Below are 57671 nucleotides of genomic sequence, written 5' to 3' on the forward strand. Positions count from 1 at the left end.
GGTTGCCTGGCTTGTGTGAGTGCGGAGGAATGCCAGTGAGAGTGATTAATTGGAAAGCTGTTTCAGGCGCATACGGTTGTAGTTATTGTTGCGCTATCTGTTATAATTTTCAAAGGTATTTTCTGCAAGCAGAACAGGCAATGAGCGCGTATTTCGTAATTGGCCTTTTTGTATAACCGGCTGTTATTTTGTATTTGCTTACTTTTTTCTTTTGTACTTAATATCTACCGGTGCAACGCCGATAGTGAGAATGCCCAGCTTGCGGGCAGCTTTTTTAGAAAGATCTATTATTCTTCCTTCTGCAAACGGACCGCGGTCGTTGATTTTTACTTTCACAGAACGGCCGTTGGCCAGGTTCACTACTTTTACTTTGGTGCCAAAAGGCAGGGTGCGGTGGGCGGCTGTCATGGCAGACTGGTGAAATGTTTCACCGCTGGCAGTGCGGCGGCCTTCAAACTTATCGGCGTAATAAGAAGCTTTCCCGGTTTCGGTGATCTGGCGTGCGCAGGAACACAGGCATAGGAGGCATACAGCCAAAATGGTATAAGAATAAGAATGTATAGCGCGGGATATAAACATGCAAAAGGTTGTTTTACAAATATACTCCTTTTTCTATATGTTTGAACCCCCCGGCTGATTGCTGCACCTATTCAGATGCAGGGCATGGTCTTGTTTCAAAGCAGCTGCACGGTATCAGAACGGGTAGCCAATGGCAATATTCAGGATCAAATTTTCCTTACGCCAGTCAGGATCGCCGAAACGGATATCTTTAATTACCCATCGCTCATTTTCAGGCAGCCAGGGCTTGCGCAAGGGAAAAGCCAGGTCCAGGCGCACCACTACAATAGAGGCATCTACCCGCAGGCCAACACCCGCATCTACTGCTATTTCCTTTAAGAAGTGACTGGTAAATGTTCCGCCGGGGCGGTTAACATTTTTCTTTTGCAGCCAGATATTGCCGGCATCTATAAACACTGCGGCATTTAATACACTTGCCAGGTGCATGCGCAGCTCCGAGTTAAACTCCAGCTTAATATCGCCTGCTTCATTAGCCAGGTAGCGGCTGGTGGTATCGCGGTAGCTGCCAGGGCCCAGGGTACGGGCCCGGAAGCCGCGCAGGCTGCTGCTGCCACCGGTAAAATATTGTTTAACAAAAGGCAGTGTGGCAGAGTTGCCGTAAGGCAGGCCATAACCGGCAAAAAAGCGGTTCACCCATACATTGCCCTTGCTCAGCTGCCAATAGTGGCGCACATCGCCGCCCAGCCTTATATACTGTGCAAAGGGATTACCAAAAATGGTTCTGCCGCTATCGCCTTTAGGTATTATAAGCCCGGCTATGTTACCGGATATATCCACATTGCCGTTCAGGTAAAAGCTGTGTATGCGGTTGGGTTCCTGGTTATTATAGGTAGCACTGTAATTAGCTCCCAGTATAAATTGCTTTTCTATGGACCGCCGCTGTACAGGATCTACCTTCAAAATGCTATCGTATGCCGGGGTGGTATTGGTAGGCAGCACATAGGTAACTGCTACGGGAGCCCAGGTATGCTCCAGGAAACGGGTTTGCTTCCAAAGGTACTGCCACTGGAACGTATAAGCATTAAGGTTATACAGGTTTTGCCGGCTATACAGCTCATAGCTGGCGCTGATGCGGGTACGCGGTACATAAGGCGTTCGTATGTTTAGCAGCCTGCGGAAAGGTAAAATAAAACGCGGTACGGTTAAGGCAACCTCACCTTTCAGGCTATACGAATTGCCGCCTACTATCTGCCCGCCGCCGGTTTGCCACTCCATGCCGCCGGAGGCGGATATTTCCAGCATATTGGCGGCCCGCCGCCAGTTACGGTTACGTTCTGTTATCTTTATTTCAGAACCCACAAAGTTGTTGGATTTGGAGGTACCCCGCAGCTCGGCCTGCAGTGAATATTGCGGGTAAGGCGTAAGGTAAAAACTGGCATCCAGCCGGCCGGTATCTGCCAGCATCCGGTTGGTGCTGCTATCCTTTTCCCGCACTGTGCGGAACTGGCCTTTCACAAATTTAAAAACGCCCAGGCCAATAAGGCGCTGCAGGGTAATATCATGTGAGCTCAGGCGGTACAGGCTATCCGGCCGCAGGAATACGGCGCGCCGGAATATTTTAGGCTTGAACTTACTTTCCGGATCAACAATACGGAAGTTGCGGTACACCATTACCTCTCCCCTGCTGCTACGCGTTAGCGAGTCCTGCTCCAGCGAGTAATTGGGAAACAGGGTTATCCTGCGCATATAGTAAGGCCGTTTAGCCAGGGGCGATACATCTTTTTTTACGGTTACATACATATTCACGGTACCGTTATGCTGCGTACTGTCTACCTCTACCAGCAAATGATCGGCTGTAAAGTAATAATAGCCCTGTTCTTTCAGGCGGTTGTGCAGGCGCTCCCTTTCTGCCTTCACACTATCCAGGCTGTAAGGTTCGCCAACAACCAGGGAGGAATGATCTGTTGAGGCGTCAATGGCTTTTCCCAGTTGCGTACTGTCCGTTTCGTAGGTAACGCTGTTAATAGTGTAGCGCAGGCTAGGAGTGGCCGTGTATACAGCGCTGGATTTTTTCCTGCCTTTGTATTTAATGGCCGATGCTACATCTGCCTGGAAATAGCCATGATCTACCAGGTATTGCTCCAATACATTGGAGGTATAATCGCGCTTTACGGCGCTTAGCAGCACCGGCGGCTCGCCCCACTTTTCCCTTAGCAGGTAATTAAGGCCTTTTCCTTTGGGCTTGTTACCCAGGTTATACAGCCACAGGCGAATGGGCATGCCCAGGAATTTGCGGTTGGGTTTGGGCCGCACGCTGCCTTCCAGCCCACCTTCCAGCGTAGCGTAATCGCGGGGCTTTTTTCCTTCCCATTTAACGGTGGCGCCGGTGTACAGGCGGTCGCCCTCCGGCACCGTACGGGTAGTGCTGCAGGCGCTGATGCAAAGGGCCGCCATTAGCAGGATGATATGTGAATAGTTCGTTCGCAATATGCTATGATTTCTTATTGGCGTTTTTCTTCCGGTCACTGGCTTTTTGCCGGCGCTGCGTTTGTTTTTTCGGTGGCTTCTTGGCCTTGCCCAGTATTTCGCGGAACTGGTCAAAATCCAGCACTATCATAAACGCTGCGCCTGTTTCCACCACCTGGCCTTCCACTACGGTTTCATTGGTGCTGCGCTGGTAAACGCGTACCCGGTAGCGCCCGTCGCGGGTAAGCTTGTAATCAACAGACACATCGCCTACCAGGTTTTGTGTATTGCTGGTGGCGGCATCGCCTTCGAGCAGCACATTAGAACCCACGGACACGGTTAAACGATCATTAAACAGGGCTTTGGACACGCCTACATTCAGCGTGGTATTTTCTTTGGCGCTGCCAGTAGAATAGTCTTCATTCTGCTGCAGGTCAAAATTGATGTCTACCCCTTTAATGAGATTGCCGGCCAGGTTATTCAGCTGCTGCGAAAGTATTTTGCTTACGCTTTTGCGCGCCTCCCGGCCAACATTCACACCCTCACTTTCCGTAGCGCCGGGATCATCGGGGATAAAGGAGTTCAGCACCAGCAGGCCCATTACCTGTTTGTTCAGCTCAGACTCTATCTGGTTTATTTGTTTCAGGCGGTTGTACACGCTGCCGCTAAACGCATTACGCTCTGCCTCCGGCATATCCAGCATAAAGGAGATCTGGGGTTTCAGCAAATCGCCTTTGATATACATATACACTTCAAAAGGCAGGCGCTGGCGGTAGCGGTTCCGGTCTATATCAGACATATTGGAAAGCTGGTCCGATACCAGGTCTGCCGCCGGCGCATTTACCGTGTACTTGGCGGTAATATCCAGCATGGCATCCATGGCATCGCCATTAAAGGTGATGGCGCTGCCTTTTTCAATGGCAAAGGAACGTTTTATTAACTCGTACAGCGACATCTGGTATTTACCTTCCTGTATCTCGTAACGGCCGGTGAGGCTTAGCTTGCTGCTGGCATCCAGCGTGGCATTCAGATTGGTTGTGCCTTTGGCCTCTACATAATCACCGTTCTGCTGGTCAATAATAATCTTGATGGTGGATTCAGGCGTAATTTCGGCATTACCGCTAAAGTTAATACCCGTAAGGCGGGGGTTCTGAAACCGGGTACTGTCCTGCTTTTTAACGAGCACTGAGTCCAGGGGCTGATCCTTATCCACAAACACCATTACGCCTTCGCGGTTGGCCACGCCGGGGTTTTCTTCCGGAATGGTAAAGGTTACGTTGGATTTATCACGCAGCTTAACGTAAGCGTCTACACGCGGAAGGTCCAGGTTACCTCTTACCCTGATGCGGCTGTCGATATAGGCGGGGCCATACACCATCTGATCCGGATCCTGCTGCTTGCCCAGCACCATAAAGTTATCTGCGTTTACATCCAGGTTAAAGCGGTAATTATTGAAGTCAACGGTGTTTACGCGTCCGTCTACCACCAGCTTATTACCCAGGCTGTCTGCTATTACGAATTTGTTAAAGGCAATACCCCTTTCATCCAGCGTAATCTGCTCATTGGGCAGGGTTAAAGGCGCGCCAATGTAGGTAATGGTTCCGCCGGCATCGTTAAAATGCAGGTGGCCAAGCACCCTGGGCTTATCCATAGTGCCTGTTATATTAAACTGGCCGTCGGCGCTGCCGTGCATGCGCACAACGTTGCCAAAGGTAAACGGCTCTATAGCGGCCATGTTCAGTCGGTTAATGTTTATATCGGCATTAATGGCGGTATCATAAGTAGCTTTTACATCCAGGCTGTTATTATTCCCTTCCAGCGCGGCATTTACCGCATAAGCATTGGGGGCGGGTGTTTCAAGGCTGGCTGTTAAGGTGCCCAGGCCGGCGTTCCTGAAGGTAAGACTGTCTATTTTCAGCGTGCCGGCTACCAGCGGCGCCTTATCCAGGTTGCTTACATGGGCCTGCATATTCAGCACGCCATTCGCCAGCATGGTATCGGCAGCCAGCAGGCCGGTAATGGTGGATAGCTGAAAATCTTTAATAGTTGCCTGTAACGCAGGCAGGCTGCTGCTACTGGTATCGGGTACGGTTTGTAATTGAATGCTTTGCTTCCTGGAAGATAATTTAAGATTGGCGCTGTCCGGCATGCCGTTGTGCAGGCGTACCAGGTTACTGTCGGCCACCGTCCATTGCTGTTTATTCAGCAGCAGCGCGGGTTTTAATGAAATAGCCGTTACATTGCCGGGCATAAACTGCACCTGGCCGCCTACCTGGTATTTGGGTTTGCCATCACCGTCATTTGCATTCAGATCCCAATGCAGTTTACCTATGTTGGCATTTGCCAGCAGCTCTGTATGGTTCAGCGGCAATACGGGATGGTGCAGCGCAGCCACCGACAGGGCGGCCTCCATGGCAGTGTCCTGTATATGGGCGGCCAGCTTTAAGCTATCAATATGGAGCGAGTCGTAAGCCAATGCGGGCAGGCTGGCCTGCATTACCAGCAGGCTGCTATCTGAGTTTAGGCGGCCGGTAATATTCAGCGGCTGCATGCGCAAAGTGGGCGCCATGGCCCGCAGCGCGCGGGGCCATATGAGGGAGGCGGTCCACTGCAGCTGCTGGTGCGGCGGCAATGTAATTATACGGGCGCTGTCCAGCGGCTGTAAGGGCTTGCTGATAATATTGCCAAAGGCGGCGCCTACTTTTGTAAAATCAATGTTGCCCATGGCGTTTACGGAACCAAAGGGCCCCTGCAGGCTCAGTAGCTGCTGATCCTGGTAGTCGGCTGCCAGCGCAATCGTGTCTATGGGAAATACCTGGCCATTGGTGGCAATTTGCCAGCCAACCAGGTCGGCGCTGCCTATTACCCGCGTAGGAGTAAGGCTGCTGAAATCGGCCACCAGGTTACCTTTGAGCTGTAATGGCTCTGCATACAAATGGGTTGCATACAAGTCGGCCCTGGACAGCTGCAGGTTGGCCTTCAGGTTTTGCAGCAGGGTGTCCTGTATATGACCTGCCAGGTCGAATATTACGTTCATGGCAGTATCGTTGCTCCGGCCTGCTGCATTAAAGCTGCCGTTCTGTATGCCCGCTTTCATATTCACATCGCGGTACGTATAGCCGTTATAGGTAGCGCTATTCACCACCAGGGCTGCATTGGCCGCCATGGTGTTCAGGTCATACCCGTGGCCCTGGGCCTCCAGCCGTCCGTTGATCCAGCCCAGGGTGGTATCGTACAGCATACGGCCGGGGTTTATATGAAAGTTGGGCACATTTACGGTGTAGCTGCTGCGCAGGCTATCCACGATGTTTACCAGGTGGGCGGTAAGGGTGGCATTGGCCATATCGCTTTTCAGCTGCAGCGCTGTTTGCATATCTGCCATGCCACCTTTGAAGGAGCCGGTAATAAGCATTTGCTCCGGCAGGCGGGGCGTATCGGGCATGGTGCCGGCCGGCAGCCACGCACGCAGCGGCTTGTTACCGCTTTGCAGCAGCAGCTCCGGCAGGTTGGCGCGAATACTGTCTGTATTCTGTGAATAAAATATCTCCCCTTTGGTTTGCACCAGGTTGCCCACATTATCTTTTATATACAGCAGCGGAATTTCCAGGCGCGACATGCTGCCCCTGATCATGGCATGTATCATCAGCTGCTTGTTCCACAGGGGCTGCATGTTCTTATTGGTACGGGCATCCGGCACAAAAGGCAGGAACTCGCCCAGGGTAATGTACGTTGAGTCGAGGTTGGCGCGCAGCTGCAGCTGGTCCAGGTGATCGGCCACTGTTGCCCAGGAAGGCACGGTAACGGCTATTTGCTTACGTAGCACTGAGTGGTTGGTTTCCACCAGCAGATCCTGCAGGGAAAGTATTTTGGGGGTGAACAAAAAGTTCATGTGCGCATGCTTTACAGCGAAGCCGGATTGTTCGCGCATGCTCAGCTGCTGCAGCACCGCGCTTATAGTATCTGCATTGTAGTTAATATCCTTTACATGGGTATTAAAGTCCCGGATGAACAGGTGATTATAATCCGGGTTGTTGCTGCCGGCGCCGCGGGGCGCAGGGCCGGTATTGTTATCGTACTTAACAACCAGCTGTTCTATTAAAGCTTCGCCGGTAGCCATGGTCCAGGTGTTGGGCGCACTGCTGTCCGGCACAGGCGCAGCCGTATCTTTAGGCATGAACATAGCTACCACGCCCTGTGTATGATTGAGGCGAATATTGCCCACCTGTATATGGGTAGAGTCCTGGTCGATATTGGCGTTGGTAACCTGTAGTGCGCCTACCTTCCAGGCGGTAGACATGCCAATATCTTCACTTTCATACCAGAAGGTGCTGTTGCTTAGCTTCAGCTTTTTAAGCAGCAGGTGAAAAGGGGTAGCGGCGGTATCGGCCGGTGGCGGCGGTGGCGCGGCAGCGGCGGTTATTTTGGGGCGGTAAGCCTGGCGGAAAAAGCCCGTAAGCCCATCCAGCGTAATGCCGCGGAAGGCATATACGCCGTCATTCACCAGCAGATCGTCGGGGTCTACCTCCAGGGTTTTCCAGTGCAGCACAGCGTTCATGCCGCCCAGGTCGTCCACATAACGGAGGCGTACCTGGCGCAGGGCAACATCCCTGATGCGGAACTGCATGGTTGTGCCGGTTTCGGAAGAAAGCGTGTCCGGCGTGGTATCGGGACTGATAAACGCATCTACAACAAACTGGTAGTTGAACGTACTGTCGGCACCATGGCGGTATACGTTTACCAGTACGGTGTCCCATTCAAGCTTATTGATATTTAACTCATTGTTAAGCAGGGAAAGGAGGTTGTAATGCACTTTCAGCGACCCGGAAAACAGGAGGGCCTGGTTGGCTGTATCTGCAACAAACACATTGCGCAGCTCCAGGTACTGCCAGCCACGGGCCCGCAGGTAGCCGATCTTTACCCGGGTGTGCAGCTTATTTTGCAGGTATATTTCTCCCTGCCTGCGCAGGTAATCCTGTACGGGGGCAAGCTGAAAAAGCAATACGGCCATTACCGGCAGCAGTAATATGCCAATAATGATCCATAAAAGCCAGCGCCACCAGGGGCGACCATGATGAGGTTTATCTTTGGTACTTTCGGGTGCTGTCACTATGAAATGTTACACGGTAATTTACTGAAAATAAATGCTTTGCCAGCTGTATGGCTGTAAAAAGGAAGAGGTAGCAAAATCTATACCTACCCGGTAAGGTTCAAATGACGGCGTATGAATTATTAATCAAAGCACGGGGGTATTACGTGCGTTAAACCACTGTATATAGTACTCCAGCCGCTCCCGCTTTTTTGCATCGGTATTAAAAGTGTCCAGGAGGGCTTTGTCCTGGGGGAGAATATATTTCCTGAGATTGTAGAGCGTTAGGTCATATACCTGCCCGGTAACAATATTGATAACCTTTTTCTTCTCACTGGGCGGCGGCGTGTTAAACGTTATGGCGCCCGGGTTAGCCACGGGGGTGGCGGCTATGGCGTGTATCTCATACAGGCAGTAGTAGCCTATTTCCTGCAGCCTGTTAAGCCCGTTGTCGCGGATGTACACATCCCTGCCATCTGAGTAGCCCCAGCAATCTTTTACCTTATGTTCCTGCCCGGTGCTGTCTATTATATGCAGCTCATTACGGCTGGCCAGCAGGTATATTTGCGCGGCGGCGCTGCGGTTACGGATCACCACCTGCCCGTTTTGAGAAGGCGCGTTCTGCTGAAACTCTTTAAAAGACCGGTAAATGCCGGGTTTGAGATGGGTGCTGCTGAAAATAAAATCATCGCCGGAGGGAATGGCGGTTGTGTCCTGTGCGTAGCTACAGGAAATACCCAGGAACAAACTGCCTATTAACAATAAAGCCCTGCGACACATACTGCAAAAGTAGAAAGTTGGCAGGCGGTTGCTGCCGTAAATAGCTCAACCGGCTATTTATGCCGCCTAACAATGCGTTTATGCCGTTAAGAGCTCATACTCCGCGGGGGCAAAAAGAAAGGGCCGGGTAAAAACCCAGCCCGGCTGAAGGTTACAACAAAATCTAAACCTGCTTATGAGAAAACTTTACATCAAGTTATCAAATAGCCATTGCCTGTAAGGAATGATCCTTGCTTTCCAGCTGGGAAGTACCCATCAGGAACTCATCTACCTTGCGCGCGCACTCCCGTCCTTCGCTAATAGCCCATACTACCAGTGATTGGCCGCGGCGCATATCGCCGGCAGCAAACACTTTGGGAACGGAAGTTTGGTAGGCTTTTTCAGTAGCCTTTACATTGCCGCGCTCATCTTTTTCCACACCCAGATCATCCAGCATACCGGTATGCTGCGGGTTGGTGAAGCCCATGGCCAGCAGCGCCAGCTCACAGGGTACCTCCCTTTCAGAACCCGGTACTTCTTTAAAGCCACCCGGACGGCCGTCTACTCCCAGCGACCACTGAATATCCACCAGCTTCAGGCCTTTCAGGTTGCCCTGCGCATCGCCCACAAACTCTTTGGTGGCAATGGCCCAGTGGCGGTTAGCGCCTTCCTCATGGGAGGATGATGTTTTCAGTACCATGGGATAGGTGGGCCAGGGCATATACGGTGTACGCTCGCCCGGCGGCTTGGGCAGCAGCTCCAGCTGGGTAATGCTGGCTGCGCCGTGGCGGTTAGAGGTGCCCACACAGTCGGAACCGGTGTCGCCGCCGCCAATTACTATCACGTTTTTACCGGTAGCCCATATATCTTCCCCGTCAACGGGGCGGTTGCTTACTCTTTTATTCTGCTGCTTCAGGAACTCCATGGCAAAGTGCACGCCTTTGAGCTCGCGACCCGGGATGTTGAGGTCGCGGGGAATGGTGGAGCCGCCTGCCAGCACAATCGCATTGTACTCGCGCAGCAGGTCGTTCACGCTTACATTTACGCCTACATTGGCGTTGCAGCGGAACTCTACCCCTTCTTCCTCCATAAGCTTAACCCGGCGCTCTACCACCCATTTTTCCAGCTTGAAATCAGGGATGCCGTAGCGTAATAAACCGCCCGGGGCATCGTCCCTTTCAAACACGGTTACCTGGTGGCCGGCATAGTTCAACTGAGCGGCGGCAGCCAGGCCGGCAGGGCCCGAACCTATTACCGCTACCTTTTTGCCGGTGCGTATGCGCGGTACTTTTGCCTGTACCAGTCCTTTATCAAAAGCAATTTCAATAATGTGCCGCTCTATTTCCTCAATGGCTACCGGCGGCTGGTTAATGCCTAATACGCATGCGCTTTCACAGGGCGCAGGGCATATACGGCCGGTAAATTCCGGGAAATTGTTGGTGCTGGTAAGAATGTCGTATGCTTCTTTCCAGTCTTTATGATACACGGCGTCGTTAAACTCCGGTATTACATTGCCCAGCGGGCAGCCGCTGTGGCAAAAGGGCACGCCGCAGTTCATGCAGCGGGCGGCCTGCTGGTTCAGCTTAGGCTCGCTGTAGCGTTCTACAAACTCGTTATAATGTTGCGTTCTCTGCTTAGGATCTGCTTTTCCCGGCAGCTCGCGTGTAAATTCCAGGAATCCTGTTGGTTTACCCATCTCTCTGATGCTTTAAATGTTAATAACAAGGCGTTTCATTCACCTTCAGGATTTTTTCACCTGCTGGCTTTCTTCCGGTGCTGACTTTGCAGCTTTCAGCACCGCCTTGTATTCTTTCGGGAACACTTTTACAAAGTGGCGTAACTGATTTTCCCAATCCTTTAATATAAACTTAGCCACGGTACTGTTCGTATAGGCGTGGTGTTTGGTAATAAGGTCGTGCAGGCGGGTAATATCGTCCTGGTCCAGCGGATCCAGGTCAATCATATCCTTATTGCACCGGCCTGCAAACGCGCCTTTCACATCATACACATATGCAATACCGCCGCTCATGCCTGCGCCGAAGTTGCGGCCTGTTTCGCCCAGTATTACGGCCTGGCCGCCGGTCATGTATTCACAACCATGGTCGCCGGTACCTTCTACTACCACGGTAGCGCCGGAGTTACGCACGCAAAAGCGTTCGCCTGCTTTACCGCGGATGTACGCTTCACCGGAGGTGGCGCCGTACAGGGCCACGTTACCGGCAATAATATTCTCTTCTGCCTTAAAGCCGGCTTCTGCATGCGGGTAAACAATCAGCTTGGCGCCGGACAGGCCTTTGCCAAAGTAGTCGTTTGCCTCACCTTCCAGCTCCAGCGTTACGCCGCGGGTGTTAAAGGCGCCAAAGCTTTGGCCTGCAGAGCCCTGGAATTTAAAGTGAATGGTATCTTCCGGTAAGCCTTCGCCTTTATAGCGTTTGGAAATTTCGTTACTTAAAATGGTGCCGATGGTACGGTCGGTGTTTTTTACAGGGAACTGCTGAAACACGCGGGTTTTTTTATCCAGCGCAGGCTGTGCAGCTTTCAGCAACTGCCAGTCGAGCACTTCGCTGATACCGTGATCCTGTTCTTCCTGCTTGTACTGGCCTACTTCCGGTGCTGCCGGCTCGCGGTACAGGATGGGCGACAGGTCCAGGGTTTTGTATTTCCAGTGATCCAGCCCTTCGCGTACCTGCAGGCTTTCTACCTGGCCTACCATTTCGTTTATGGTACGGAAGCCCAGGTCGGCCATGATCTCGCGCAGCTCTTCTACCAGGAATTTGAACAGGTTCACCACATGATCTGCATTGCCGGAAAAGCGCTTGCGCAGCTCAGGGTCCTGGGTGGCAACGCCTACCGGGCAGGTGTTCACATGGCACTTACGCATCATGATACAACCTTCTACCACCAGCGCAGCGGTGGCCACGCCCCATTCCTCCGCACCCAACAGGGTAGCAATGGCAATATCGCGGCCGGTTTTCAGCTGGCCATCGGTTTGTACCACTACCCTGCCACGCAGCTTGTTGCGCACCAGCGTTTGGTGAGTTTCCGCCAGGCCCAGCTCCCAGGGCAGGCCGGCGTGTTTGATAGAGCTTATGGGAGAGGCGCCGGTACCGCCATCGTGACCGGAAATGAGCACTACATCGGCATGAGCTTTGGCCACACCGGCTGCAATGGTGCCTACACCGGCTTTAGACACCAGCTTAACGCTGATGCGGGCGGCGCGGTTGGCGTTTTTCAGGTCATAGATCAGCTGTGCCAGGTCCTCAATAGAGTAAATGTCGTGGTGGGGCGGCGGCGAAATAAGGCCTACCCCGGGTGTGGAGTGGCGCACCTTGGCAATCCAGTCATCTACCTTATGGCCGGGCAGCTGACCGCCTTCGCCGGGCTTGGCGCCCTGGGCCATTTTTATCTGCAGCTCATCTGCATTGGTAAGGTAGTAGCTGGTAACCCCAAAGCGGGCGCTGGCCACCTGTTTAATGGCAGAGCGCATGCTGTCGCCATTGGGCAGCAGCTCGTAGCGCAGCTCATCTTCACCACCTTCACCGGTATTGCTTTTAGCGCCAATGCGGTTCATGGCAATGGCCAGTGTGGAGTGCGCCTCATGCGATATGGAGCCAAAGCTCATAGCGCCGGTAGCAAAACGCTTCAGAATGCTTTCTGCCGGCTCAACCTCCTCAAGCGGAACAGCCGGGCGGGTACGTTTAAAGGAGAACAGGCTGCGTAAGGTGCAGGCTTTTTCGCTTTGCTCATTTACGGCCTTGGAATATTTTTTAAACAGGTTATAATCGCCCTGGCGGGTAGCATACTGCAGCAGGTGTATAGTAGTGGGGTTAAAGAGGTGAAACTCCCCTTTACGCTTCCACTGGTAAATACCGCCTACGGTTAAACGCTGCACCGGCGTTTCCTTGCGGCCAAAGCCCATCCAGTGCTTGGCCAGGGTTTCGCGGGCTATTTCATCCAGGCCCATGCCCTGCAGGCGTGATACGGCGCCGGTGAAGTATTTATCAACCACCTGTTGGTTAATACCCAGTATTTCAAATATCTGCGCGCCCTGGTAAGATTGCAGGGTGGAGATACCCATTTTAGAGAACACTTTCAGCAGCCCTTCGCACACAGCCTTGATGTAGTTCTTCTTCAGCTTATCTACATCGTATTCTGTTTCCAGCTTGCCGCTCAGCTTCATATCGCGGATGGTGCTAAGCGCCAGGTAAGGATTGATGGCGGTAGCGCCAAAGCCCAGCAGGGCGGCAAAGTGGTGTACTTCCCAAACATCGCCGGCTTCTACTATCAGCCCTACCTGGCCACGGTACCCTTTGCGGATAAGGTGGTGGTGTACGGCCGATGCGGCCAGCAACGACGGAATGGGCGCATGCTCGGAGTCAATAGAACGGTCGGAGAGGATGATTACTTCAAAACCATCTTCTACCGCATCTACCGCATAGCGGCACAGGCGGGCCAGCCCTTTTTCAAGGGAGCCGGGCTTACCGTCGGCCTTAAAGTAGGTTTGTAAGGTTTTGGCCTGGAAAATACCCGTATCAATACTACGTATCTTTTCCAGCTCATGATTGCTTAATATGGGATGGCGCAGGGCCAGGCCATGGCAGTGCAGGGGATCCTCATCCAGCAGGTTGCCGTTGTTACCTACAAAGGTAGCCAGCGACATTACCAGCCTTTCGCGGATAGGATCAATAGGCGGGTTGGTTACCTGGGCAAACAGCTGCTTGAAGTAGCTGCTCAGGTGCTGGGGCTGATCGCTCAGCACGGCCAGCGGCACATCGGTACCCATGGAGCCAATAGGCTCCTTACCATCCAGCGCCATGGGCGCTATGATCTGGTCCAGGTCTTCTGTGGTATAACCAAAAGCGCGCTGGTATTTAAATATCTGGCCGTGCTCCAGGTGGGTAAAGGCTACGCGGGGCTCCGGCAGCTCTTCGAGGCGGATCTTGTATTTATTCAGCCACTCGGCATAAGGCTGCTGCGTGCAGATAGCCTGCTTCAGCTCCTCATCGCCTATGATGCGGCCCTGGTCCATATCCACAATGAACATTTTGCCGGGCTGCAGGCGGCCTTTTTCCTTAATATTCTTAGGATCAACAGGCAGCACCCCTGCTTCGGAGGCCATAATCACGCGGTCGTCCTTGGTTACTACAAAGCGGCTGGGGCGCAAACCGTTACGGTCCAGCGTGGCGCCAATGATCTTACCATCTGTAAAGGAAATGGAAGCCGGGCCGTCCCAGGGCTCCATTAAAGAGGCGTGGTATTCGTAGAACGCCTTTTTAACAGGGTCCATATCTTCATTGCCGTCCCATGCTTCTGGTATCATCATCATCATTACATGGGGCAGGGAGCGGCCTGTCATGGTAAGCAGCTCTATAACATTATCCAGGCTGGCGGAGTCTGACTGCCCTTCTTCTACGATGGGCAGCAGCATGTCCAGCTCTTCCTTGGAGAAGTATTTGGTTGCAAAATCCCGCTCACCGGCACGCAGCCAGTTAAGGTTGCCCTTAAGGGTATTGATCTCACCATTATGCGCAATATAGCGGTAAGGGTGGGCCAGGCGCCAGCTGGGGAAGGTGTTGGTAGCAAAACGGGAGTGGATGAGGGCAAAGGCCGACACCATTTTCTCGTCGCTCAGGTCGGGGTAGTAATGCCTTACCTGGTAGGTGGTAAGCTGTCCTTTATAAACGATGGTTTTGTAAGACAGGGAGCATATATAAAACAGCGCCTTTTCTTTAGGCAGCGTGTTACGCACGGTTTTGGAAATGTAGTTGCGCAGCACGAACAGCTTACGCTCAAAGGTTTCGGCATCTGCTATATGATAAGGGCAGGCAATAAATACCTGCTCAATTTCCGGTTCAACTGAAAGGGCGCTTTCACCTATACCATCGGGGCGTACCGGCACTTTGCGGTAACCCAGTATGTCAAGTCCCAGCTTTTCTGCGGCGCGCGCAATGATCTCGCGGCACTCTTCGCGCCAGCGGGGCTCTTTGGGGAAAAAGATCTGGCCTACGCCGTACTTGCCAAACTCCGGCAGCGCAATACCAATTTTCAGGCACTCGTCATAGAAAAATTCATGCGGCATCTGGATCAGGATACCGGCCCCGTCGCCGGTGGTGCGCTCACAACCGCAGGCACCGCGGTGCTCCATATTTTCCAGCATGGTCAGGGCGTCCCGCACGATCTGGTGTGACTTACAGCCCTTAATATGGGCCGTAAAACCAGTACCGCAGGCGTCATGTTCAAATTCCGGACGATATAGGCCTTCCTGTTTTCTCACTTCAAGCATTCGTTTAAATTTTTGTATCGGGTACACTCTGCCTCCTAAGCCGTTGCTATCCGAGAGAGGTACTGTAATTGTTTCGGGAACGGTTTAAAGATACTAAAAGAACGCAGTATTTTTTATATAAACATTTGTTTATAACCAAAAATTTAGAAAAAGTTAAAATTAAACTGAAAATTATTGAATTTAATGAAAAATTGAGCAGATGAAGCGCTTACACAAAAGTGCTAGTGGGGTTTTAAAACCGGGTTAAAATTCTATTATGAAAGATAAGTATGATAGTTGGCAGCTATATTATTAAAACTTGTTTTACACTCCGCTACCAGGGGCGCATCCTGGATGTCGAGCGCAAAAACGGAGAGGTAGCAGGTAAGGTACAGGGCGGCAAAAAGGGCCAGGCGCAACAGAGTATCATCAAAACCCGGGTAGGCATCCCGGAAGCGGGGAAAGGCGGCGGGCGGCAAAAAGCTAACGGCAAAGGCCAGGTCTTTGGCGGGGTTGCCCAGGTGCACATCGCTCCAGTCAATAATGCCACACAGCTGCTGCCGGTGCTGCACCAGTATATTGCGGCTATACAGGTCGCCATGCACAATGGTGCGGCGGGCATTTACATCGGCCTGTGAAATAGCGGCAAACAGGGCTTCTGCAATGGCCGGGTCAAAATCAATTCCCAGGCTGCCGGTTACGTACAGGCTTTCCCGTATAATGCGGGTGCGTTTGGCAATATCCATACGGCCTATCTGGTCATTGGGAATAACAGCCTGTATTTCGGGCGTTACCGGAATGGTGTGCAGCCGATGGGCAAACTGCGCCATGGGCTGTGCCAGGGCAGCGCGTTCCGCATCTGTCATATACAGGTTGGCGGCCATTTTGCCGGGCAGCATTTCGTAAGCAAAAAAGGGGAAGTTGTTGCCGAAGGTGCCGTTATACAATATATGCGGCACGGGAACAGGCAGCAGCGGCGCCAGTAACGGTAACGCCCGTATTTCCAGCTGAATGAACGGAACGGCAAAGCTGCGCTTACAGAAACGGAATACCAGGCGTCCGTTTACGAGGAACAGCTCATTATCCCAGCCGCTGCCCAGTGTTTGCACGCTTTGTATGGTTAGCGCGGGAACAGCGGTTTGCAGCAGGCGCCGCACCTTTTGCGGGTTTAATGCAACTTCGCTCTCCCACTGGCGTTTCATGCAGGCATTGTTTTAAGGAAATATAAAAATTGTTTTACCGTTCTGCATCCTGGTGCGCAGGGGATCGCTGGCAAAGCTTTCGTTCTGCAGGCGGTCCAGCGCGGTAACCACATATGTATAGGCATGGCCTTTCTGGTAGGTAATGTCCATAAACTGTGGGTCGGGCATCTGGGGCACCAGGCCCAGTATTTTCGTAGGGTCGTTCAGGTTTATTACATCCTGCCCTTCAAAGCGGTACAGCACATACTGCTGCGTGCGGTGCAGCGTATCATCATCTGACCAGTACAGCTGCAGGCCCGCCGGCCGCTCAAACGCATCTATAAAGTAGGGTGATTTGGGCGCCTGCTGCTGCCCCAGCCAGGGCATTAACGGGCGCAAGGCCGGGTAGCGGTACAGGTGGTTATGCAAAGTGTCTTCTATACCCAGGGGGTTGCCTTCAAACGATTTGTTGCTGTAAAAGATGCTGCCCTGTACGGTGTTAAGGGTACGGGCTTCTTCTATTTGCAGGGGCAGCTCATTGGGATTGCGCCATGCGGCATTGCTGTTAATGCGGTACACGCCGTGGCCAATGTACACATGCCGGCCATAGCCATGCTGCGCCCACCAGTTCAGCAGCACCTCATAAGCTACCAGGCGGTGGCCGTGCTCCCAGTACAGCTGCGGGGCTACATAATCAATCCAGCCGTTGCGCAGCCATTTCAGCACATCGGCATACAGGTCGTCGAAGTCGGTTTGGCCGCCGGAGGTGTAAGAGCCTTCGGGGTCTTTACTATGGTTGCGCCATACGCCAAAGGGGCTTACGCCGAATTTTACCCAGGGCTTGGTTGCTTTAATGGCCAGGCTAACCAGGTGTATAACGGTATCTACATTCTGCCGGCGCCAGTCGTCGCGCATCATATCGTGCCCGTACAGGCGGTAGGAGCTGTTGTCCGGGAACTCTTTACCGGGAATGCGGTAGGGATAAAAATAATCGTCGAAATGTACGGCGTCAATATCATAACGCTTTACCACATCGGCCACCACCCGTGCTACGTACTCCCATACTTCAGGAATACCGGGATCGAAATATTTCCGGTCGCCATAGGTCACAAACCACTGCGGGTGCAGGCGGGTAATGTGGTTGGGCGCCAGGCTGCTGCGCCTTACATTGAACACGGCGCGGTAGGGATTAAACCAGGCATGAAACTCCATGCCGCGCTTATGCGCTTCCGCTACCATAAACTCCAGCGGGTCGTAGTACGGCATGGGGGCCTGCCCCTGGGTGCCGGTAAGGTATTCGGACCAGGGCTCAAAGGCGGAGGCATAGAAGGCATCGGCCGACGGCCGCACCTGCACTACCACGGCGTTCATACCATTCCGCTGCTGCCGGTCCAGTATATCAATAAATTCCTGCTTTTGCTGTTCGGTGCTTAAACCCCTGCGGGAAGGCCAGTCTATATTTTCCACGGTGGCTATCCATACGGCCCTGAGCTCCCGTTTCGGGGGCAGCTGTGCATATACCGAGCTTACCATACAGCACAGTAGCCCGATAGCTGCTGCCAGTTGCTTCACATTCATCTACAATGCGTTACTTTAAAATGCGTAAAGTGCGAAAATAAGTAACTATTTTGTTGGTACAATTTCCACGCTTATGCAGCTCCATAACTTTTTACGCCATGCCTGCAGCTTCAGCCTTTGCTGGTGGCTGCTTACAGGCCCCGCCCACGCACAAACCACCGGAAAAGATATTACGGCTGCGGCGCAGCAGTTTCTGCAAACCCTGAACGACAGCGCCCGGCAGCAGGCTGTTTTTGCCTGGGACAATGAAGAACGCTTTCACTGGAATTTTGTGCCCATGCCCCGCAAGGGCCTGCCAATAAAGGCTATGAACGCGCAGCAGAAAGCCGCCGCCCTGCGCCTGTTGAAAACCAGCACCAGCGCAGAGGGTTACCGCAAAGCCACATCCATTATGGCTATGGAAAATGTGCTGAAGGCGCTGGAAGACCGCGCCCCGGACGATCACTACCGCGATCCCACCAACTATTATTTCTCCATATTCGGCGCGCCCGGCAGCGGGCAGCAATGGGGCTGGCGGCTGGAGGGGCACCATGTATCGCTGAACTTTTCGGCCAACAACAACACCCTGGTGGCAGCCACCCCATCGTTCTTCGGCTCTAACCCGGGCATTGTGCCTTCGGGACCGGAAAAAGGCAGGCAGATATTAAAGCAGGAGGTGGCGCTGGCCTTTACGCTGCTGCACTCCCTTACCAGGGAGCAGCTGCAGCAGGCCATGATACAAACAACCGCGCCCCGGGAAATTATTACCGGCAACAAGCGCAAAGCCATGCTGCTTGACCCGCCGGGGCTTGCTTACAGCCAAATGAACCCTGAACAGCAGCAAATGCTGCAGCAGCTGGTAGCGGTGTATATAGACAATAACACCAAGCTGATGGCCGATATTTTACTGAAAGAAGTAACCACCGCCGGCTGGAACAACATGCACTTTGCCTGGGCAGGCGCTACTGAGTGGGGCGGCGGGCATTATTACCGCATACAAAACCCGGCCATACTGATCGAGTATGATAATACCCAGAACAACGGCAACCACATACATACGGTGCTGCGCGACCTGAAGAATGACTTTGGGGAAGATGTGCTGCGGGAGCATTATGCCGCTGCGCACAGGAGCCATTAGGAAATACAAGTAAGATGGTTGGAGCGGATAGTGGAAGTTTGGTTTGAAGGATGGAGGTTAGATGATGGAATCAGGAGGCATGTGGCAGGCAGTAAAATGGCTGGAGGGCCCGGTAGCGGCCCAGCAGATAGCCTGGCCACCGGACTAATGGAACAGCAACCGTTTGTAAGGGCAGGAAGTGCAGTAGTAAAGCCGGGAAACAGGAAGCAGGATGATCGGGGCAGATGGTGGGTAGGAAAGATGTAGGGGTTTATGCAGGGGGGAGTAGTTGCGCAGCAATGGCGCAGCAATAGCCCCCTAGGGAAAACCCTGTTTTTCCGCAGTTGGGGTGCAATGGCGCAGGGGAAAAAGAGCCGTTATTTAACCACTTTTCTTGACAGGTAGGCGGAATAATCGGGCAGCAGCACATCATAATCCTGGTGCATGAGCGGAGAGGTAAGCAAAAAATCGGCGGTAGTGCGGTTGCAGGCCATGGGAATGTTCCATACCGCGCACAGGCGCAGCAGGGCTTTAATATCCGGGTCATGGGGCAGCGCCTCCATAGGGTCCCAGAAAAATATCACTACATCAATATTACCTTCGGCCACCATGCTGCCAATCTGCTGGTCGCCGCCCAGCGGGCCGCTCAGCATTTTACGCACCGGTACATCCAGCTGTTCTTCCAGCAGCCGGCCGGTGGTGCCGGTGGCATACAGTTCATGGCGGCTTAAAACGGTTTTGTTATATACGGCCCAGTCTATCAGCTCCCCCTTTTTATGATCGTGCGCAATGAGGGCCACACGTTTGCGCGCCATCAGCGTTTTCTTAGATTGCATAGTTGCTTTTTGTTATACAAAAATAGCGGAATTAAAATACCTTGCAATCCTACCGCATCCCATTTTTGCGTTGATTCTGATGTGCGGTTATTCACATCACCCGTTGCCGGTACCTACTGCAATAGCTATTGCGTTGACCGCGCATGTGCGGTTATTCACATCCGGGCCGAAATATCCCAGCCGCTATTGCCTTAACAGGCAGGCGCCGCTGTTTGCATACAACAGCCGGCAGGCTGAGCTTGCCGGCGCACCGGGGCAGCCGGAAGGAATGCCCGTTTTTGTAATACCACGATGGATTTAAGGAACCTGCGCTGACTATTCTATACGAATATAACCTTTTGCCTATAACGCTATTGTAAAAATCAATGAAATATCCGGAGCAGCGCTCCCACTTTCTGCCTGAAAGTTGCTACCTTTGTACTGTTAAATAAGGTTAAAAAATGATAAAAACAGGTAATCCCATCATCAGCATTTATACGGAAATGACGCCCAACCCGGAAACAATGAAGTTTGTGGCCAACAAGCTGCTGTACCCCGGCAAAAGCATTGATTTCCCTGATGAGGCCAGCGCAAAACCCTCTCCCCTGGCTGTGGAACTGTTCAGCTTCCCGTTTATACGCGGGGTATTTATAATGGCCAATTTTATTACCCTTACCAAAACTCCTGAAACCGACTGGATGGATGTAATACCTTCCATTAAGGCGTTCCTGAAGGAATACCTGGAAGATAACCGCCCCATCATTAACGAGGAGGAAATAGCGGTAACCAAAACTTCGGCCAGCAATGAAGTAAGTGCTGATGACAGTGACGTGGTAAAACGTATCAAGGAATTACTGGAGAATTATGTGAAGCCGGCTGTTGAAATGGACGGCGGCGCCATACAGTTCAAGGACTACCACGAAGGCACGGTAAAGCTGATGCTGCAGGGGTCCTGCTCCGGCTGCCCATCTTCCATGATCACCTTAAAGGCAGGTATTGAAGGCATGATGAAACGCATGATACCTGAGGTTAAGGAAGTAGTGGCGGAAGCAGAATAATAAGCCATAGTTGAGAAGAATGATAGTGTTAAAAGGAGCACAGTCTTAGTGACTGTGCTTTTTTATTGCCACAATGTTACTTTTGCACCATGAATTTTCAGGCCATATACCAAAGCCTGCTGGATGGCATTCATGCCATGAGCTGGCTGGAAATTATTGCTGCGCTGTTTGGCGCCATCAGTGTGGTATGCAGTAAACAGAACAGCATTTGGCTATACCCTACCGGGCTGGTAAGCACCGGCATATACGTGTACCTGTTATCCCGTGAACAGTTTCGCCTGTATGCAGAGGCTACGCTGAATGCCTATTACTTTGTGATGAGCGTGTATGGCTGGTACCACTGGGCCCATAAAGACGCGCAGCAGCATACCACCGAAGTGGCCTGGGCTACGCGGCGGGAATGGCTGATAACGGCGCTGATAGCGCTGCTGGGATGGGGCCTGTTTTATGTGCTCCTGAAGAACTTTTCCAATTCGGACGTGCCGCTGATAGATGCTTTTGTATCTGCTACGGCCTGCGCAGGCATGTGGCTGCTGGCCCAGCGGAAAATAGAGAACTGGATTGTACTGAATGTTTCCAACCTGGTGGCGGTGCCGCTGCTGTTTCATAAAAAGCTGTACCCTACTGCCCTGCTCACTATTTTTCTGTTTATAGTGGCGGTAATGGGTTATTTTACCTGGAAGAAAATCTGGGAGGCACAGCAAAAAAATCCCCTGCATGTATAAGATAGTGGTACTGGGGCCGGAGTCAACCGGCAAAAGCACGCTGAGCGAAAAGCTGGCGGCACATTACAACACCGTGTGGGTGCCGGAATATGCACGGGCATATATTGACGGGCTTAACCGCCCCTATGAGCAGGCAGACTTATTGCAGATTGCCCGCGGGCAGCTGCAGCTGGAAGATGAAAAGGCGCAGCAGGCCCGCCGGCTGCTGATTTGTGATACAGACTTGTATGTGATAAAGGTATGGAGCGAGCATAAGTACGGGCAGTGCGATCCGCAGATACTGGCACAGATTGCGGCCCGCCGTTACGACCTGTATTTACTTACCTATATAGATATTCCCTGGGAAAACGACCCGCAGCGGGAATACCCCGACCCGCAGATGCGGGAATATTTTTACCGGATATACCGCGATATTGTTGTGAACAGCGGCGTACCGTGGGCGGATATACGCGGCAGCTACGCCGAGCGGGAAGCGGGCGCCATGGCCGCGGTGAACCGGTTGATGGAATGTAAAATGTAAAATTTTAAATGTAAAATGTAAAAGTAGTAATGCGGTGTGTAATACGTATTACCGGTGTTTAACAGTCTTACTCGTATTTGCTATTAAACACTGCCCCGTACTTTTACATTTTGCATTTAGTGTTTTACATTTTTTTTATCCGTAATCAGCGCCACAACATCCGGATCGGTGGAGAGGTTGCGCATTTGCACCAGTATGCGGCGCTGGCGCCAGCTGGTAATGCGTGCAGGCGGGTTTACCGTGTACTTTACAGGATTGGGCAGGCAGGCGGTTATCATGGCGGCCTGCTCGCGGTTCAGGGAAGCGGCGGAGCGGTGGTAGTAAGCCCGGGCAGCCGCTTCAAAACCAAAAATGCCATCGCCGGTTTGGGCTACGTTCATATACATTTCCAGGATGCGTTTTTTACCCCAGATCTTTTCTATCATAAAAGTAAAATACACTTCCAGGCCCTTGCGCAGCCAGCTGCGGCCCTGCCATAAAAACACGTTCTTGGCTACCTGCTGGCTGATGGTGCTGGCTCCCCGGATTTTTTTGCTTTTCTGGTTATGCTTCATCGCCTTTTCAATGGACTTGAAGTCGAACCCATCATGATCAGGGAACAGCTGGTCTTCGCTGGCAATAACGGCCAGCCGGGCATACTGGGAAATATCTTCCGCATCGGCCCAGGTTTTATGAAAGTGCTTATCGGTACCCCAAAGGCTAACCCAGCTGGAGATCATGGTGAGGGTAATTGGCGGATTGACCCAACGTAACATAACGAGGTAAACGAAATGTGCAATAAACAGGATCAGCAGTATACGTTTCAGTTTTTTCCATGTTCTGGGTACAATACCTTTTAATTCCATCCAGGTGGGTTTAGAGAAAAATCGGGCGGAAAGTTATATAAAATTTAGTTTAGGAAATGGTACTACCTTTGAGGCAGAAGGTCATTCATCATCAAATAACCGGCGCTATGTTACTGCAATTACACCTGGAAAATCCCAATCCGCGTCATGTGAAAACCATTGTGGAATGCCTGCGCGGGGGCGGCATCATTATTTATCCGACTGATACGGTATATGGCATGGGATGCGATATTTCACAGCCCAAAGCTATAGAACGCATTTGCCGTATTAAGGGAATAGATCCTAAAAAGGCGCATTTTTCCTTTATCTGCTATGATCTCAGCCACCTGTCGGATTACGCCAAAAGTGTAGATACGCCGGTGTTCCGCATGTTAAAAAAAGCGCTGCCGGGCCCTTACACCTTTATTTTGCCGGCCAGCAAACAGGTGCCTAAAATGCTGAAAACAAAAAAAGATACCGTAGGCATACGCGTGCCCGATAACAACATTTGCCGTACCATTGTAAAGGAGCTGGGCAACCCGGTAATGAGCACCTCCCTGCCGGTTGAGCACTACGTGGAAGAATATACGGACCCGGAGATCATCCATGAAAAATTCGGTAAAATAGTAGATATTGTAGTGGATGGCGGAATGGGCGGCGTTACCTTCTCTACCGTAATTGATTGTACCGGGCCGGAGCCGGAAGTAATACGCGAAGGCGCCGGCAGCCTGGAGCTGATAGGATAACATTTTACACCAGTGAAGCTGCTGCGTAATACCATATGGATATTGTTGCTGCTGCCGGCTACTGTGGCCGGCGCACAAAGCCTGCAGCTGCCCGCGCAGCGGGCAGATACGGTTAAGCGTATGCCATTACCGGCCTATATGATAACACCCGTTTCCGCAATGGCGCCAGGCACCTATTACCAGCAGCACTTTGGCGTGTTCTGTAAACAGGAGTGGCTGCTGGAAAAGCAAATACATGTGCCGGTAAAGCTGCGCCTGGGTACTTACCAGTACACGCAAAGGCTGGAAGGGAAGCAGTGATGGGAATGTAAAATGTAAAATAATAAATGTAAAATGTAGAATGTAAAAGTTGAGGCGGCGGGTAACTGGAAAAAAGAGGCGACAGGAGAAAGGCTAACAGGAACTGAACGAAAAGTGAAAACAACATATCATGCAAAAGGGGAATGCTGTGATGAACAGCGCTCCCCTTTTGCATTTGGTTAAATGTATAAACGCATTGCCTGCAGGTTTATTTAATGCCCATTTTTTTGGCAATGTCCGCAGGGATGGCCTTTTTATTTACCAGTATGTTGGTGGTTTTGTAGGCAAAGTAAGGCACAGAGGCGTAAAAGTAGCCCTGGTCAAAATTGCCGGTGCCCCAGGAGTTCTTTACACGGAAATATTTATTGCCGTTCTGGTCTTTTACCAGGCCAACCAGGTGCATACCGTGATCGTCCTGGGTTTCGTAGTTATCAAAAGCCTGCTGGCGTACTTCAGGGGTAATGGTTTTTTCCTTGCCCGGTTCTTCAAACAGCTGCTTACGTTCCTCAGGCGTCATATCGCTCCAGTCTTTTTCCGGCACTACGGCCAGGCCGTTGGGGAAGCTGAAATACTTTTCACTTACATCCGCTGCCCAGGCTACGGTATAGCCGGTGGTGATGGCGTTTTCCGCAATGCTGATCATATCTTCCAGGGGTACGTTATACACCTTTTCCCAGTTCCAGTTATCCGGTACTTCCAGCACAAACTGCTGATAGTAAGGGTGGTGGGTAAAGGAAGTTACAATCACATAATCGTCTGCATTCAGGCCAAGCTCTTTGGCAAAGGACTGCGGGGTATAGGTTTTGCCTTTGTATTCAAAGGTTTCCGGCGCATCGCCCATATAGCTGTTGAGCACTCCTTCAAAAGCTTTGTGCCAGCTGGGATTAATGGTGGTTTCTTTATTGGCAATGGTTTTTAGCATGCCTTCCAGCAGGCTTTCCATTTCGGAGTGGTTGTACATTTTAACGCGGTTACCGTCGTACACCGACTGCGGTACCAGGCCATATTTGCGCAGGCACAGCAGGTCGTCGGGGAAGCCGCCGCCTTCGCCAAAGTTGGCTTTACCGTGCATGCGTACATAGTTATCGGCTTTCAGGGGGTACATTTTGCGTACTACATACATCTCGCTCAGGTTAAGGCCTTCACCTTTGCCGTTGCGCAGCAGCTCCGACTCAAAAAAGGAGATGCCGGAAAAAGACCAGCAGGTGCCGGTCATGCCCTGGTTTTGCACATCATAGGCATCCAGGTTTTTGATAGTGGTAAATTGGTAATGGCTGCCTTCTTTGTTTGTATTGGTGTTTTGTGCCAGCACCGTGGTGCTGGAGAATAGTGCAATGCACACAATCCATTTTTTCATACGGTTACAAGTTTGTTTTGTTGTTTGCTCGTTCAATTGTTCAATAATAACGGTGAGGTATAAGTATTCGCCGTAAGCCCCCAATAATGACGGTTGGTTCCATTATAAGCAGGAGCTGTTTATAAGGTGCCAAATATAAGTGAATGAAGGGAATGCGGTATATAAAAGATGGATGAGCGGGAAAAGGGCTCAGGAACGGCTTTCCAGTTCGTTCTTTTCCCAGCGGGCGTTATACTGTTCTCTTGTGATGGCCCATTGCCACAGCTGTTCATTTTCCTTGTCGGACACTTCGCCGGCAAACTGCATCCCGGCTTTCTGAAGGATTTTTACAGAGGCATTGTACTCCTCTTCCGTATGGGCTACCACTTTTTGCACATAGGAGTGGCTAAAGGCAAAGCGGATAAGGGCGGCGGCCATTTCGGTACCATAGCCCTGCTCGCGGTAGCTGGGAATTATTTCATAGCCTATTTCCACCAGGCCGTTTTTATCCGGCCGGTCTTTAAAGCCGCCTGCGCCAATAAGCCGGCGGTCGGCCCGGTGTATTACCAGGTAAAAAAACCAGCCCAGCATAGAGGGGTCGTTACGGAGTTTATCATAGGCTACCAGCACTACTTCGGGGAACTCTGTCCAGTGTTCGGGGATATCAATGCCCAGCAGGTCGGCCAAAACATCATTGCCCTGCAGCAGCGCTTCAAAGTACTGCAGGGAGCAAGGTAATAGCTGTAAACGTGATGTTTGGATCATGTACGAAAGCTAGTAAACGAAATCGGGAAATACAAGGGTAATTACGAATTATTCAATTACGGATTACGGATTGGAATGCAGCGGATGGAATGGGGAGAAAGGGGTCAATTACGAATTGTTTAATTACAAATTATGAATAGGTGCAGCGGGAAGAATTGGTCAATTGTGCTTACCATAGGTAATTACGAAGGAGGTGCAAATAGCCTGGCAGGCAACAGCCGGCGCAAACCGAAATTATAATTTATCAATTGCCATTCCATAAGCGCGGAGCATTGGGTGTTCCGCGCTTATGAAAAATGTCCCGTTTTGCGGGATCGTAATTAAACAATTCGTAATTGACTAATGCGCTTCCAGCCAGTTGTTGCCGGCACCTATTTCCGCTTCAATAGGTACGGCCAGGGGCAGGGCGTTGCGCATGCCCTCCAGTATAAGCGGCTTAATAGTTTCCACCTCATCGCGGTGGGCGTCAAATACCAGCTCATCGTGCACCTGCAGCAGCATTTTTGATTTCAGGTTGTGCTGCTGAAAGGTTTTGTGCACGGTTATCATGGCCAGCTTTATCATATCGGCGGCAGTGCCCTGTATGGGCATGTTAATAGCGTTGCGCTCTGCATAGCCACGCACTACCGCATTGGACGAGTTAATATCCTTTAACCACCGTTTGCGGCCCAGCAGCGTTTGTACGTAACCGTTCTGCTGCGCAAAACGTATCTGCTTATCCATATACTCCTTAATGGCGGGGTATTGCGTAAAGTAGTTATCAATAAGCGTTTTGGCTTCTGAGCGGGGAATGCCCAGGTTTTCTGAAAGGCCAAAGGCGCTAACGCCGTAAATAATGCCAAAGTTCACACTCTTGGCGTTGCGGCGCATCTGGGGCGTTACCGCGTCCATTTCCACGCCATATACCTTGGCGGCGGTAGCAGCGTGAATGTCAAGCCCTTTCTGGAAGGCCTCCATCATCTGCTTATCTTCACTAATGGCGGCAATAATGCGCAGCTCAATCTGCGAGTAGTCGGCAGAAAGCAGCACATATTCCTCATTGCGCGGCACAAAGGCTTTGCGCACCTCACGGCCACGGTCTGTACGAATAGGAATGTTCTGCAGGTTGGGGTTGTTGGAGCTTAAACGCCCGGTTACAGCCACTGCCTGGTTATAAGAGGTGTGTATACGGTTGGTGCGTTTGTTGATCATTAACGGCAATGCATCAACGTAAGTGGATTTAAGCTTGCTCAGCTCCCGGAAAATCAGGATGTCTTCCACTATCTGGTGCTTGTTCGACAGTTTGGCCAGCACATCTTCGCCGGTGGCATACTGGCCGGTGCGGGTTTTTTTAGCTTTGGGGTCGAGCTGCAGCTTTTCAAACAGCACTTCGCCCAGCTGCCGGGGCGATGCCAGGTTAAAGCGTACGCCGGCCTGCTGGTACACGCTTTCCTCTGCCCTTTTTATTTCGCCTTCCAGCTCACGGGAGTAGTCGGCCAGGGCCTGTGTGTCCACCGCAATGCCTTCGTACTCCATATCGGTAAGCACGCGTACCAGCGGGTTTTCTACCTCATAAAAAACCCTGGCCACACTTTTCTGCGTGAGCAGGGGCGTAAATTTTTCTTTCAGCTGCAGGGTAATGTCGGCATCTTCCGCGGCGTATTCCTTTATTTTTTCCAGCTCCACATCGCGCATATTGCCCTGGTTCTTGCCTTTTTTGCCAATAAGGGTTTCTATGGAAACGGGCATGTACTGGAGGTACTGGGCTGCCAGCAAATCCATGCTGCGGCGGCCTTCCGGCTCTATCAGGTAATGGGCCAGCATGGTATCAAAGATGGGGCCTTTAATATCAATGCCATACCACTTAAGCACAATCATATCGTACTTAATGTTTTGCCCTACAAAGGTGAGCTGCTCATTTTCAAATACCGGGCGAAAGGTTTCCAGTATGGCCCTGGTAGCCTGCTGGTCGGCCGGTACAGGTACATACCAGGCTTCGCTTTTGCAGCAGGCAAAGCTCATGCCTACCATTTCCACGGCATTGGCATCGGTGCCGGTGGTTTCTGTATCAAAGCAGATTTCTGTTTGCTGCTGCAGCAGGGCAATCAGCTCCGCTCTTTTCTCCGGCGTATCTGCAAGGTGGTAGGTGTGCGGGGTGTTTTCAATATGGCGGTCGGCCAGCAGCACGTTAATGCCGGTGTCCGGCGCTTGCTCACGTGCGGCCAGGGTGGCGGTATCTTCTACAATATTCCCAAACAGGTCTGTTTGCTGCGGCTTTGCGGGCAGGGGCGCTTCTGAGTTGGCAGAGGCAAAGGTATCGCCCAGTATGCGCTTGCCCAGTGTTTTAAATTCCAGCTCTGTAAAAATGGTGGTAAGAGCTTCCCTGTTGGGTTCTTTAATGCAAAAGTCCTCTTCATGGAAAGTAACCGGTACATCGGTGATAATGGTAGCCAGCTGTTTTGACATCAGCGCAGCTTCCGCGCCGGCTTTGATCTTCTCGCCCATTTTACCGCCAATGTTATCTGCATTGGCCAGCACATTTTCCACGGAGTGGTATTGCGACAGCAGCTTCATAGCGGTTTTTTCCCCGATGCCCGCAATGCCGGGGATATTATCCACCGCATCGCCCATGAGGCCCAGTATGTCTATTACCTGGTGCACATCGCTGATCTGCCACTTGGTGCAAACTTCTTTCGGGCCCATGATCTCCTCTTTATTGCCCATGTACGGCGGCTTGTAAATGAACACGTTTTCCTTTACCAGCTGCCCGTAATCCTTATCCGGCGTAACCATATATACCTGGTACCCGGCGTTGGCGGCCTGCCAGGCCAGGGTGCCGATTACATCATCGGCCTCATAGCCGTCTACCTCAATAACGGGTATATTAAAACCGTCGATAATACGCTTGATGTCCGGCAGGGCTTCTGTAAGATCTTCGGGCGCTTCCTGCCGGTTGGCCTTGTATGCTTCAAAAGAGGTATGGCGTTCGGTGGGCGCAGCGGTATCAAATGCTACGGCCATGTGCGTAGGCTTTTCTTTGTTGATCAGGTCCAGCAGGGTGGTGGTAAAGCCAAACTGCGCGTTGGTATTACGGCCGGAGGTGGTTAACCTTGGGTTCCTGATAAGGGCATAATAGGCACGGTAAATGAGTGCCATAGCATCCAGTAAAAACAGTTTCTTTTGCATGCGCTAAACCTACGTGAATTTGAGTAATGTGCAAAGTTAGGGGTTTAAAGTTTGAAAGTTTTTACGGCATATGTATGTTTGATGAGGAATTATACCTGGATAAACATGAAGAAATTATACCATTTATCTACCTGCTCTACCTGCAAAAAAATTATCGCGGAAACAGGCGTGCAGCAAAAGGGATTTGTATTGCAGGATATTAAAACGGAACCGATTACCCCGGCCCAGCTGGATGAAATGGCGCGGCTGGCCGGCAGCTATGAGGCGTTGTTTAGCCGCCGCAGCCAAAAGTACCGTCCTATGGGCCTGCATGAGAAAACGCTTACGGAAGATGATTACCGCAAACTGATACTGCAGGAGTACACTTTCCTGAAACGCCCCGTAGCGGTGGTGGAAGGGAGGATTTATGTTGGTGCGGAAACGAAGAAAGTGTGAAGATGTGCGGATATGCAGATGTGGGCAAGGTGCTATTGAGGCGGTGTTTAGATGGATTGATTTGATTAATGGATGAAGTATTTTTAAAGCGGCGTGTAATGTGCGTAATGCACGCTGTATGCATATTTCGCTGCATTTTCATCTGCCCATTTGCATATCTGCCCATTGCTTTACTTTTCCCTGAGAAACGCTTTTACTACATTTTTGTACTGCTCCATATCCTGCTCATGCTGGAAAGAGCGGAAGGGGAATGCGGCCGCGCCCTCCAGGGCTTTGGCCAGGTTAAACTTTTCCTGTGGTAGGCTGTAAAAATATCCCTTTTCCATCAGGTATGTTCCCAGGTATTCCTGCTCCGATTGCCCCGGAGTGGGCACCAGTATGGCTTTTTTATTTAGCTTGGCCAGGTCCATAAGGGTGGTGTAGCCGCTGCGGCTCAACACCATCCCGGATGCCAACATGGCGTCGTTGAGCTCCTGCGCGTTCAGGTGGTTCACCTGCAGTACGTTGGGGGTAATTTGCTGCCGTTGTGGCGCATCGGGCCGGCCGCTTACAATAAGGGCGCGGATGGGCAGCTCCTTAATCTGTTCCAGGATCAGCTTTTCCAGGTTGGAGCGCTGCGGCTCGGGGCCGGAAATAAGTACCAGCAAATCGTATAGCCGGGCTACGTTTTCCCTGGGCTTAAAGCGGCTCAGGCAGCCGATGTAGGTGGTATTGGGCGGCAATTTGCCCGGATGGCCCAGTATGCCGGAGAGGTTATTATCCCCTGCAAAGTCGGGCACCCAGCAGGCCCCGTAGCGGCGTATATACTTATAGTTGAGCTTTTGCAGCAAGCGCTCTGTAAATCCTCCGAAAGGGGTTTTGATGAGCAGCTGGTGGGAAATAAACACACAGGGAATACCGGGGTGGTACAATCCAAAGCGGTTATCGGAAATAACTCCCTGAATACCATGGGTTTTTACCACATCCTGCAGCCATTGCTGCTCATAGCGCACCGACCGCAATATTTTAGGGATCTGCTGTATTATCTTCCAGCCAAAGAACCAGCCTTTTTTGGCATACTGTATACGGTAGCCGGGCAGCGGCAGTATGGTAAGCTGCGGAAACTCCTGCTGCAGCAGGGCGGCATGTTTTCCCTCAGCCGCAATAACTACGTCGCAGCCGGCGTTTAATATTTCGTAAATGAGGGGAATGTCGCGGGTAGCATGTCCAAGGCCCCAGTCAAGCGGTACTACCAGTATTTTTTTTGATGCGTAGCTTGTGGACAAATAATTTAAAATTTTTTGCGAATTTAGCGTAATTTACAGTAGGTGTATTGTTAAGAAAAGGTAAACTCTTTTACGATAGGATTATAAAAGAAGCTAGTTATATTTCGTATGAAACAAATAAAATGGCTGTTGATCTTTTTTTTATGTGGGAGTCTGGTACTGCAGGGGTGCAGCGTATTTAAGAAGAATGATTGCGGTTGCCCAACTATGAACAAGAAACACATGCATTGATCACGGTTTCATTACGCAAGTAAAGAGCACCTTACCTTAGAGCACAGATCTGAACCTATCCTCTTTTATTGAAAACCCGGGTTGTAAAAATTATAGGGAACGTCAAACTTATTTTTCAATGAAACCTGTAGAAAGGGACTTACTGATCTTATTGCATGAAGAGCGGTATAGCGAGCAGCAGATCCAGTTTGCAGTTAAGCAGATCAGCGAAATGCTGTCTGTAGTAGAAACCATGGATTACCTGTGCGCGGTAATGGAAGTAGCTGATTGTAACAAAAGCCGGGTTACCAGCAAACGTACCGTGCTGGAAAAAGTATTTGCCAGGAAAACACAGCGCGCTTTTGAATTTGTAATTCACAAGAACTGATCCGGTTTGCCCCGTGCGGCGTTTAACAATGTGCTGCCGGCATTTTCCCGTGCGCCCTTGTTTTTAGATTACCAAACCTGCTTACACTAACCCGTTTCTCCCCCCTTCCACTTTAGATAAATCCAATCATGCGGTTGTTACCGTAATGGACATGTTATGCCGGGCAGGCGTGCCATATGTTCGTAAGCATGCGGCCCGCTGCTCCTGCCGTAAAATATAGCCGGCACGCTTACGGCGGTTGTTACAGCTATAAGGCTGTACCACGTCGTGATTGCAGCGTTATAACCCGCTGTTAAAATCGCCCTCCTAAAAGCTGCGCGCTTTTTAAAATCTTGTTGTAGGTTTGCCGGCAAACAAATCATTGAATTATAATGGCAGACTTTACGCACCTGCAGGATTTTTTACAACCCCTTTCCAAAGCCTCCCTGAACGAAGACCAGGAATATGATGCCGCGCAAATAGGCGGCATTACGGATTTATTTGAAGATGAACAGCTGCCCGACCTGGAAGCTGCGGATATTATTCTGCTGGGCGTAGGAGAAAACCGGGGCAATGGCCCTGGTAAAAAAAGCACCGATGCGCCGGATGTGATACGCAGCGAATTTTACCGCCTGTACTACTGGCACAAGGACGTAAAGATAGCCGACCTGGGCAACCTGCAGCAGGGCGTAAGCCTGGGCGATACCTATGCCGCCCTGCGCACCGTGCTGGGCGAGCTGCTGCAGCTGCAAAAACCGGTGATCATATTAGGCGGTTCGCACGATCTTACCTATGCACAATATAAAGCCTATGCCGGCCATGAATACATTGTGGAGGCTACCGTTGCCGATGCTATGATAGACCTGCAGGAAGAAAGCCTTGTGCCCGCCACCGGCTTTTTGATGGATATGCTTACGGAGCAGCCCAACTACATTAAACATTATAATCATCTCGGTTTCCAGAGCTATTTCGTGCACCCGCGTATGTTAGAAACGCTGGATAAGCTGCGGTTCGACTGTTTCCGCCTGGGCAAAGTGCGCGAGAACCTGGAGGAAGCGGAGCCCGTGCTGCGCAACACCGATCTTTTCAGCCTGGACATTAATATCATCAAACATACCGATGCGCCGGCCAACAGCCTGTCGCCCAACGGCTTCAGCGGAGAAGAAGCCTGTGCCCTGTCCCGCTACGCCGGCATGAGCAGCCAGCTGAGCTCCTACGGTATTTACGGCTACCAGCCCGCCCGCGATAAGGACCAGCTAACGGCCCGGCAGATCGCGCAAATGCTGTGGTACTTTATGGATGGCCGCGCTGTAAAGAACAAGGAAGCGCTGCTGGAAGAAAGGGACGCCTTCTGGGAATTTCATATAGCCTTTGGCGATATAGACACGGTTTTCCTGAAAAGTAAAAAAACCGGCCGCTGGTGGATGCAGCTGCCAGGGAAGGATTTTGTGCCCTGTGCCTATAATGATTACCTGCTGGCCAGCAACAACGAAATACCGGAAAGATGGCTGCGGCACCAGGAGCGAATGTGAGGGTAACTACCGTAATTCATAATTGACAATCCGTAATTGACACTTATGCCTACTTCCAGAAGAGAGCGCCTGGCGCGTCTGAACCTTATCCATAACACGCAGGATGCAATACTTATTGTTATTGGAGTACTACTGGCCGCAGTGGGGCTTAAAGGATTTTTGCTGCCCAACGGCTTCCTGGATGGCGGGGTAACCGGTATTTCGCTGCTCGTTAACCGCCTTACCGGCTGGTCTATTTCCGTGCTGCTGGTGGTTATTAACATACCTTTTATTTTGCTGGCCTACCGCCAGTTATCTTTGCTGTTTACTTTTAAGGCGCTGGCGGCTATTGTTGGCCTGGCGGTGGCGCTGGTATTTTTAAAGGTGCCGGTTATTACCAGCGATAAGCTGCTGATAGCCATATTCGGCGGGTTTTTCCTGGGCGCGGGCATTGGCATGAGCGTGCGCGGCGGCGCAGTGCTGGATGGTACGGAGGTGCTGGCCCTGTATATTAACCGCAAAACAGTGCTGTCAATGGGTGAGGTGATCATGTACTTCAACATCCTGATCTTTGGCGTGGCAGCGGTGCTGATAAATATAGAAACCGCTATGTATGCCATGCTCACCTACCTGTCGGCTTCCAAAACAGTTGATTTTATTATACAGGGTTTTGAGGAATATATAGCCCTTACCGTTATATCGCCGGAAAGTGAGCTGATACGTAAAACCCTTACCTTAAAGCTGCGTAAGGGCGTAACCGTGTTCAAGGGCAAAAGCGGGTTTGGGAAGCGCGGCAGCGTAGACAGCGATATAGATATTGTGTATACCGTGGTTACCCGTTTAGAGGTGCACAGGATCATTGATGAAATTGAAAAGATAGACAGCAGGGCGTTTATTGTACAGCATAATATCAACGATACCAAGGGCGGCATGATCAAGCGGCGCGCCACCCACGGTTAGGCATATTTGAAAAATTCCTTTTTTGTTATGATAAAACACGTTTTACCAGTAGTTGCGTTACTATGCTCCCTGGGAGCAGCACAGGCCCAGGAAAAAATATACCTCTATCCCAACCAGCCGGACCTGCATATTGGCGGGCGGAATAAAATTGCCGATGCGCCTTATATAGAGCATTTCAGCGCGCCGCACAAGAACGGCGCGGCAGTGCTCATATGCCCGGGCGGCGGCTATGCGGTAGTGGTAGATACCTATGAAGGAAAGGAGATAGCCGACTTTTTCACCAGCAAGGGGTACGACGCCATTGTGCTGCATTACCGCGTGAATGATGAAGCCCAAACCGGCTCCCGCTATCCCGCGGCCTATAACGATGTAACTACCGCTATGCGCATAGTAAAATCCAAAGCGGCAGCATGGGGTTTTGACCCGGAAAAAACAGGGGTGATAGGCTTTTCGGCCGGCGGCCACCTGGCCTCCTGCCTGGCCACCATGCAGCAACCCGCCAACCCGCAGGCTGCCAATGCGCTGGAAAAATGGAGCACCCGGCCCGCTTTTGCCATACTCATGTACCCGGTTATTACCATGAAAGCGCCTTATAAACATGCGGGCAGCACCAACATGCTGCTGGGCCCCGATCCTGCGCCTGGTATGACGGACTCCCTCAGCACCAATGAAAGGGTAACCGCACAAACACCGCCTACCATGCTGGTGCATGCTACGGATGATAAGGTGGTTCCGGTTGAGAACAGCCTTATGTTTTATGAAGCCCTGAAGAAAAACGGGGTAAAGGCCACCCTGCATATTTACGACCATGGCGGTCATGGGTTTGGGCTGGGCAAAAAAGACCCGGTGCTGCAATCCTGGCCGGAACTATGTATCGGCTGGCTGCAAAGCTTAGGCATGCCGTAACTCAGCCGGCACTGGGGTAACGGCTTATCAGCTCTGTTACGCGGTCTTTTATATAAGCTGCTTTATGGTCGGTAGCAATGGCGCGGTCATCAAGCCCGGCCAGGGTTTTCTTGTGCAGCTTTTCCACGCGGGTGTCCAGCAGCTTAAAATAGGCGTCCTTTTTTTCTTTCCATTGCACCTGCTGCACGGCCAGGCGCTGGCGGTGGCTGGTGTCCAGGCGGCTGTACAGCTGCCGGTACACCAGGTCCAGCATGCTATCCAGCTGGCGGTAATATTCCAGCGCGCATCCGTACATATACTGGCCTTTTGACAGGCAGCGCTGGTATTGGTTTTCCAGCGAGTCAATAGCGGCCTGTTTGTTCTGGGCCACCACGTTAAGGCATAACAGCAATAACATTGGGATAAAAAGTAGCGATCTTTTCATAGGCTCAAAAGCGGATAGGGAGGGCAAAGGTATGATAAAAAAAGATAATTCATGTAAACCATTATCCTGCCTGATCCGGAACCGCTTATAACCAGTTAGTTAAGCTATTTTATTTCATAGTTGCCCTGCACTACAGCGGCTGCTTAAAAACCGGGCAAAATTCAGTATTATTAATGCAGCATCCTTTTTATTAAAAACCCAAAATCACTGTTATGAATACACGTCGCCACTTTTTACAGCAGCTGGCCGCAACGGCCGTTACCATTCCCTTTATCCCGCTTTCCACCCTGGGCTGCGCACCTGGTAAACCAGGCGGGGATGTAATGTTGCGGGTAGCATTGATGGGCCTGGGCAGCTATGCCACCCGGGTGGCAGAAGCCATGAAAGACTGTACGCGCGCAAAGCTGGTAGGCGCTGTCAGCGGTACCCCCTCCAAGCTGAAGGACTGGCAAAGCAAATACGGTATTCCTGAAAAGAACTGCTATAACTATGATACTTACGACCAAATAAAGAATAACCCTGATATAGATGTAGTGTACATTACCACGCCCAACGCCCTGCACCACGATGGTGTGCTGCGGGTAGCCGCTGCGGGCAAGCATGTAATATGCGAAAAGCCCATGGCCTTAAACGCCAAACAGGGGCAGGAGATGGTAGATGCCTGTAAAAAGGCCGGCGTAAAGCTGCTGGTAGGCTACCGTATGCACTTTGAGCCGAAAACGCTGGAGGTGATACAAATGCGTAAAGACGGGGAGTTTGGCAAGATACTGTTCTTCCAGGGACAGTGCGGCTTTAGTATCGGCGACCCCACGCAATGGCGGCTGAACAAGGAGCTGGCCGGGGGTGGGTCACTGATGGATATTGGCATTTACGCCATTAACGGCGCCCGCTATATGACCGGTGAAGACCCGGTATGGGTAACTGCCCAGGAAACCAAAACCAACCCTGAAAAATTTAAGGAAGGGGTAGATGAAACCATACAGTTCCAGCTGGGCTTTCCCAGCGGCGCAGTGGCCTCCTGCCTCTCTACCTACAACATGAACAACCTGGACCGCTTTTACCTGGATGGGGAAAAGGGCTTTGCCGAAATGCAGCCTTCCACCGGTTACGGGCCTATTAAAGGCCGCACCCATAAAGGTGCGCTTACCCAACCGCACAAAACCCACCAAACCATACAAATGGATGCTATGGCCGGCATTATACTGGCAAACGAAAAACCGCCCGTACCGGTAGATGGCGAAGAAGCGGTAAAAGACCTCAAGATCATTGACGCTATTTACAAAGCCGTAAAGGAGCCGCATAAAATAGACCTGCAGCTGTAGGGCCGCACAGGGAAAAAATAAATCCCTACCTTAGCCCATTTAGCCGCCGGCGCAAAATGGGGGGCCGCGGCGTTTCGTATAATCATACCAGTATGAGGTTCCGCTACCTACTTCTGCTGCTGTTACCGGTAACCGCCGTTGCCGGCCCCGGCAGCGATACGTTAATGCAGGCGCTGAACAGAACCATCCGCGCCACCGCTGCCTATGACCGGCAAAAGCTGCAACGGATCAATCATCTAAAAGCCCTGTACCCCGCTGCCCGCGGCCTGGTGCAGCAGTACAATGCCGCACAGCAGCTGTATGAGGAGTATAAAGTGTTCCAGTTCGACTCTGCCTTTACCTATGCCCGCGCCATGGAGCGCATAGCCACGGCCATGAACGACACTACCCGTATGGCCGCCTCCAAAAACAAGCTGGCCTTTGTGCTGCTGTCGGCCGGCAAGTTCAAGGAAGCCTTTGAATACCTGCAGGATGTGCATCCCCGGCAGCATACAGATAGCATCCGGGCCGAGTATTATACGCTCATGGGCCGCTATTACCACGACCTGGCCGATTACGACAGCGACAGCTATTATACCGCCAGGTACCAGGCCCTTGGCAATACCTGTTTTGACTCGGCCCTGGTGTACATACCGGCCGGCTCATTTGAAAGCCTGTACTATGCGGGCCTCAAGCACCTGAAGCAGGGCAGCGCCGATAAGGCCTTCACCCTTTTCCACACCCTGCTGGCCCGCCCCGCGCTTACCAACCACCAGCTGGCTATTGTAAGCTCTACCCTCAGCTATATTTATGTGCTGAATAAAGACCGGCAAAGCGCCATTGCCGCGCAGGCCAGGGCAGCCATTGCCGACATCCGCTCCTCTACCAAAGAAACCGTTGCCACCTTTAACCTGGCCCAGCTGCTGTATGAGCAGGGCGATTTCGAAAAAGCATCTGTTTACATTGAAAAGGCCATTGACGACGCCAGCTTTTACGGCGCCCGCCAGCGTAAAGTGCAGGTAAGCGCCATCATGCCCATTATACAGGGCGCAAAAATCAGCTATATTGAGCGGCAGCGCAGGCTGTGGCTTACCTACGGCCTTATTGCCACGCTGGTGCTTATTGTACTGGGACTGCTGGTAGTGGTAATTTATAAACAGTACAACAAGCTGAAACGGGCGGAAAAAACCATTTCCGAAGCCCGTAATCGCCTGGAGCTGGCCAATCGGCAACTGCACCAGGCCAACGAAGCCTTGAAAAACCTGAACACCGAGCTGCAGGATGTAAACGCCAGGCTGCTCGAAGCCAACAAAATAAAAGAAGAGTACATCGGGTATTTCTTTAACATCAGCTCTGTATTCTTTGAAAAAATAGTGCGGTTCAAAAACCTTATTGATCAAAAGATAGCCGACCGTAAGCCGGACGAGCTGCGTATGGTGCTGAACAATATTAATATGCGCAGCGAGCGGGATGACCTGCTGCGCAGCTTTGATAAGGTGTTCCTGAAGCTGTTTCCCACTTTTGTGGAGGAATTTAATAAGCTGTTTAATGAAGAAGACCAGGTAGTGCTGAAGAACGATGAGCTGCTGAACAATGAGCTGCGTATTTATGCCCTTATGCGCATGGGCATTACCGAGAACGAAAAAATAGCCCAGATACTGGAATATTCCGTTAAAACCATTTACGCCTACAAAACCAGGATCCGCAACCGCACCATTGTGCCCAAGGACGAATTTGATAAAAAAGTGATGGCCGTAAAGTCGGTTTAGCCCCTGATTTTCTTTCTCGCATAGATATATGATTATTATTTAAATGTGTTTGTAAGGCCTTCGTTAGCAGTGCCTTATATTTTTCCGCACCGCGGCAGGCCCTGCTATTTTCTATATTTTAAGGCTATTAATTTGCCGCCTTCTGCGGATGGTTTTCTTTTGACATTATAAGCTTATACCTGGTTCCACAAATTCCACTCTTTCACAATGATACCTTACCGTATGATCAAGATCCGAACAGTTCAGCTGTTGCTTGGCCTGGCAACATTGCTGGGGGTACTGCAACCGGCCGGCGCGCAAAACAGGCCGTTTACCGGGGTTGTATATGACAATACCAAGGCGCCGGTTATTGGCGCCACCGTGCAGGTAAAGGGCGCCGCTACCGGCGCCACCACCAATACCACGGGCCGGTTTACCCTGCAGGTGCCGCCCGGGGCCGATACGCTGGTAATATCCTACCTGGGCTATAACACGCAAACCGTGGGCATTGCCGGTACTGATAATATTACCGTTACACTAATGCCAAACACCCAATCGCTGGGCGATGTGGTGGTGATAGGCTATGGTACGGCGCGTAAAAAAGAGCTTACCGGCTCCATTGCCACCGTAACCACAAAAGATTTTCAAACCGGTGTTATTACCACACCCGAGCAGCTGATTGCCGGCAAGGTAGCCGGCGTATCTGTTACCTCCAACAGCGGATCGCCGGGCGCAGGCAGCGTAATACGCATACGCGGCGGGGCCTCGCTGAACGCCAGCAACGACCCGCTGATAGTAATAGACGGGCTGCCCGTAGCCAATACGAACATTTACGGCGCTTCTAACCCTTTAAGCCTGGTGAACCCGAATGATATTGCCAGCTTTACGGTGCTTAAAGACGCTGCTGCCACTGCCATTTACGGCTCCAGGGCCTCTAACGGGGTAATACTTATTACCACTAAAAAAGGAGTGGCCGGCAGGCCGCAGTTCAGCTTCTCTACCCAGGTATCTGTATCGGCCCTGGCAAAAAAGGCCGACGCGCTTACCGCCGGTGAATTCCGGCAGCTGGTTGACTCGCTGGGCACCGGCCAGGTAGGCAATGTGCCTTTCAAAAGCCTGATGGGCAGCGCCAATACCGACTGGCAAAAGGAAATATACCAAACAGGTGTTACCACGGATAATAACCTGAGCATGTCCGGCAGCCTGCCCGATATGCCCTACCGCCTGTCATTCGGGTACCTGAACCAGGATGGCATTCTGAAAACAGATAACCTGCAGCGCATCAGCGGCGGCCTTTCCCTTACGCCCATGTTATTTAATAATCACCTGAAGATTGATATTAACCTGAAAGGAGCCGTTAATAAAACCCGCTTTGCCAACAATGCGGCCATTAGCTCGGCGGTGTATTTTGATCCCACACAACCGGTTTATTCCGCCGGCTCACCCTTTGGCGGCTACTATGAGTGGTATGCCAAAGATCCCAATACCGGCGATGTAACGCTTAATAAGCTGGCGCCCCGCAACCCGGTGGCCCTGCTGAACCTGTACAACAACCGCAGTACTGTTATGCGCAGCTACGGCAACATACAGTTCGACTACAAATTCCACTTTCTGCCCGACCTGCACGCCAACCTGAACCTGGGCTATGATATAGCCAAAGGAGATGGAAAAATAAACGTGCCGGCCTACGCTGCGCAGAACTTCCTGGACAGCGGGCAGCATAACCAATATGCCAACCGCATACAGAACAAGGTGGGTGAGTTTTTCCTGAACTACAATAAAACCATACCCGCTATCAAGAGTAATTTTAACGTAACAGCAGGTTACGGGTATTACGATAACCTTTCTACCAATTATAATTACCCGTCGTTCCGCGCCAACGGCGATACCATTCCCGGCAGCGTGCCCACCTTTCCAATGGACAAGCCCGAGAACATCCTGATCTCTTACTACGGGCGGTTAATATATACGCTCAATAACCGGTACATACTGGCGGCATCGCTGCGAACGGACGGCTCTTCCCGCTTCTCCCCTTCCACGCGCTGGGGCACTTTTCCTTCCGTAGCCTTTACCTGGCGTGCGAACCAGGAAAAATTCCTGGCAAACGCCAAAAGTCTGAGTGATCTGAAGCTGCGCCTGAGCTACGGCGTTACCGGCAACCAGGATGGTATTTATAACTACGCCTACCTGGGTGTTTACTCGCTGAGCGATAACGCATCTGCTGTGCAGTTTGGAGATAAGTATTATAACATGGGCTCACCGGCAGCGTATGACGCGGGTATTAAATGGGAGCAAACAGCTACTTACAATGCAGGGATAGATTATGCTTTCCTGGGTAACCGTATAGGCGGCAGCGTGGATGTGTACTATAAAAAAACAAAGGACCTGCTGAACACCATCCCTATACCGGCCGGCTCTAACTTTAGCAGCACCATTCTTACCAACGTAGGGAATATTGAGAACAAGGGCATAGAAGTACAGGTAGAGGCAACGCCGGTTACCAACAAGCAATTTACCTGGTACCTGGCATTCAATGCGGCATACAACAACAACAAAATAACCAACCTTACCGCCACTAAAGACTCCACCTATCCCGGGTCGCTGGCAGGTACGGTGCAGATACACAGCGTAGGCTACAGCCCTTATGCGTTTTACGTGTACCACCAGGTGTACGATGCCGCCGGCAAACCCATTGAAGGCGTGTATGCCGATGTGAACCACGACGGCGTTATAAACGAGCGTGACCTGTACCGCTACAAATCGCCCATTCCCAAATTCATATTCGGCTTTACCACGGAGTTCAGCTACGGCAAATGGTCGCTGCGCACCGTGCTGCGCGCCAACACCGGCAATTATATGTACAATTCCCTGGCCACCGGCGCTTCCAAGGCCAATATGTTCAATACCCTGGGCTACCTGGCCAATACCCTGTCTGAAATTACCAAAAGCAATTTCTACTACGGCCAGCAGCAGTCGGACTACTTTGTGCAGAACGCCTCTTTCCTGAAAATGGATAACCTTACCCTTACCCGCGACTTTGGCAATATTATCGGCAACCGGGTAGGGCTGCGGGTTACAGCTGCCTGCCAGAACGTGTTTACCATTACAAAATACACAGGTATTGACCCGGAAATATACGGCGGTATTGACAATGCCCTTTATCCCCGGCCGCGTACTTTCAGCCTGGGCGCAAACCTTCAGTTTTAACTGTTTTAAATCACGGATATGAAAAAAACATTCGGTTTGATAATGTGTACCGTGTTAATGGGCGCCGTACTGTTCACCGGCTGCACCAAAGACCTGGACCTTAAACCACTTAATTCCAATATAGCGGATGTACAATATGCCACGCCCCTGGGCTATAAGCAGGTACTGGCCAAAGTGTACGGCAGCTATTCGCTGGTAAGCAGCACCGGCGTGGGCAACTCTGATATAAATGTAGCAGGTATTACAGACGCCGGCACCACGGATTTCCTGCGCGCCTGGTGGAATATGCAGGAGCTGACTACGGATGAAGCCAAGTGTGCCTGGAACGATGCCAACCTGCAGGCTTTCCATAACTTCAGCTGGACCTCCAGCAATATTTTTATTAACGCGCTGTACTCGCGCTGCCTGTTTTCAATTACCGTATGCAATGAGTTCATCCGTGAGTCAACAGATGAAAAAGTGGCCGGCCGCAATATCAGCGGCAAAGACGCCGAAGATATTAAGCACTACCGTGCAGAGGCCCGCTTTGTACGCGCTTTCCAGTATTGGGTGCTGATGGACCTGTTTGGCAAGCCGCCCTTTGTTACCGACCAGGACCCTATTGGCAAGTTTATCCCGAAGCAGATTTCCCGGGCCGACCTGTTCGCGTACATTGAGTCCGAGCTAAAAGCTATTGACGGGGAGCTGGCAGCGCCCCGCGCCAATGAGTATGGCCGTGCCGACCAGGCAGCCGCCTGGGCCCTGCTTGCTCGCATGTACCTGAATGCGGAAGTGTATACCGGCACTGCGCATTATACAGAGGCCATTACTTATGCGGAAAAGGTGATTGGCGCCGGCTACACATTAATGCCGCATTACAAAAACCTTTTCATGGCAGATAATAACGTGAGCAACACGGAAATGATACTGCCCATCACCTATGATGCCACGCACTCGCAGAACTATGGGGGCACCACCTTCCTGGTATGTTCGGGCCACGGCACCAATGTAGCGGATAATGCCAAAGCAGGCATACCCGGCGGGGGCTGGAGCGGCAACCGCGCCACTAAAAACCTGCCGCAGGCATTTGGCGATTACAGCGGCAATACCGACAAGCGCGCCATGTTTGGCCTGGGCTCACTGGAAATGAATGATGTGCTGAACTTTAATGCCGGCCTGGGAGTTGCCAAGTTTAATAATATAAATACAGACGGCACCACGCCTTACTCGCCCAACGGCGTGCTGGTAAGTGTAGACTTTCCCCTGTTTCGCCTGGCAGAAATGTACCTGGTGTACATAGAGGCGGTAAAGCGCGGCGGTGGCGGCAGCGAAGCAACGGCCCTCACCTATTTTAACCTGTTACGTAAAAGGGCCTACGAAAATGATAACGGCGTGGTAAGCAGCCTTAGCCTTGAGGATGTGTTTAATGAAAGGCAGCGGGAACTGTACTGGGAGGGCTTTCGGCGTACGGACCTGGTACGTTTTAACCGCTTTACCACGGGCAGCTACCTGTGGCCCTGGAAAGCAGGCATAGCCGGCGGCGCAGGTGCGGATGCGCATTACAATGTATTTCCCATACCATCGTCGGAAATTATTTCCAACACCAACCTGGTGCAGAACGATAATTATTGATCCCTTATTCAAAACGTACCCATTATGCTTACATCAGGCTACCGATATATGATGCTTATGCTTTGCGTGCTGCTGGCAGCAGCTGCCTGCAAAAAAGACGGAGAACAATACACGCTGCAGCCCGGCGGCTTTTCGGGCGGGGCGCTCAGCGCCAGCAGCACCACCATTGTGCTAACCAGGGCTGCGGAAAATGATACGGCCCTTTCTTTTGCCTGGGGCGCAGCTGCTTTTGGCGGCGCTACCGTTGTGGGCTATACGCTGGAGATAGATGTGCCGGCCGATACTTCCGGCGCCAATGCCTGGGGACAGGCTAAAACATTTAATGCCGGCAACCAGCCGCAGGGCTACAGCTTTGCCGGAAAAGACCTGAATAACCTGCTGAGCGCTATGGGCCTGCCCGCAGGCGCCACCAGCCAGGTAGCAGTGCGGGTAAAGGCAGCGGTACCGCAGTATAACGGCGCCGCCTCAACGGTAACGCCGGTATATTCCAATACGCTGGTAGTAACCATTACCACCTTTAGCTCCAACCTGTATGTACCCGGCGATTACCAGGGCTGGAACCCCGGCAGCGCACCCATGTTTCCGCCCATAGAAGGCAAGGCCGGTATGTATGAGGGGTATGTGAACATGCCTGGCAGCGGCGGCCCGTACTATTTTAAGTTTACCAACTCGCCGGACTGGGACCATACCAATTATGGCGACGGCGGCAACGGCACCTTTAGCACCGATGGCAATGCAGCAGGCCTGAGCGTGCCCACGGGCGGCTACTACTACCTTACCGCCAACCTGAACACCAATCAATGGACCGCTACCGCCGTAACCTGGGGCATTATTGGCGACGCCACACCCGGCGGCTGGGATGCCGATACGCCCATGGCGTACGATGCCGCAGAGCAGGTATGGAAGGTAACCGCGCAAATGAAAAAGAACGGCTCCTTTAAGTTCAGGGCCAACAATGCCTGGGCGCTGGATTTCGGGACAGACGCCAATGGTAAGCTGGTGTATGCAGATAATCCTTTCCTGGGCTACACGGCGGGGTTGAACAACCTGGGCGTACCGGAGGATGGTACCTACACCATACGGCTGGACCTGCACCTTTCCGGGCAGTACACCTACAGCGTTACCAAAAACTGAGGTAAGAATGTAAGGCTATTTCCCTTATTGGATCAGGATTTTAGTATACCGTAAAAGGCAATTACACTGTAAACAGATTTTTTTAACGAATGAAGCAGGCAGTTGTGAATTTTATATTGATCATTTGTACCTGGCTACTGGGCGCCTGTGGTAAAGGCGATACCACGGCGCCTTATGCGCCCCCCGTAACCACACCGGCAACAGATACCACGGTGGCCGTGCAGTACGGAACACCTTTTGCCAATGTAACCGACCCGCAGGATGCGGTTATTTACCAGGTGAACATGCGGGTATTCAGCCAGGCCGGCAACTTTGCCGGCGTAACCGCCCGCCTGGGCGCTATTAAAGACCTGGGCGCCAATGTAGTGTACCTGATGCCCATATTTCCCGTAGGCCAGCTGAAAGCGCTGAACTCACCCTACTGCGTAAAGGATTATTTTACCGTAAACCCGGAGTTCGGCACCGTTGCCGACCTGCGCGCGCTCGTAGATGCCGCCCACCTGCAGAACATGAGCGTAATACTGGACTGGGTAGCCAACCATACCGCCTGGGACCATTCCTGGATAAGCGCGCATAAAGACTGGTACCTGCAGGATGCGGCGGGGAATATTGTAAGTCCGCCCGGCACCGGCTGGACGGATGTTGCGCAGCTGAACTACCAGCACGCAGACCTGCGCAAAGCCATGATAAAAGCCATGAAATACTGGGTGCTGACAGCCAACATAGACGGTTTCCGCTGCGATTACGCCGACGGACCGCCGGCAGATTTCTGGAAGCAGGCGATTGACAGCCTGCGGGGCATTACCACGCACCGGCTGATTATGATGGCGGAAGGCGGGCGTACCGCCAACTTTACCGTGGGCTTTGATTATAATTTCGGGTTCAGCTATTTCAATACACTGAAAAATATATATGGTAAGGAGCGCCCGGTTACTGCCATTGATACCTTAAACACCAATGAATACCTCAGCGCAGGGCCCGCGCAGCGCGTGGTGCGCTATACCAGCAACCATGATGTGAACGGGTCCGATGGTACGCCGGCTGAGCTGTTCGGCGGCATTAACGGCGCAATGACTGCCTTTGTGGTAACCGCCTTTATGAAAAGCGTGCCCATGATCTATAACGGGCAGGAAGTAGCCACCGCCTACCGCCTGCTGTTTCCCTTTACCGGCGCTAAAATTGACTGGAGCGTGCACCCGGAGGTAACAGCGGAATATAAAAAGGTGCTGGCCTTCCGCAGCAGCAGCGCCGCCATAAGGCGGGGCGCGCTTACAAGCTACAGCAGCAACGACGTTTGCGCGTTTACGAAAGTACTGGGCACGGAACAGGTGCTGGTGATTGCCAACCTGCGTAACCGTACCATCACCTATAACGTGCCGCCCGCCTTGCAGCCCGTGGCCTGGAAAGATGTTTTTACCGGCAGCTCCGCGGCATTGGGAACTTCTTTTACCCTGCAGCCCTACGCTTATTACATTTTGAAACCATAACAATAAAGAAGCACACACTCTAAAATGCAAACCAGGTATTACAGCTTGCTGGCAGCCTTTATAGCTGCACAGATGGCCTTTACACGCGCCGGCGCGCAAACACCGCCCGTGTTGGATGCGGGCAATGTAACGGCTGTGCAAAAAACAGCGCAGCAGGTAAAGATCACCACTGCGCACGCTTTTGCGGAAGTTACCGTGTACAGCGCAGGCACCATACGGGTACGTATTGATAAAAAACCACTGGCGCCCGATTTTTCCTATGCTGTTATAGCAAAGCCCGAAGCGGTAAACACGCGCATAACAGAACAGGACAAGGCAATTGTGCTGCAAACAGACTCGCTGAAAGCAGTAATTGGCAAACAGCCGTTTTCCATAGCATTCTATACGCCCGGCGGGCAGGTGATTAACCAGGATGAAACAGGCCTGAACACCAGCTGGGTGGGCGATGCAGTTACCACCTATAAAAAGCTGCAGGAAGGAGAGCGCTTTATAGGCCTGGGAGAAAAAACCGGCAACCTGGACCGCTCCGGTACCGGCTATACGAACTGGAATTCCGATGTATTCGGCTACCAGGTAGGGCAAGACCCCATGTACGCCACCATTCCCTTTTACATAGGCATACACCATGATAAGAACTACGGGATTTTCTTTGATAACACCTATCAGAGCGACTTTAACTTTGGCGCCAGCAACAACCGCTTTTCCTCTTTTGGCGCACGTGGCGGGGAAATGAACTATTACTTTATTTACCACCGCCGGCTGGCGGATATTATTACCGCCTACACCGCGTTAACAGGCCGTATGCACCTGCCGCCCATGTGGAGCCTGGGCTACCAGCAGAACCGCTACTCTTACTACCCCGGCACCGAAGTGCTGCGCATAGCGCAAACCCTGCGCGAGAAAAAAATACCGGCCGACGGCATTACGCTGGACATACATTACATGGACCGCTACCAGCTGTTTACCTGGGATAAGGAGCGTTTTCCCGATCCGCCGCAGCTCACCGGCGCCCTGAAGAAAATGGGTTTCCGCACCACGGTGATCGTAGACCCGGGCATTAAGGTGGAAAAAGGCGCGCCTGCCTTTGAACGCGGCCTCCAGGACAGCGTATATATTAAATATCCCGACGGGCAATACTACACCGGCCAGGTATGGCCCGGCTGGTGCCATTTCCCCGACTTCACCGCTGAAAAGGGCCGTGCATGGTGGCGCAAAGAGGTAAAGTTTTTTGCTGATAACGGCGTAAGCGGCATCTGGAACGATATGAATGAAATAGCTACCTGGGGACAGAAAATGCCGGATAATGTGCTGTTTGATTACGATGGCATAAAAGCCAGCCACCTGCGTGCGCATAATGTGTACGGCCTGGAAATGGTGCGCGCTTCTTATGAGGGCGCGCGCGAGCATAACACAGAGCGGCCGTTTATACTTACCCGTGCCGGCTATGCCGGCCTGCAACGCTATGCCGCCATATGGACGGGCGACAACCGCTCCGAAGACAACCACATGCTGCTGGGCGTACGCCTGCTGAACAGCCTGGGCCTGAGCGGCGTACCCTTTACCGGTATGGATGTTGGCGGCTTTACCGGCAACCCTACCATAGCGCTGTACACCCGCTGGATGCAGGTAGGCGCTTTTATTCCCTACTTCCGCAATCATACCGCGCTTAACACCAAAGCATCTGAACCCTGGGCTTATGGAGAGGAGGCGCTGGAAATAGCGCGCAACTACATTAACCTGCGCTACCAGCTGCTGCCCTACCTGTACAGCACTTTTTATGAAGCCACGCAAAGCGGCCTGCCGGTAATGCGCAGCCTGGCCATTGACTATACTTTTGATCCTAAAATATATGACCCGCAATACCAGCAGCAATACCTGTTTGGCCCGGCGCTGATGGTAGCGCCTTTTGAAAGCGGAAAGGATTTTGGCCGCGTGTACCTGCCGGCCGGCCGGTGGTATGAGCTGTACACCGGCGCTGCCACTGCAGGCAGCCGGGAGCAGATTATTCCGCTAACAATACAGCAGCTGCCGGTGTATGTAAGGGAAAGCAGCATTATACCCATGCAACCGCTGGTGCAAAATACCATGCAGCAGCCTGCAGATACGCTAATGCTGCATATTTACAACGGCACGGTAAAAAATACCTTTGTGTATTATGAAGATGACGGCATCAGCTTTAACTATGAAAAAGGCGCCTTTTACAAGCGCAGCATCACCTTTGACCCTGTAGGCAAGGTGGTAGAATTTGGCAAAGCCGGCGGCAGCCTGCCTTCAAAATTCAAATATGTAAAGCTGCTGCTGCATGGCTTTAGCGGGCAGCCTGCCTGGAAGCTGAACGGCAAAGCAATACCAATACAGGAGGAAGCCTGCTCATTCCTGCACGGCATTTCCAAATTTGACCCGGAAAAAAGCGCCGGCAGTGTGGATGCCGACAAGGTAAGCACGTTTGTGATCGGGAATGAGGCGGGGGAGTTTTCAATAAAAATGTAAAAGGCAAAATGTAAAATTTCAAATGTAAAAGTAAAATGCGGTGCGTAATAAGCTTACCAACGGTACCTGTTGAACACTGCCTGCGGCTTTTACATTTGAAATTTTACATTCAATATTTTACATTCCTATATCACCACCAGCTCGTAAAAATCAGCCGGGGTAAAATATTGCTGCGCCAGCTGCTGCAGCTCTTCAGCTGAAATGGTTTTAATAATGCGGATGTTGTTGTTAAAATAATTTTCATCCAGGTCGTTCAGGATCAGGCTTTTCCAGCGCTGTATTACCTGGAAAGCGCCATCCAGGTCGCCCAGGATGGAACCGATCATATAGTTGCGTACCAGGCTTAGCTCCTCTTCCGGTACCGGCTCGTGCTGCAACCGCTCCAGCTCTTTATAAATCTCTTCAATGGTGGCTTCGCACACATTGCGGCCGGCCTCTGTATGTATATTCAGCGCGCTGGTTTGGCGGAAGTTGTATAGCTGCGAGTGAATGCCGTAGGTATAGCCTTTATCTTCCCGGATGTTGCTCATAAGGCGCGAGCCAAAGTACCCGCCCAGTATGGTGTTCAGCACCATCATTTTAGGAAAGTCGGGATGGTAGCGGTTAGGGAAAGGCCGGGCTACACGCACTGCACCCTGCACACCATTTTCATCATTAAAAATACGATGCTTTTTTTCCTCTGCTGTTTGTATGGGCAGCTCGGGCCGCAGCAGGTTGCTTTCACCATTCCATTTTGAGCTGCCGAAGTATTTGTTCAGCAGCGGTATCATATTTTCCGGCAGGTTGCCGGCAACAAATATTTTACAGTTGTTATAGGAATAATGCCTTTGATAAAAAGCGCGGAGGGTGCCTGTTTCCAGGGCATCATAAGCCATCATTGAGCTTACGCGGCCGTACGGGTGAAACTCGCCAAACAGGTACCGGTCTATATAACGGTTGGCTACAAAGTCGCACTTCTGCAGGTTTACCGCCAGGCGCTGTTTCATATTCTGCTGGTAAATGGCCAGTTCGTCGCTGTTGAAAGCAGGGTCCTGTATCACCTCCTGCAGCAGCGGCAGCAGGTCTGCCGTGTGCCGGGTAAGGCAGTGCAGGGTATAAGTGGCGTTTTCGTGATAGCTGTTGCGGTTCAGGTAAGCGCCAAAGTATTCAATGCTTTCGTTTATTTCCAGGGCATTGTGCCGGCTGCTGCCGTTCTTCATCAGGAAGTTGGTGGCGGCTGCTACCTGGCTTTCCTGCTCATACCAGCTGCCGGCCGGGAACACCAGCTCCAGCTGCAAGGTATCCTGCTCATCGTTCTTTATAACGTAAACGGGTATACCGTTATCCAGCGTGAATTTTTCGTATGGTTTCAGCGTTATATCAAACTCTACTGCGTCTTTTATTGCGGGGGCAATTTTTCTGTTCATATCTGGTTATCTGCGTAGTAATAGATAGTATTGGAATTATTTTCATCAAAAATGATGTTGGCTTCGCGGTGAATGTCTGCCGTAGTTACCAGCTCATAATGTTGGAACTCCGTGTTCATGAACGCGGCATCGCCCATCAGCTCATAAAAGGCCAGGTTGTTGGCGCGGTTCAGCAGGCTCATATCTTCAAAAGCCAGCAGGCTTTCCACCCGGTTCTTTACTTTTTGCAGCTCGCGTTCCGGTATCTGTGTTTGCTGCAGCTTGCTAAGCTCTTCGTGTATGGCCTTTTCCGCATCTTTCATTTTAACGCCTTTTACCAGCTTGCCTTCAATGGTAAGCAGGCCGGCGTCTATACTGCCAAAGTGATAGCACTCTATATTGCTGAACAGCTTTTTTTCCTTTACCAGCACCTGGTGCAGGCGGCTTGAGCTGCCCCCGCCCAGTATATCGGAAATAAGGTCTGCCGCATAGTAGCGCTGGTCCTGCCGCTGGTACATATGATAGCATTTGTACAACGCATCCAGCGGTACATTGGCTTTCACCTCCAGCTTATGCGCCGCTGTTTGCGGCGGCTCCTGCGGCAGCTGGCGTTGGTATTTTTCGCCAGAGGGAATATCGCCAAACCATTTTTCAGCCAGGGCTTTCACCTGCGGCGTGGTTACTTTACCGGCCACCACCAGTATGGCATTTACAGGACGGTAGTATTTGAAGAAGAAAGCCTTTACATCTTCCAGGCGGGCATTTTCAATATGCGACAGCTCCCTGCCAATGGTCATCCACCGGTAAGGGTGGGTGGTGTAGGCCAGCTCGCGCATTTTATGCCAAACATCGCCATAGGGCTTGTTAATATAGTGTTCCTTAAACTCTTCGCTTACTACCTTGCGCTGCACGTCCAGGCTTTTTTCATCAAACGCCAGCGACAGCATGCGGTCGCTTTCCAGCCAGAAAGCGGTTTCAATGTTTTCCGCGGGCAGCTGTATGTAGTAGTTGGTAAGGTCGTTGGTGGTAAAGGCGTTGTTTTCGCCGCCGGCCATCTGCAATGGCTCGTCATAATCGGGTATGTTCACGGAGCCGCCAAACATCAGGTGCTCAAACAGGTGGGCAAAACCGGTGCGGGCCGGGTCCTCATCACGCGCGCCCACATCGTACAGTACATTCAGTACGGCCATAGGCGTAGTATGATCTTCATGCACAATTACCCGCAAACCATTGTCCAGCGTAAATTTATTAAAGTGGATCATATTCTTTTTTTGAAAACTGAAACTGCTACCCCCGCTAAAACAGGGGAAATGCAAGTTATTAAAATTCTATGGCACAACAGATAATAAGTAAAAGACGCCGCAACTCCGGTCGGGAGGCAGCAAGCCGCCTGCTTTACAGTGCGCCGCCGGCGGCGGAAACGGATTAGGGCTGCAGGTACAGCTCATGCTGGCGGTAGTTGATAATAACGGCGGAAAACTGCTTCCACACTGCATAACCGATGGCGCCTGCTATTTCCATGGTTTGCCCTTTGTCATTCACATCCTTGCAGTAGCTTACCGGCACCTTGTGCAGCTGTGTTTTACCTACAGACAGGGAGGGGATGCGGCTGTTCACATAGCTGTAGGTCTTTAACAGGTCCTGCACCTCTTCGGAGCCCACGGTGCTCATACGGTCGGCCAGCTGGTGTTCCTGCACATAAGGCCAGTTAAACAGCAGGCCATAATCGCCGCCGGTGGTTACATGGTAATTGGCGGTAAGGGATTGCCCGTCGTCCAGCTCAATGGTGGCGGGTATTACAGGGGTACGGAAGTTCAGCTCAAAGGGCATTATCTGCGCGCCGGCAAATTTAAGAGAGGTGCCGGGCGGGTACAGCACCAGCCGCTGGTTTGCGTAATCAATTTTTACAACATATTGCCGCAGCAGGTCAATACCAATAAACCCGTCTATCAGCAGGGGGCCTTTGCGGAATTCGGGAATATTTTCCAGGTAAACTTTCAGAAAGGGGATCTTTGTCTTATCCAAGTACAGCACATTCAGGGTAGTAGTGTTCACCTTCAGCATCAGGTTATTGGTGGCGGTAACGCCGGCTTTTTGCCTGAGCGGCAGGTTTAGTTTTTTAGCCAGGCCGTAATGCAGTATAGTAACCTCTGTACCGGTATCGAAAATAAAATGCAGGGTATCGCTGCTGCCCGATACCATGGCAGGTATTACAATCTGGTTGCCATAAAGCCGGAAGGGCAGCACGGCTGCGGCGCCCGGCTCCTCAGGGGCAGCGTGGCGCCGGTTTTGTGCGTGCGCCGGCACAAACAGGCTGCAGCACAGCAGCACAAGCAAGGTATAGTTCCGCATGTAAAACACATTACCAATAACGTTACAAAATACTTTTTATTGGTAGTTTTTTGAGCATAAGTTCTTTATTGCGGATAATCAGCAAGGTGGGTTTGGTGCCTACTGTTTTCAGTATGTCCCTGTAAAGCTGCAGGTTATTGGAGAAGTTGTTGTTAACCCCCACGATAATGTCGCCTTTTTTAAAGCCGGCTTTTTCAGCCGGGGAGCCTTTGATAATGTCGGTAATTTCAATGTGCCCGTCAATCAGGTAAATGATAAGTCCTGTATAAGAATAATCAAACGGATCGCGGTAATGGGTATTGGGCAGCAGGTATATTTCCTTTTTGGGATAGTTCAGGTAAAGGTTAAAACGGCGCAGCAGGTCGTTGCCGATCATGCCGCCCAGGAAAGGATAGGCCGTGATGTTGGTAATGTCATCAAACAGGTATACCGGCACATTACGGAAATTGTAGGTAGCTATTTTAAACTCCTGTATGGTGGTAACCTGCATTTCCATTTTGCCGCCGAGGCCCTGGGCTTCGGTTTGTATAATTTTGCGGCGCCGCCTGCGGGATGACAGCAGCGCGCTGTCTTTCACAAACTGGTTAGAGAGCAGCAGGCACATACCGGCGCCGGTATCAAAGTAATAGCGGTTCAGTGTTTGCGCTTTGCCATTGCGCAGCGGCGCCGATACAATGGGTATAAGTGTGAGGGAAGGTTTCAGCAGCTGCCCGCCCCGGGGATAGGAAAACTTTCCTTTGGAGTAAATGTTTATAAGCTCCTTATCATAATCCACATTCACAAGGTAGCGGCTTAGCAGGCTATGCCCAATTATCCCGTCTATCTGCAGGCCATACACCTGGCTAATAAGCTCATAATCATTCACATGAAAATTAAGGCTGTCTACCTCCAGGCCGGGCAGCACCAGGGTGCGGTGCATGGCAAATGACACCTGCCGGGCGCCGCCCAGGCCGCGCACAATGCGGTCCGACGGCTGCAGCGGAATACCCAGGCGTACGCAGGTATTGGTATCAAGGGAAATGCCGGCGCTGCCGGTGTCGAGTATAAACTGCAGGGTATCCGGAAAGCCTTTGAGAAGCGCCTGTATAACTACCACGCCGCCGTAATATTGCTTAAAATGAAAGCTGGTAATGAGCACAGCCTCTTTTTCAGTAGTATCGGTATGCCGGGCGCTGGAAGGTACCAGGGCAGCTGCGTGTGTGGAATTGCAGGTAAGGGCCAGGAGGGCCAGCCAGCAGTATAACAGTAAGGTATATCGCATACAGGACGCGGGAAGCTCTCGTTTACCTAAATTTAACATTAAAATGCTTTTACATAGCAAAAAAATGTTTCAAACGGCGGCAAAACCGTACAAACAACAGATTGCGCCGTATAAAGCGCCGCACAGCGCGGGCAGGCGGTTACAGGGCATTGGCCGCTGTGGGTTAAAAAGCCGGAATATGCCTGTTTAACAGGCCGGGAAATCAGCGCCGGTACTTATCTAGCCGGCAGGCGCTATGCCCGGCTGACGATTATCAGGATATAATATCCCGTAATTAGTAACTTTGTTCCATAAGGCTTTACAATGCAACTGAAAGATCTATATCAGAAGGCCCTTGCTTTTGAGTGGCTGACTGCGGAAGAAGGAGTGTACTTATTTGAGAAAGCGCCCATGGCAGAGCTGGCGCATATTGCCAACGAGCTGCGCAAAATACAGGTGCCGCACGGAAAGGTAACCTGGCAGATAGACCGGAACGTAAATACCACCAATGTTTGCACCGCCAACTGCAAATTCTGCAATTTTTACCGGGTGCCCGGTCACCCGGAAGCCTACATTACCAGTATTGACGAATACAAGCGTAAAATAGATGAAACGCTGAAGTATGGCGGCGATCAGCTGCTGCTGCAGGGCGGGCATCACCCCGAGCTGGGCCTTAGCTTTTACGTAGATCTTTTTAAGCAGCTGAAACAGCTGTACCCCACCTTACGCCTGCATACACTGGGCCCCCCGGAAGTAGCGCATATTACCAAGCTGGAAAAAAGCACGCATATTGAGGTGCTCACGGCCCTGAAAGAAGCGGGCATGGACAGCCTGCCCGGCGCCGGCGCAGAAATACTGAACGACCGTGTGCGCCGTCTTATTTCAAAAGGCAAATGCGGCGCACAGGAGTGGCTGGATGTAATGCGCGCAGCGCACAAGCTAAACATCGCCTCCTCCGCCACCATGATGTTTGGCCATGTGGAAACCGTGCTGGAACGTTTCGAGCACCTGGTGGCCATACGGCAGGTGCAGAGCGAAAAGCCGGAAGGGCACTATGGCTTTACCGCCTTTATTCCCTGGACCTTCCAGGATGTAGATACGCTGCTGGCCCGCATACGCGGAGTGCACAACATTACCACTGCAGAAGAATACATACGCATGATAGCGCTCAGCCGCATTATGCTGCCCAATATTAAGAACATACAGGCGTCGTGGCTAACTGTAGGCAAACAGGTAGCGCAGCTATGCCTGCATGCCGGCGCCAATGATTTTGGCTCTATTATGATCGAAGAAAACGTGGTAAGCGCCGCCGGCGCACCGCACCGTTTTACCTACCGCTCTATACAGGAAGCAATACGGGAAGCCGGTTTTGAGCCGCAGCTGCGCACCCAGCTGTACCAGTTCCGGGAAATACCGGCCGCCATTGAAGAACAGGTGATTAACTACTAAAAAGAATGTAAAATCATAAATGTAAAATGTAGAATGTAAAAGTAAAATGCAGCGTATTATGTAAGCGGCGTTTTACTTTTACATTTAGTATTCAGAATTTTACATTTTACATTCTTTTTCGTCCCCTTTTTTTGCATTCCCTTAACATCTGCATGTGTAACTCTACCCTCCCCGGCCCGTCTAAACAATATAAAAACGAGGCGATTATGAAAAAGATGGGATTATTTGCAATCAGCGCGGGCCTGTTATTGCTGGCGGCTTGTTCCAGCACCAAACTCACCTCATCCTGGAAAACAAGCGATGCACAGCTGCAGCCGGATAAAAAGATCATGGTAATGGCCCTGGTGCCCAAACAGGAAAAGCAGCTGCAGGCGCTAATGGAAGATAACCTGGTAACAGAGCTGAAAAAAGAAGGGCTCAATGCTGCTTCTGCCCTGCGTACCTACGGGCCGAATGCTTTTGGTGATAACATCAGCGAAAAAGCCGCCATACGCAAGCTGCGTAACAGCGATGCCAGCCAGGTGCTAACAGTGGTGCTGCTGGATAAAAAGCGTGAGAAAGAATTTGTGCCGGCAGGGCCTGCATATGGACCGTTCCCGTATTATTACGGCGGTTTCTGGCCTTATTACAGCCGCTGGTATGGCGCTATGTACAGGCCGGGTTATTACCAGTCCAACACCAAATATAACTGGGAAAGCAACCTGTACGACCTGGACCAGCATAAGCTGATCTACTCTGCGCAAACGCAGTCGGTAGACCCGCCCACAGCGGTAAGGCAGGCGTACTTATACGCAAAACAAATTGTAAAGGACATGACTAAACAGCAGTTGATAGCCAGGAATTAACAAGGGTGTTTTCATTCAATCCAAAACCAACCGCTACAACTGCGCAAAGGGTGTATCAAAGCTGGTACACCCTTTTTATTGAAATGCCCCGTCCTGAAATAAGTTGATACAAAAATCAATTTATTATGAAGGAGGGGAAATTTGTTAAGGTTAGACGAAGCCAGCGGGATTATAGCTTATCCTTTAAATTGCAGTTAGTAGGAGAAATAGAAAGGGCATAAGCATGTAAATTTGCTAAATTTGGCGCCTGAACCGCTTACATACCACCAGTTTTCCTGCTATGTTGGAACTTCGCGTTAATGACCATATAACCCTGCGGCAGCTGCAGCCGGCAGATGCGGTACCGCTATACCGGCAAATAGACGCATCGCGGAAAAGCCTGCGTAAATTTTTACCGTGGGTGGATTACAATACCAATGAAGAACACTCCCTGCGTTTTATACAGCTTATGTTACGCAAGGCAGAAGAGCAGGAAGCCATGGCCCTGGGCATGTGGTACCAGCAGCAGCTGTGCGGCGTAATGGACCTGCATGGCTGGGACCATTTGCTGCAAAAGGCGGAAATAGGCTACTGGGTAAGCGAAGCCTTCCAGCGCAAAGGCATTGCCACTGCCTGCTGCAAAGCGTTGATTACGTTTGCGTTTAAAAAACTGCGGCTGAACAAAATAGAGATCCGCTTTGTGCTGCAGAACGAGCGCAGCGCACAAATACCCATACGCCTTGGATTTACCAAAGAAGGCATACTACGGCATAGCGCCAAGCTGCACGGGCAGTACGTGGATATGGTAGTAATGGGCATTTTGCGGGAGGACTGGAAATTTTAACAGGCAATAAACCCGGCATTATTGCAGCAGCCGGCCCGTTTTCCTGAGCGGGCCGGTGTTGATGTCGTAAGGCGTTACCGGTTGAAAAGCGGAAAGCGCACGTTTAAGGTACGCGCGCTTTCCCGGATGTTATGTCTTGTATTTATGTGCTGTTATCAGATGTCGCAAATCTCCACACCCTGTTTCAGGGAGGCCAGCTTATCGGCCCTTTTGGGCACAAATTCCTGGGCTACAAAGCCTTTAAAGCCGGTATCGTGTATGGCTTTCATAATAGCGGGATAATACAGCTCCTGTGTTTCGTCGATCTCATGCCGGCCAGGTACGCCCCCGGTGTGATAGTGTGCAATGTAGGGATGATAGTCCTGTATGGTGCGGATCACATCTCCTTCCATGATCTGCATATGATAAATATCGTACAGCAGCTTAAAACGGTCGCTGTCAATGGCTTTGCACAGCTCAACGCCCCAAACCGTATGGTCGCACTGGTAATCGTGGTGGTTTACCTTGCTGTTCAGCAGCTCCATCACAATGTTCACCTTCTTTTTTTCCGCATAGTCCATAATGCGTTTCAGGCCCTGTGCGCAGTTTTTCAGGCCCTGCTCATCATCCAGCCCTTCGCGGTTGCCTGAAAAGCATATGAGGTTGGGAAACCCTGCCTTGGAAGTTTCGTCGATCAGGTACTGGTAATATTCCACCAGCTTATCATGGTGCTCCACCCGGTTCCAGCCTTTGGTAATGCCCCAGTCTTTATTAATAGCGGCTACCATGGCGCAGGTAAGATCATATTTCTTAGCCGTGGCAAAATCTTTAGGATCCAGCAGGTCAATGGATTGTAAACCCATTTGTTTGGATGATTTGCACAGCTCTTCCAGCGGAATATCGCTGTAGCACCAGGCGCAAACAGAGTGGTTAATATTGCCTTTCAGCTTTTCGTCCATAACCTGTTCATGGGCCATTAACCGGTTGGTAAGCGACGACAGCGTAGTAGAGGCAAAGGCCATAGCAGCGGCTTTCTTGATCATATCGCGGCGGGAGTTTTTATCAGTCATATTGCGGAGCATGATTTTTACAGGGGAAAAGATAGGGAAATTAATTACGAATTACAACCGCCCCTGCGGGTTGTACGCATTTTCATTTTACCGTATTTCGCGCACATCTTTTTGACCTAATTTTACGTATATATCAATGAGTTATTAAGTAGTACAGCAGCCGGTTCCGGCCGGTTTCAAAGTTTGGCATTAATTATGCATATTTAACAGAAACTGTAACATTTTACCTATTTAAAAGTTTTATAGAAAAGAGGAGGTTGAAAATGGAAAA

41 protein-coding genes are annotated in these 57671 nt (G+C 51.4%); 21 read left to right on the forward strand and 20 right to left on the reverse strand.

Annotation, left to right across the window (positions count from 1 at the left end; all coding sequences use genetic code 11):
- Positions 1 to 198 precede the first annotated feature (198 nt).
- The 8 genes from VFS25_RS00005 to VFS25_RS00040 form a co-directional block, all read right to left on the reverse strand.
- A complete protein-coding gene (locus VFS25_RS00005; RefSeq protein WP_326460048.1) occupies positions 199 to 537 on the reverse strand; it encodes a septal ring lytic transglycosylase RlpA family protein in 339 nt (112 codons plus the stop codon).
- A gap of 156 nt (positions 538 to 693) precedes the next feature.
- The gene (locus tag VFS25_RS00010; protein WP_326460049.1) at positions 694 to 3006 is read right to left on the reverse strand and encodes a BamA/TamA family outer membrane protein; all 2313 of its coding nucleotides are present in this window, start codon (positions 3004 to 3006) and stop codon (positions 694 to 696) included.
- Between the two features lie 4 nt (positions 3007 to 3010).
- On the reverse strand, positions 3011 to 8092 hold the full coding sequence (locus VFS25_RS00015; RefSeq protein WP_326460050.1) for a translocation/assembly module TamB domain-containing protein: 5082 nt from the start codon (positions 8090 to 8092) through the stop codon (positions 3011 to 3013).
- 126 nt (positions 8093 to 8218) lie between these two features.
- Positions 8219 to 8851: a hypothetical protein gene (locus VFS25_RS00020; protein ID WP_326460051.1), complete on the reverse strand. Its 633-nt coding sequence runs from the start codon at positions 8849 to 8851 to the stop codon at positions 8219 to 8221.
- A gap of 199 nt (positions 8852 to 9050) precedes the next feature.
- Positions 9051 to 10526, reverse strand: a complete 1476-nt coding sequence (locus VFS25_RS00025) for a glutamate synthase subunit beta (protein ID WP_326460052.1) — start codon at positions 10524 to 10526, stop codon at positions 9051 to 9053.
- 45 nt (positions 10527 to 10571) lie between these two features.
- On the reverse strand, positions 10572 to 15113 hold the full coding sequence (gltB, locus tag VFS25_RS00030; protein ID WP_326460053.1) for a glutamate synthase large subunit: 4542 nt from the start codon (positions 15111 to 15113) through the stop codon (positions 10572 to 10574).
- Between the two features lie 254 nt (positions 15114 to 15367).
- Entirely contained in the window at positions 15368 to 16294 is a 927-nt protein-coding gene (locus tag VFS25_RS00035; RefSeq protein WP_326460054.1) for a phosphotransferase family protein, read from the reverse strand.
- A 12-nt stretch (positions 16295 to 16306) separates the two neighbouring features.
- Positions 16307 to 17851 (reverse strand): glycoside hydrolase family 10 protein, encoded by a 1545-nt coding sequence (locus tag VFS25_RS00040; protein WP_326460055.1) that lies wholly within the window; start codon positions 17849 to 17851, stop codon positions 16307 to 16309.
- 73 nt (positions 17852 to 17924) lie between these two features.
- Here VFS25_RS00040 and VFS25_RS00045 point away from each other — a divergent pair, with 73 nt between their 5' ends.
- On the forward strand, positions 17925 to 18968 hold the full coding sequence (locus VFS25_RS00045; protein ID WP_326460056.1) for a DUF3500 domain-containing protein: 1044 nt from the start codon (positions 17925 to 17927) through the stop codon (positions 18966 to 18968).
- Between the two features lie 356 nt (positions 18969 to 19324).
- On the opposite strand, the gene VFS25_RS00050 is transcribed toward VFS25_RS00045, so the two are convergent.
- Entirely contained in the window at positions 19325 to 19783 is a 459-nt protein-coding gene (locus VFS25_RS00050) for a methylglyoxal synthase (RefSeq protein WP_326460057.1), read from the reverse strand.
- Between the two features lie 440 nt (positions 19784 to 20223).
- On the opposite strand from VFS25_RS00050, the gene VFS25_RS00055 reads away from it, so the two are divergent.
- The 3 genes from VFS25_RS00055 (at position 20224) to VFS25_RS00065 (ending at position 22065) form a co-directional block, all read left to right on the forward strand.
- Positions 20224 to 20820 carry a NifU family protein gene (locus VFS25_RS00055; RefSeq protein WP_326460058.1) on the forward strand — a complete coding sequence of 199 codons (597 nt, stop codon included), beginning with the start codon at positions 20224 to 20226 and terminating at the stop codon, positions 20818 to 20820.
- Positions 20821 to 20909: 89 nt separating this feature from the next.
- A complete protein-coding gene (gene pnuC, locus VFS25_RS00060; protein ID WP_326460059.1) occupies positions 20910 to 21545 on the forward strand; it encodes a nicotinamide riboside transporter PnuC in 636 nt (211 codons plus the stop codon).
- A complete protein-coding gene (locus VFS25_RS00065) occupies positions 21538 to 22065 on the forward strand; it encodes an ATP-binding protein (RefSeq protein WP_326460060.1) in 528 nt (175 codons plus the stop codon). Before pnuC ends, VFS25_RS00065 begins: the two co-directional genes overlap by 8 nt.
- A gap of 116 nt (positions 22066 to 22181) precedes the next feature.
- Here the strand turns inward: VFS25_RS00065 and mtgA are convergent, their stop codons facing one another.
- Complete coding sequence (mtgA, locus tag VFS25_RS00070; protein ID WP_326460061.1) at positions 22182 to 22910, reverse strand: monofunctional biosynthetic peptidoglycan transglycosylase; 729 nt, start codon at positions 22908 to 22910, stop codon at positions 22182 to 22184.
- A gap of 107 nt (positions 22911 to 23017) precedes the next feature.
- On the opposite strand from mtgA, the gene VFS25_RS00075 reads away from it, so the two are divergent.
- Together VFS25_RS00075 and VFS25_RS00080 are read left to right on the forward strand one after the other, a co-directional pair.
- Entirely contained in the window at positions 23018 to 23635 is a 618-nt protein-coding gene (locus tag VFS25_RS00075) for an L-threonylcarbamoyladenylate synthase (RefSeq protein ID WP_326460062.1), read from the forward strand.
- 12 nt (positions 23636 to 23647) lie between these two features.
- The gene (locus VFS25_RS00080; RefSeq protein WP_326460063.1) at positions 23648 to 23935 is read left to right on the forward strand and encodes a hypothetical protein; all 288 of its coding nucleotides are present in this window, start codon (positions 23648 to 23650) and stop codon (positions 23933 to 23935) included.
- Positions 23936 to 24143: 208 nt separating this feature from the next.
- On the opposite strand, the gene VFS25_RS00085 is transcribed toward VFS25_RS00080, so the two are convergent.
- From VFS25_RS00085 to polA, 3 genes are all read right to left on the reverse strand, one after another.
- Positions 24144 to 25292 carry an aminopeptidase C gene (locus VFS25_RS00085; RefSeq protein ID WP_326460064.1) on the reverse strand — a complete coding sequence of 383 codons (1149 nt, stop codon included), beginning with the start codon at positions 25290 to 25292 and terminating at the stop codon, positions 24144 to 24146.
- A gap of 189 nt (positions 25293 to 25481) precedes the next feature.
- Positions 25482 to 26036, reverse strand: coding sequence for a GNAT family N-acetyltransferase (locus VFS25_RS00090; protein WP_326460065.1), 555 nt, complete (start codon positions 26034 to 26036; stop codon positions 25482 to 25484).
- 339 nt (positions 26037 to 26375) lie between these two features.
- Positions 26376 to 29201, reverse strand: a complete 2826-nt coding sequence (gene polA / locus VFS25_RS00095) for a DNA polymerase I (RefSeq protein ID WP_326460066.1) — start codon at positions 29199 to 29201, stop codon at positions 26376 to 26378.
- Between the two features lie 105 nt (positions 29202 to 29306).
- Here polA and VFS25_RS00100 point away from each other — a divergent pair, with 105 nt between their 5' ends.
- Positions 29307 to 29636, forward strand: coding sequence for an arsenate reductase family protein (locus tag VFS25_RS00100; RefSeq protein ID WP_326460067.1), 330 nt, complete (start codon positions 29307 to 29309; stop codon positions 29634 to 29636).
- Between the two features lie 170 nt (positions 29637 to 29806).
- Here VFS25_RS00100 and VFS25_RS00105 read toward each other — a convergent pair whose 3' ends face one another.
- Positions 29807 to 30901, reverse strand: coding sequence for a glycosyltransferase (locus VFS25_RS00105; RefSeq protein WP_326460068.1), 1095 nt, complete (start codon positions 30899 to 30901; stop codon positions 29807 to 29809).
- 349 nt (positions 30902 to 31250) lie between these two features.
- Between VFS25_RS00105 and VFS25_RS00110 the strand changes: the two genes are divergently transcribed.
- The 4 genes from VFS25_RS00110 to VFS25_RS00125 all read left to right on the forward strand — a co-directional run bounded on the left by VFS25_RS00110 (position 31251) and on the right by VFS25_RS00125 (position 34855).
- Complete coding sequence (locus VFS25_RS00110; protein WP_326460069.1) at positions 31251 to 31499, forward strand: hypothetical protein; 249 nt, start codon at positions 31251 to 31253, stop codon at positions 31497 to 31499.
- 371 nt (positions 31500 to 31870) lie between these two features.
- Complete coding sequence (locus VFS25_RS00115) at positions 31871 to 33010, forward strand: formimidoylglutamase (RefSeq protein ID WP_326460070.1); 1140 nt, start codon at positions 31871 to 31873, stop codon at positions 33008 to 33010.
- Between the two features lie 45 nt (positions 33011 to 33055).
- A complete protein-coding gene (locus tag VFS25_RS00120; RefSeq protein ID WP_326460071.1) occupies positions 33056 to 33949 on the forward strand; it encodes a YitT family protein in 894 nt (297 codons plus the stop codon).
- A gap of 27 nt (positions 33950 to 33976) precedes the next feature.
- Positions 33977 to 34855 (forward strand): alpha/beta hydrolase, encoded by an 879-nt coding sequence (locus tag VFS25_RS00125; protein WP_326460072.1) that lies wholly within the window; start codon positions 33977 to 33979, stop codon positions 34853 to 34855.
- Between the two features lies 1 nt (position 34856).
- Here the strand turns inward: VFS25_RS00125 and VFS25_RS00130 are convergent, their stop codons facing one another.
- Complete coding sequence (locus tag VFS25_RS00130) at positions 34857 to 35252, reverse strand: lysozyme inhibitor LprI family protein (protein WP_326460073.1); 396 nt, start codon at positions 35250 to 35252, stop codon at positions 34857 to 34859.
- Positions 35253 to 35491: 239 nt separating this feature from the next.
- Between VFS25_RS00130 and VFS25_RS00135 the strand changes: the two genes are divergently transcribed.
- The 7 genes from VFS25_RS00135 (at position 35492) to VFS25_RS00165 (ending at position 48257) form a co-directional block, all read left to right on the forward strand.
- Entirely contained in the window at positions 35492 to 36601 is a 1110-nt protein-coding gene (locus VFS25_RS00135; protein WP_326460074.1) for a Gfo/Idh/MocA family oxidoreductase, read from the forward strand.
- Positions 36602 to 36693: 92 nt separating this feature from the next.
- The gene (locus VFS25_RS00140; protein ID WP_326460075.1) at positions 36694 to 38349 is read left to right on the forward strand and encodes a DUF6377 domain-containing protein; all 1656 of its coding nucleotides are present in this window, start codon (positions 36694 to 36696) and stop codon (positions 38347 to 38349) included.
- A 222-nt stretch (positions 38350 to 38571) separates the two neighbouring features.
- On the forward strand, positions 38572 to 41535 hold the full coding sequence (locus VFS25_RS00145; RefSeq protein ID WP_326460076.1) for a TonB-dependent receptor: 2964 nt from the start codon (positions 38572 to 38574) through the stop codon (positions 41533 to 41535).
- Between the two features lie 18 nt (positions 41536 to 41553).
- Positions 41554 to 43146, forward strand: coding sequence for a RagB/SusD family nutrient uptake outer membrane protein (locus VFS25_RS00150; protein ID WP_326460077.1), 1593 nt, complete (start codon positions 41554 to 41556; stop codon positions 43144 to 43146).
- A 48-nt stretch (positions 43147 to 43194) separates the two neighbouring features.
- The gene (locus tag VFS25_RS00155; protein ID WP_326460078.1) at positions 43195 to 44280 is read left to right on the forward strand and encodes a SusE domain-containing protein; all 1086 of its coding nucleotides are present in this window, start codon (positions 43195 to 43197) and stop codon (positions 44278 to 44280) included.
- 89 nt (positions 44281 to 44369) lie between these two features.
- Complete coding sequence (locus VFS25_RS00160; protein WP_326460079.1) at positions 44370 to 45767, forward strand: alpha-amylase family glycosyl hydrolase; 1398 nt, start codon at positions 44370 to 44372, stop codon at positions 45765 to 45767.
- Positions 45768 to 45791: 24 nt separating this feature from the next.
- The gene (locus VFS25_RS00165; RefSeq protein WP_326460080.1) at positions 45792 to 48257 is read left to right on the forward strand and encodes a TIM-barrel domain-containing protein; all 2466 of its coding nucleotides are present in this window, start codon (positions 45792 to 45794) and stop codon (positions 48255 to 48257) included.
- A 125-nt stretch (positions 48258 to 48382) separates the two neighbouring features.
- Here the strand turns inward: VFS25_RS00165 and VFS25_RS00170 are convergent, their stop codons facing one another.
- The 4 genes from VFS25_RS00170 to VFS25_RS00185 form a co-directional block, all read right to left on the reverse strand.
- On the reverse strand, positions 48383 to 49663 hold the full coding sequence (locus tag VFS25_RS00170; RefSeq protein ID WP_326460081.1) for a pitrilysin family protein: 1281 nt from the start codon (positions 49661 to 49663) through the stop codon (positions 48383 to 48385).
- Positions 49660 to 50904, reverse strand: a complete 1245-nt coding sequence (locus tag VFS25_RS00175; RefSeq protein ID WP_326460082.1) for a pitrilysin family protein — start codon at positions 50902 to 50904, stop codon at positions 49660 to 49662. The genes VFS25_RS00170 and VFS25_RS00175 overlap by 4 nt, the downstream gene beginning before the upstream one ends.
- 163 nt (positions 50905 to 51067) lie before the next feature.
- On the reverse strand, positions 51068 to 51994 hold the full coding sequence (locus VFS25_RS00180) for an aspartyl protease family protein (RefSeq protein ID WP_326460083.1): 927 nt from the start codon (positions 51992 to 51994) through the stop codon (positions 51068 to 51070).
- Positions 51995 to 52016: 22 nt separating this feature from the next.
- On the reverse strand, positions 52017 to 53255 hold the full coding sequence (locus tag VFS25_RS00185; RefSeq protein ID WP_326460084.1) for an aspartyl protease family protein: 1239 nt from the start codon (positions 53253 to 53255) through the stop codon (positions 52017 to 52019).
- Between the two features lie 303 nt (positions 53256 to 53558).
- On the opposite strand from VFS25_RS00185, the gene mqnC reads away from it, so the two are divergent.
- The 3 genes from mqnC (at position 53559) to VFS25_RS00200 (ending at position 56351) form a co-directional block, all read left to right on the forward strand.
- Complete coding sequence (gene mqnC, locus VFS25_RS00190) at positions 53559 to 54683, forward strand: cyclic dehypoxanthinyl futalosine synthase (RefSeq protein WP_326460085.1); 1125 nt, start codon at positions 53559 to 53561, stop codon at positions 54681 to 54683.
- A 206-nt stretch (positions 54684 to 54889) separates the two neighbouring features.
- On the forward strand, positions 54890 to 55528 hold the full coding sequence (locus VFS25_RS00195; RefSeq protein ID WP_326460086.1) for a hypothetical protein: 639 nt from the start codon (positions 54890 to 54892) through the stop codon (positions 55526 to 55528).
- Between the two features lie 280 nt (positions 55529 to 55808).
- Complete coding sequence (locus VFS25_RS00200; RefSeq protein ID WP_326460087.1) at positions 55809 to 56351, forward strand: GNAT family protein; 543 nt, start codon at positions 55809 to 55811, stop codon at positions 56349 to 56351.
- Between the two features lie 155 nt (positions 56352 to 56506).
- On the opposite strand, the gene VFS25_RS00205 is transcribed toward VFS25_RS00200, so the two are convergent.
- Positions 56507 to 57400 carry a hydroxypyruvate isomerase family protein gene (locus tag VFS25_RS00205; protein ID WP_326460088.1) on the reverse strand — a complete coding sequence of 298 codons (894 nt, stop codon included), beginning with the start codon at positions 57398 to 57400 and terminating at the stop codon, positions 56507 to 56509.
- Positions 57401 to 57671: the final 271 nt, after the last annotated feature.

The sequence above is a fragment of the Chitinophaga sp. genome (assembly GCF_035761305.1).
In the GTDB taxonomy this organism is placed as follows: Bacteria; Bacteroidota; Bacteroidia; order Chitinophagales; family Chitinophagaceae; genus Chitinophaga.

Bases quoted from the DNA above. Each gene is read 5' to 3' on its own strand.
- VFS25_RS00125 (WP_326460072.1), top strand. From the start codon at position 33,977: ATGATAAAACACGTTTTACCAGTAGTTGCGTTACTATGCTCCCTGGGA.
- pnuC (WP_326460059.1), top strand. From the start codon at position 20,910: ATGAATTTTCAGGCCATATACCAAAGCCTGCTGGATGGCATTCATGCC.
- VFS25_RS00150 (WP_326460077.1), top strand. From the start codon at position 41,554: ATGAAAAAAACATTCGGTTTGATAATGTGTACCGTGTTAATGGGCGCC.
- VFS25_RS00130 (WP_326460073.1), bottom strand. From the start codon at position 35,252: ATGTTATTGCTGTTATGCCTTAACGTGGTGGCCCAGAACAAACAGGCC.
- mtgA (WP_326460061.1), bottom strand. From the start codon at position 22,910: ATGGAATTAAAAGGTATTGTACCCAGAACATGGAAAAAACTGAAACGT.
- VFS25_RS00145 (WP_326460076.1), top strand. From the start codon at position 38,572: ATGATCAAGATCCGAACAGTTCAGCTGTTGCTTGGCCTGGCAACATTG.
- gltB (WP_326460053.1), bottom strand. From the start codon at position 15,113: ATGCTTGAAGTGAGAAAACAGGAAGGCCTATATCGTCCGGAATTTGAA.
- VFS25_RS00120 (WP_326460071.1), top strand. From the start codon at position 33,056: ATGCCTACTTCCAGAAGAGAGCGCCTGGCGCGTCTGAACCTTATCCAT.
- VFS25_RS00180 (WP_326460083.1), bottom strand. From the start codon at position 51,994: ATGCGGAACTATACCTTGCTTGTGCTGCTGTGCTGCAGCCTGTTTGTG.
- VFS25_RS00100 (WP_326460067.1), top strand. From the start codon at position 29,307: ATGAAGAAATTATACCATTTATCTACCTGCTCTACCTGCAAAAAAATT.
- VFS25_RS00075 (WP_326460062.1), top strand. From the start codon at position 23,018: ATGTTACTGCAATTACACCTGGAAAATCCCAATCCGCGTCATGTGAAA.
- VFS25_RS00195 (WP_326460086.1), top strand. From the start codon at position 54,890: ATGAAAAAGATGGGATTATTTGCAATCAGCGCGGGCCTGTTATTGCTG.
- VFS25_RS00050 (WP_326460057.1), bottom strand. From the start codon at position 19,783: ATGCAATCTAAGAAAACGCTGATGGCGCGCAAACGTGTGGCCCTCATT.
- VFS25_RS00175 (WP_326460082.1), bottom strand. From the start codon at position 50,904: ATGATCCACTTTAATAAATTTACGCTGGACAATGGTTTGCGGGTAATT.
- VFS25_RS00205 (WP_326460088.1), bottom strand. From the start codon at position 57,400: ATGACTGATAAAAACTCCCGCCGCGATATGATCAAGAAAGCCGCTGCT.
- VFS25_RS00045 (WP_326460056.1), top strand. From the start codon at position 17,925: ATGCAGCTCCATAACTTTTTACGCCATGCCTGCAGCTTCAGCCTTTGC.
- VFS25_RS00110 (WP_326460069.1), top strand. From the start codon at position 31,251: ATGAAACCTGTAGAAAGGGACTTACTGATCTTATTGCATGAAGAGCGG.
- VFS25_RS00040 (WP_326460055.1), bottom strand. From the start codon at position 17,851: ATGAATGTGAAGCAACTGGCAGCAGCTATCGGGCTACTGTGCTGTATG.
- VFS25_RS00135 (WP_326460074.1), top strand. From the start codon at position 35,492: ATGAATACACGTCGCCACTTTTTACAGCAGCTGGCCGCAACGGCCGTT.
- VFS25_RS00170 (WP_326460081.1), bottom strand. From the start codon at position 49,663: ATGAACAGAAAAATTGCCCCCGCAATAAAAGACGCAGTAGAGTTTGAT.
- VFS25_RS00115 (WP_326460070.1), top strand. From the start codon at position 31,871: ATGGCAGACTTTACGCACCTGCAGGATTTTTTACAACCCCTTTCCAAA.
- VFS25_RS00055 (WP_326460058.1), top strand. From the start codon at position 20,224: ATGATAAAAACAGGTAATCCCATCATCAGCATTTATACGGAAATGACG.
- VFS25_RS00025 (WP_326460052.1), bottom strand. From the start codon at position 10,526: ATGGGTAAACCAACAGGATTCCTGGAATTTACACGCGAGCTGCCGGGA.
- mqnC (WP_326460085.1), top strand. From the start codon at position 53,559: ATGCAACTGAAAGATCTATATCAGAAGGCCCTTGCTTTTGAGTGGCTG.
- VFS25_RS00020 (WP_326460051.1), bottom strand. From the start codon at position 8,851: ATGTGTCGCAGGGCTTTATTGTTAATAGGCAGTTTGTTCCTGGGTATT.
- VFS25_RS00165 (WP_326460080.1), top strand. From the start codon at position 45,792: ATGCAAACCAGGTATTACAGCTTGCTGGCAGCCTTTATAGCTGCACAG.
- VFS25_RS00185 (WP_326460084.1), bottom strand. From the start codon at position 53,255: ATGCGATATACCTTACTGTTATACTGCTGGCTGGCCCTCCTGGCCCTT.
- VFS25_RS00065 (WP_326460060.1), top strand. From the start codon at position 21,538: ATGTATAAGATAGTGGTACTGGGGCCGGAGTCAACCGGCAAAAGCACG.
- VFS25_RS00155 (WP_326460078.1), top strand. From the start codon at position 43,195: ATGATGCTTATGCTTTGCGTGCTGCTGGCAGCAGCTGCCTGCAAAAAA.
- polA (WP_326460066.1), bottom strand. From the start codon at position 29,201: ATGCAAAAGAAACTGTTTTTACTGGATGCTATGGCACTCATTTACCGT.
- VFS25_RS00160 (WP_326460079.1), top strand. From the start codon at position 44,370: ATGAAGCAGGCAGTTGTGAATTTTATATTGATCATTTGTACCTGGCTA.
- VFS25_RS00140 (WP_326460075.1), top strand. From the start codon at position 36,694: ATGAGGTTCCGCTACCTACTTCTGCTGCTGTTACCGGTAACCGCCGTT.
- VFS25_RS00035 (WP_326460054.1), bottom strand. From the start codon at position 16,294: ATGAAACGCCAGTGGGAGAGCGAAGTTGCATTAAACCCGCAAAAGGTG.
- VFS25_RS00200 (WP_326460087.1), top strand. From the start codon at position 55,809: ATGTTGGAACTTCGCGTTAATGACCATATAACCCTGCGGCAGCTGCAG.
- VFS25_RS00085 (WP_326460064.1), bottom strand. From the start codon at position 25,292: ATGAAAAAATGGATTGTGTGCATTGCACTATTCTCCAGCACCACGGTG.
- VFS25_RS00090 (WP_326460065.1), bottom strand. From the start codon at position 26,036: ATGATCCAAACATCACGTTTACAGCTATTACCTTGCTCCCTGCAGTAC.